This window comes from Thermodesulfobacteriota bacterium, from assembly GCA_036397855.1.
In the GTDB taxonomy this organism is placed as follows: domain Bacteria; phylum Desulfobacterota_D; class UBA1144; order Nemesobacterales; family CSP1-2; genus DASWID01.
This window is the reverse complement of sequence record DASWID010000101.1, coordinates 1-57,671: the sequence shown is the minus strand read 5'-3', so window position 1 is coordinate 57,671 and position 57,671 is coordinate 1. Positions and strand designations below refer to the sequence as shown.

The window sequence follows — 57,671 nt, the reverse complement described above, 5'->3', positions numbered from 1 at the left end:
CCTATCGAAGCTGCCATCGCACTGAGCATCCTGCTGCTGGCCTGCGAGATCGTCAGATTGGAACACGGTCAGGGGAGCTTGACGGCAAGGTGGCCCTGGGCAGTGGCCTTTTCTTTCGGCCTGCTCCACGGTTTCGGCTTTGCAAGTGCACTCACTAACATAGGGCTTCCGGAGAGCGGTGTTCCGCTCGCCCTGTTCGCCTTCAACGTGGGCGTAGAAATCGGGCAGCTCGCATTCATCGGGGTAGTTCTCAGCGTCCTGACATTAGCAAAGCGAATCAGGCTAGCTTCGGTCATTGCACACCACGCGCTGCCAGCCGCAACCTATGTGATTGGCATACTGGCGGCGTTCTGGTTTTTTGAGCGCTTGGCTGGATTCTGGACATGAGCACCGATATGAGGGACTTATACGATTTTAAGAAAGAATTTATGCAACGATAGACGGGACATTCTTGTCCTGTCCTACGAGGTCGAGGCGGTTAAATGAGAGACAAAGAAGACGCCGAGGGGTGAAGCGAGTAAGTAACAAAATTAGGGTTGGACTTGAATGTTATTCGTGATATTTATATGTTGAGCATAAAATGGGTTCATTTGATCCTAACCAAAAACAGAATGGAAATAATCATGGAACCCAAATACATTAAAGAGTAAATCAACATAAGGAGGAGAATACTATGCCCAGATATTATTACGTGCTCGCTCTGATTGCTTTGCTGATTTACGTTGGCATCGCCAGCGCTCAGGAGTCGTACCCGATAATGGAGAAGATCGCCCAGAAAGTGATCCAGAAATACCAAACGTCTTCCTGTCAGCAGTTGGCAATGGAGAAAAGCCAACCACCGTCAGGGGAAAAGGCAGAGATGGAGCAGCGAGTGGTGACATTACTGCAAAATAATCCTCAAATGCGCACTGCGTTCATCAACTTAGTAGCGGCCCCTATCGCCAACAAATTGTTCGAATGCGGTATGATTCCCTGATTGATCCTTTAAGGATCAGAGATTAATTCGGGTCAACGCGACCCGGCAAGTCAGTAACACGCTTTCAAAGAGGTTCTGTGATATAATATGGCGTTTAAGTATCGCCCCAAATAAAGAGGAATGGTAAGGTATTTAGCATAGATTCCCGTATACCGTTATTATCCGAAATATTTTTGGATAATAGAAGGCACGGATGGATGGCTGAGCCGAAAGCATGATATTTTACTTGCACTTTATTTTCATAGAAGTCCGAGCCTCAGTGGCAACGAACATAAATATAAGATGTAGCTCAGAATAAAGAAATTAAACAAAGACAAGGAGGTGCAAAATGATAGAAGTAAGGTTAGAAGTTGTAATGGCTTGGGTTTTTGCTCTGTTGCTGGTGGGGATGCCTGTCAGCGCTCAGCAAACCAGCCCGACCGATCAGAACAAAAGTGAACAGCAGGCAATGGCCGTGCTGAAGCGGATGGCCGATTTTCTTTCGCAAGCACAGCGCTTCAGTGTCACGGTGGACATCGGCTTTGATACTGTCCAGGATTCCGGGCAGAAAATCGAGTTCGGAGAAACTCGCAAGATTCTGCTCAGCCGCCCTGATCATCTCCGAATAGACACTACAAAAAGAAGCGGAGCAGAGGACGAGGTAATTTTCGATGGTAAGAACATTACCGTGTTTAACCCAAAGGAAAATGTGTATGCCATGGAGGCCAGGCCTGGTACAGTTGATGAGGCAATTGCGTATTTTGTAAATGACCTGGACATGCGGTTGCCTCTGGCCGAGTTGGTTAACAGCAATCTCCCCAAGATGTTGCCGGAACGGGTGCGCGAAGCCGCCTATGTCGAAAAATCATCTATTGGCGGTGTCCCCTGTGATCACATCGCCCTGCGCGGGGACCAGGCAGACATGCAACTGTGGATTGCTGAGGGCGATAAACCACTGCCGCAGCGTGTAGTGATTACCTACAAGCGAGAGGACGGACGGCCGCAGTTCTGGGCCAATTTTACTGAGTGGAATCTTGCGCCGAAGGTGCGCGATTCGCTGTTTGCTTTTACCCCGCCAAAAGGTGCGGTGAAGATTGCTTTTTCCCCGCGGCAGATGATGCAGCCCGGGGGACCAGAAATGAAAGGAGGTAAATAGTTATGAGATCGAAAATATGGGTACAGTTTGCATTATGGAATGGCCTGTTCTTGATGTTTCTGTTTGCGGCCACAAACGTTGATGCCAGGGGTTTTGGAGGCGGTGGCGGGGGAGGCGGAGGAGGATTCTCGCGGAGCAGTGGCGCCAGTGGTGGGAGTTTCGGTGGGAGAGGAGGTTCTGGCGGTTGGGGAGGAGGCGGTGGAGGAGGTTCCCGCGAGGCGGGGGGCGGTGGCGGAGGTTCTCGCGACTGGGGCGGTGGGGGTGGCTTTTCTCAAAGCGGTGCCGCCAGTAGCGGGAATTGGCAATCCAATCGCTCGAGCATGCAGTCAAGCCGTCAGTCCTCAGCACAACAAATGCAGTCGACTGGCTCGGCTAATCAAAGCGAGCGCCAGTCCTCACGGCAAAGCTACGGGCAGGACGCGCAGCAAAGCCGACAGAGTTATGGGCAGGACGCGCAGCAAAGCCGACAGAGTTATGGACAGGACGCACAGCAAAGCCGGCAGAATTACGCCGACAACTACGATGACTACCACTACCATGGCGGGGGAGGGTACGGCTATGGCTATGGTGGCGCCTACGCCGCCGGGGCCGTAACTGGCGCAGTCATCGGTTCGACGATGACGGCGGCCGCGTTCAGTGCAATGTCGGCCCCCCAGACCCAGGTGGTCGTGGGCGGGGTGACCTATTATCAGGTCGGCTCGACCTGGTACCAACCAATGTATCAGGGGGGTCAGGTCACCTATGTGGTGGTCCAACCGCCTCAATAGTGGATTTTGTGGTTTGGAGTTGTTGTGACGTAAACCGTCACTACAGTCGTCCGTCGCCTATACACGGGAAAGGATTAAAGGAATTGTGAATCACCCCTGAATTCTCCCTCATCAATCGGGAGGATTACGATAAGTATGGACCGCCGCAAATTACTGGTATAAATCGAGTTAAACTATATCGATTGCAATTGAAGGGACCATATTATTCTTTTGCGAGGATTACTAGTCGACGGGTGCGATTCGTCCTTCGACAGTTCGACATGCCTGTCCCGAGTTTATCGAGGGGCTCACTGCTCAGGACGAACGGATATATCTTGTATTTTATGCCTACTCAAAGTATCAGACGTCTTTACGCACCAGGATCTGAGGTGGCAATTAAAACGATTTTTTGGAATATTCTTGCATTTAGTAGTATTGATTAAATTCAAGGAGAGACAGGAGGAAATAAAGCTATGAGAGAAATTGTCACAGTTAAAAATTGTAGGTCTAATATAGAAAAAAAGACCAGGTGTCGCGATTCACTTCCCCCCTTCGAAATGATTAGGATCCCTATTTTACTTGTGACATTAATAATATCTTTACTGATTTTTACCCTTGGCAGCGAATCCGCTTATAGTCAGTGTGGTGGATTATGTTTATATGAACCGGACATTTCGGAAAATAAAATCCCTCCCGAACGAGTAGATCCAGGATATCGGGAATACACCAAAGATCATTTTGGATCCGAAGGGGCGACAAAGGCTAACCGAGCGCTTTTAATGCCCGATCTTCCTGGAGAATCAAGCAGGCATATCTCCGGTATTTTTCTTGGCGAAAGAATCCCTGTATCCCAAGGATTATCAGATAAATTTGGTATTAACGACAAATACTTAACTGAAAGAGTCAGTCAAACCTCTGTGACCGGTGTTTACGCTGCCAATGACGCCGAGGCTAATTCCAACCCTCAAACCTCTAAATCAAAAGATTGGGAATTTATCTTGATACCCTATGGATGGCTTAGCAGTATTAGCGAAGACATAGTAGTTAATGGAAGGGGTGCTGACGGCCACGCGACTTTCATTGATTTGCTTGAGCACCTAGATATTGCAGCGATGTTTCACGGCGAAGTATGGTGGAAAGGTAAATTCGGAATATTTGCGGATACCATGTTTTCGAAGCTGGCCATAAACCAGGATGTCACACTGCGACGCTCTGGCTCCATAAATGCCAACTTGACGACCACTATGTTTATCGAGGAATTTGGAGGATTATACCGGGTAGGTACCTGGCCTGTCGGGAGTCAATACAATCAATTCGTCCAAAGATCGGAGCCATCTGTCACCTTCGATATAATTGCCGGAGGGCGTTACTGGCATCTGAATAACGAGTTAGACATCCATGGCCCCTTAGGCATCTTACCATCAGAAATAGATCAAAGTCAGAACTGGTTCGATTTTATCGTCGGCGGACGGGCAAGGCTTGATTTTTATAAGAAACTTTTTTTGGAGTTTAGAAGTGATATAGGAGGATTTGATCTAAGTTTTTCATCTAAGTTTTCATGGAATATAATCGCTGTAGTGGGCTATGAATTAAGCTGGTACCGCATAACCCCGTTGATCGGATTCCGAGCTCTATACGACAACTACGCCAATGGAAGTGGGAATACTCGCTTTGAAGCAAAAACCTGGATGTACGGACCGTTGCTCGGAGTTGCTTTTAGGTTTTGAACATAGGAAATAATTAAAAAAGAAAAGTGGGTAAGTATGAAAGCAAAACAAACAGCAAGACAAACATCAGCATACCTATTTAAGCGCATGCCCTACCCGGCGGCATTTGCGCTAATTGCATTGGTTTAGGTTTAGCCGTCGGCATGAAGATGGTTTTCACAAACGTGGAGGAATCAACAAGACTGGTTGGTCTCTACTCCGATATTTATGTGATAGAAGAGTCAAGTTTAGATGCCATTTGAAATGTTCGAATTATCAGGAAACCTGCTCACTGTAAAAATCAAAGGAATATTGACTAAATTGGAACTGGAAAAGATTCAGTCAGAAGCTCTAAGTACAATCAAAAAAAAGATCAAAATAATGGTTATATTAGAGGACTTCATGGGATGGGAGCTGGGTGCCGATTGGGGTGACATAAAGTTTGCGGCACAGCACGATCATATTGAAAAAATCGCTATCGTTGGAGATGAAAAGTTGAAGGATTTGGTTTTTGCCTATGTGGGTAACCCCTTCAGAAAATTAGCGATAGAGTATTTCGACGTCTCCCAAATTGATAAAGCGAGAACCTGGATCAAATAAAAATATTTTTAAAGATAGTTTCATGTGTTATTGTTGCTACCATAAAAAAGGAGGGATCAGATATGAGAAACAAGCAAACAAAGGTATTTGGTTATCCATCTAGGATAATGCCGCTCTTGACACAAGCAGGAAAGGAGGCAACTATGCTTAACATCGTGCGAGCACTTCAGGTAATACTTCTACTAATTCTCACCCTTTTGCCACTGCATTCCGCGCTGGCGGCCAGTGCAAGCGAGATCGACCGCAATGTCACCGCGGCGTTGCAAACGCTCTACCAAACGACACCAGGGGCGAAAACGCTTGCAAACCAGTCAAAGGGGATCCTTGTCTTCCCGGACATGGTGAAAGCTGGCTTCATCATTGGGGGTCAATACGGCGATGGCGCCTTGCGCAAAAAGGGCAAGACGATCGGGTACTATCGGTCTATTGCGGGTTCGTTTGGCTTACAGGCAGGTGTACAGTCATTCGGCTACGCGTTATTTTTCGTGGATGATGCATCCCTGAGATACTTAGAGAAAAGCGAGGGTTGGGAGATTGGTACCGGGCCGAGCGTCGTCATCTTAGACAAGGGCTTCGCCAAGAATTTGTCGTCGACGACGCTACAGAAAGGCGTTTACGCCTTTATCTTCGACCAGAAGGGACTCATGGCAGGTATCGGGTTGCAGGGTTCAAAAATAACCAAGATCACGCCTAATGAGTAGGTGATTGCGTCATTGAAAGCAAAGACATAAATAGAAAGGAGGACATAGCATGAGATTCAAAATAAACATTACACTTGCAGCACTGGCTGCTGCATTTGCAGTCGTGCTTCTGGTGTTTCCCAGCATTATGGGAGCAAAGACAACTCCCTCGGAGAAGATCGACCGCACCGTTTTACCCATCAAAGAACCTACTCCGCCAACTTATACCGAGTTGGATGCACGCAATGCGAAACCACCGGCTCGCTTTGAAGTGAAAGCCCCCAAGGGTGCTCCGAATGTGGTGATTGTTTTGATTGATGATATTGGTTTTGGCGCTTCCAATGCTTTTGGTGGACCCATTAACATGCCGACATTGGATAAACTCGCTTCCGATGGGCTACGTTACAATCGTTTTCACACTACGTCATTGTGTTCTCCCACACGCACTGCATTGCTTACGGGCTACAATCACCATAGCAACAATGCAGGTGCCATTATGGAACTCGCTACTTCTTTTCCGGGAAACACGGCTGTTCGTCCTCAGACCATCACGCCTATGGCCGAAGTGCTTCGCCAGAACGGTTATAGCACTGCTGCTTTCGGGAAATATCACGAAACTCCGCCCTGGGAAATTTCTGTTTCCGGACCTTATGACCGCTGGCCCACTCATTCCGGTTTCGATAAGTTCTACGGTTTCATCGGAGGAGAAACCAATCAATGGGCGCCTCTCATCTATGATGGAACAACCAAAGTTGAGCCACCACACGATGATCCCAATTATCATTTCACCACTGACATGACCAACCAGGCAATTGCATGGATGCGGTTCCAGCAGGCTTTAACTCCCGATAAACCTTTCTTCGTGTACTTTGCCACAGGTGCTACTCATGCTCCGCATCATGTATCAAAGGAATGGGCAGACAAATACAAGGGCAAATTCGACCAGGGCTGGGATAAACTGAGAGAAGAGACTTTAGAACGCCAGAAGAAAATGGCTATCGTTCCGCAAAATACTCAACTGGCCCCCAAGCCCCAGGACATAAAAGACTGGGACAAGCTTTCTCCTGATGAGAAAAAAGTTTTTGCCCGGCAGATGGAGGTGTTTGCCGGCTTTGCCGAACAAACCGATTATGAAATTGGCAGGCTTGTTTCAGCCATTGAAGAAATGGGCGAAATCGATGACACCCTGTTCATTTACATCGTGGGTGATAATGGTTCCAGTGCTGAAGGGAAAATGGAAGGATTGTACAATGAGCTTACAGTCTTCAATGGAGTTGATGAATCAATTCAGGATAAGTTAGCTCACATTGACGAATGGGGAGGTCCAAACACATATCCGCATTTCGCTGCCGGCTGGGCAATAGCCACCGATAGCCCGTTTAGCTGGGCAAAACAGGTAGCATCCGACTTTGGCGGTACGAGGAATGGAATGGTGATTCATTATCCCAGTGGAATAAAAGCCAAAGGGCAAATTCGCTCGCAGTTTTCTCATGTTATTGATATCGCTCCTACGGTCTTTGAAACATGCAAAATTCCCGCACCGAAAATTGTAAACGGTATTGAACAGAAACCAATAGAAGGAACCGGTCTTGTTTACACATTTGATGATGCCAATGCCAAAGACAGGCATACCGTTCAGTATTTTGAAATGTTTGGCAATCGCGCCATTTATTCCGATGGATGGCTTGCAAGAACCGTACATACAGCTCCCTGGGATTTGATGCCCAAAACGAAGCTAGCTGACGATGAATGGGCCTTATACAATGCAAACGAAGATTTCAGTCTATCTAAAAACCTGGCAGAAGAAAACCCGCAAAAGCTTAACGAACTGCAGGACCTGTTTATTAAAGAAGGCGAGAAATATCATGTGCTTCCTATTGATGACAGGAAAATTGAACGGTTTGATCCGAAGCTGGCTGGCAGACCTGACCTGATGAATGGAAGAACAAAGCTTGAACTACATGAAGGAATGACGGGCATGTCAACAGACGCATTCATCAACACCAAGAATACTTCGTTCGCTATAACTGCTGATGTCGAGGTAACAGGTAATGCAAACGGAGTTATCCTTTGCCAGGGCGGCAAATTCAGCGGATATGTGTTGTATCTCAAAAACGGAAAACCAAGCTTCACATACAACTGGGTTGGATTGAAAGAATACACCGTTACTTCATCGCAAGCGTTGAAACCGGGCAAGTACAATATTGTTTTTGATTTCAAATTCGATGGGGTCAAACCCGGAGCAGGCGGAGCAGGAACTCTTACGGTGAATGGCAATAAAGTAGCAGAAGGGCGTATTGATCAAACAAATGCTTACTCTTTCGGTGTGGATGAAACAGCGGATGTAGGAACTGACGATGCTACCTGGGTAACCGATTACGGAGCATCAGCGCATTTTAATGGCAAGATTGAAAAAGTAACAGTTGAAACCCAGCCCAATGAACCTCAGCGATAAGACATTTTTTAGACTAGGGATGTTGAAAATGAATAAAAGATTCGTAGGAGTTATAATTTCAGTAATTGGGCTCATGTGTTCGGCGGTAGCCTCAGTGGTTCCGGCATGGGCCGGTGAAGCTAGCGAGCAGGAGGTTAAAGTGGGCGTTCCCATTTGAAAAGAAATGGATGTCAGAATGAGCTCTCTTAATCGCATTCTCATCAGTGCGGCAAGTATCGTAATCATAGTGGCGGGGATGAAAGCCGCATCTTCGATTCTCGGCTTTGTCCTTTTTGCAGTTCTGCTCTCAACCTGTATTGCCCCTCTGGTCACACTAATTGCTAGAAAGGGTGTCCCCCGAAATCTCGCCCTTGCTATAACTATTCTGATTGTAATCCTTGGTGGTTTCCTTCTGGCAACTCTTATAGGTACATCGATCTCACGTCTTGTTCAGACCTTGCCCGGATATGAGTCTCGTTTAGGGGAGCTCCAAAAGGCTTTTGTGACTTTGTTTGATAGATTAAACATCGATGTTTCTGATTTGTTCTCAAAAGATAAATTTGATCCCCGAAGCATAATCAGAATCTCCACTGCTTTTCTCGGCGTGGTCCTCAATGCGGTCAGTACCTCATTATTCTTGTTTATACTTGTGTCTTTGATGTTGGTAGAGGTTGTCGGTTTTGAGGCAAGAATTCAGCAAGACATCAGTCTTGGAGCTACCTTAAGGGCAAGGCTTTTTGAAGTCAGGAAGGAGATCAGAAAATTTGTTTCTATCACAGCCCTTATGGGTCTGGTCACGGCGATTGCGAATGTGATCTTACTCGTAACACTTGGAGTTGATTTCCCTGTGCTGTGGGGTGTACTGTCATTTCTCCTGAGTTTTATTCCTGCGATTGGCGGTATTATTTCATTCATACCACCCGCTTTGCTGGCGTTTTTGGAATTTGGATGGACAAAATCCATCATAGTCATTGTAGGTTTTGTAGTCATCAACAATCTTGTTGACAACGTCCTTAAACCCAAGTTGATGAAGCAGGGGCTGGATATCTCAATACTATTGATATTTCTTTCGCTAATGATCTGGAGCTGGGTACTTGGCCCAATCGGAGCGATCCTGGCAATACCGCTAACTCTCTTCATCAAAAGGTTTGTCGCTGAAATATCCAGAGAAGATCAATCTGGATCTGCTCAATAAAAACAGAGGAGGGTTATAGAATCGAACTTACTTTTATGCCATTTTAACAAAGTAATTAGCCATAGAAGATTGTTGAGAAATGTAGGGCTCGTTCCCCGAACAAGCCTTTAGGGCTGATGCCTTCATCAGCCCCTACAATTGCTTGCGGGAAAGGGATGAATGTAGGTAATACTATAAGAAGCGGCTTTGCATAATTTATTTCTTAAAACGCCTTGTTCTGGTTTTAGGTGATCATGGGTAAAAAACCATCAAATCGGGATAAAGGGGAAAAAACCGGAGAAAGAAAAGATAGAAATAACAATACACTACTACTTATTATCTTCTCAGCAGTCATTATTATATGTTTTCTGGCAATTATAAAATTATTTTTGTTTAAAATTAAAAATAGCGATGAACCTCAAAACGAAATTACTAGCAAAATAAAAATACCACCAGCAACATTTGTTGGAAGCGATGTTTGCGCTCGCTGTCATGAGGAACGGTATAAACTCTGGAGGGGGTCGGACCATGATCTTGCAATGCAGGAAGCAAACGAGAAAACTGTGCTTGGCGACTTCAATAATAAAGAGTTTACCTACTATGGACTCAAATCCAGGTTTTACAAGCGTCACAGCAAGTTCATGGTTATGACTGATGGGCCCGATGGAAAACTCAGAGACTTTGAGATAAATTACACCTTCGGCGTTTATCCTCTCCAGCAATTCCTGATTGCGTTTCCGGGTGGCAGGCTCCAGGCCCTAGGCATTGCCTGGGATAGTCGCCCTAAAAGCGAAGGTGGGCAGCGCTGGTTTCATCTATACCCGAATGAAAAAATCACACACGACGATACCCTTCACTGGACGGGCCTCGACCAGAACTGGAACTACATGTGTGCTGAGTGTCATTCAACAAATCTTAAGAAAAACTACGACCCTCAAACGCATAGCTTCACCACAGCTTGGTCCGAGATGAATGTTTCCTGTGAGGCCTGCCATGGCCCTGGCTCGACACATGTCGAGTGGGCTGAGAAAATAAACGATCAGAAAAAATATAACCCTATCCCAGATAAAGGCTTAGTTGTGAATCTTGCTAAACATAGCGAAGTAAAGTGGATCATTGATCAAATTACAGGTAACGCCAGCAGGCGTGGCCCCGAAGATACAGGTGCAGAAATTGAAATTTGTGCCAGATGCCATTCCCGCCGAAGCGAAATTTGGGATGAATACATATACGGTAAACCGCTTATGGATAGCCATTTGCCTGCATTGCTTGAAGAAAACTTGTATTATCCTGACGGACAAATTAAAGACGAGGTGTATGAATACGGATCCTTTCTTCAAAGTAAGATGTACCATAAAGGAGTTACATGCACAGATTGTCATGACCCACACAGTCTTAAGCTTCGAGAATCGGGTAATGGAGTTTGTACTCAATGTCACCTTTCATCAAAGTATGACTCTTCTTCACATCATTTCCATAAAATTGGTTCTTCAGGGGCAAGTTGTATTGGATGCCACATGCCGGAAACTACCTACATGGTCATTGACCGGCGATATGATCACAGTATTCGCATACCTAGACCGGACCTTTCGATCACGCTGGGTACCCCGAATGCATGCAATAAGTGTCATTCGGGTCACCCCCCTGAGTGGGCAGCGGAGCAAATGGATAAATGGTATGGGACTGAATATACCGAAATACCTTCATATGCAGAAGCTCTTCTTGCAGGTCGAAATGGAGCACCTTTGGCCGAAGAGTTATTATCCCAAATCGCCGGGGACACTTCAAAACCTAATGTTGCCCGTGCAACTGCGCTCAAGGAATTACGTTACTACATTACCCCGGAATCAATCCTAACAATCAGAAAAGGACTTAATGATGATGATCCCATGGTTCGTTCAGGTGCACTTGATGCGTTAGAGGGGGTGCAACCAATCGATCGGGCCCAGCTTGCGCTCCATTTGTTATTCGACCCGGTACGTTCAGTTCGGATAAAGGCTGCTAGAATGCTTGCAACAGTACCAAGGGAGAAGCTACCATTGGAACAAAATTCCGCGCTTGCTAATTCGCTAAATGAGTACATAACATCACAACGATTTGATGCTGATCGACCTGAAGCACATATGAATATAGGAATTCTTTTCGCAGAACTCGGTAAGTTTAAGGAGTCAGAGTCAGAGTATCGAAAGGCTTTGGAAATACAACCTTCTTTTGTTCAGGCTTATGTAAATCTCGCTGACCTATACCGCCTGGAAGGAAGGGATAGTCAGGGAGAAGAATTATTGCTTGAAGCGCAGAAGATTGCCCCCCAAAACGCCGATGTATACCATGCACTTGGTCTTCTCCTAGTTCGACAAAAGAGATTAAGTGAGGCGTTAGAGGCTTTAAAACAATCAGCAAAACTGAGCCCTGAGAATCCCCATTATAGCTTCGTTTACGCCGTGGCTCTAAATACCGAGGGCAAGAGAAAGGAGGCAATAGAATTTCTCAAAGAGACCCATGATCGCCATCCAAACGATCGAGAGATATTATATGCTCTTGTGACTTTTAATCGGGATAGCGGGAATCTTGAAGCAGCTGAAGATTATGCTGAAAGACTTATCGAGCTTTCGCCAAAAGACCCTTCATTGCGGCAGCTGCTGGATCAAGTCCAAATTGAGAATAGATAAAACACTGTAATAGTGATATGTTGTCTATATGCACATATCACTTAATTGCCCCTATAGGCAGTACTCCTACAACAGTCCATAAGCTCCGTAAGAATATTGCTCTGAAACGTCTTTACCTGTGGCCCGATACCATTAGATAGAATTGAAAACGCCAGAACGTCACCGCTTCTTGTCAACGCATAACCAGATAGCGCCCTTACATTATTTATATAACCTGTTTTGGCAAAGACCCTTCCCTCCAATACTGAGCTTTTAAATCTTTTTTTCAGAGTACCATCCACCCCTGCTATTGGAAGGGATTTAACAAAATCGGGACCTATGAGTTTATTTGTGTAGGCGTATTGCAGAACATCGGTCATCGTTTTTGGAGAGACACGGTTTAGGTTCGAGAGACCCGACCCGTCAACGATTCTGAAATCATTATCGACTCCAATGCCTACGAGAAAATCCGAAATCACCTGGGCGCCCGTCTCCCATGAACCCGGTGACCCTTTAAAATGAGCACCAAGGGTTTTAATTAAATTCTCACCGATGACATTAACACTCTCCTTGTTATATTCATTAACAACTAAAGCAAGCGGAATTGAATTATGAGTATATACTGGGTTGCCCCACTTAGGAACTATGCCTTTACTAACTGCACCGCTTACTTTTATACCCGAATCCTCAAGGGCCCTCTTAAATACACCACCCGTATAGAGAGTGGGGTCAACCACGGCTAGTTCTAAAGCCTGTGAAGTTCTGCGTGGGGAGATTCGTCCATTGAGAACTACGGCATTACTGCCGTCCACCCAGTGCGCCGATAGTCCACCCTTTCTGCTACTAGTAACAGCCTTGTTAAAGACCTGAATATACGAACCAGGTGGATCGAGCCTTATGTATGGTGTACCTCCGGACCTTGAAGGAGAAACGTGAATCTCGAATGTATTGTGATTTAAGGTTAACGCACTGATAGGAGGGCTAAATGCATCACCCCTCCATATCGACTTCCAGCCCTTCCCGAATCGAACCGTCTCAAAGTACGAATCATCGACTATAATTCCTCCCCTGATTTCTTTAATCCCCATCATCTTAATCTGATTCGCTATGAAAACCAGATTATCCCTTTCCAACGTTGGGTCTCCGTAACCCTTAACGTAGAGTCCTCCATGGAGGACCCCGTCAGAGACTTCACCGCCTGAATAAAACTCCGTTGTAAACCTGTAGTCCGGTTTCAGTAAAGATAGCGCCGCGACCGAAATTATTACCTTTTGATTTGAAGCGGGGATGAATAGTTTATCCGCATTAAACTCGAATATGCTTTCATTTGTTGTCAAGGATTTCACAACTACGCCGAGTTTTCCGTTACTCCTCGCCTCCTTTGGAATTAATATGAAAAGCCTATCCGAGTATCCGAGATTCGCTGAAAAGGCGATATGGCTGACAATAAGAACTAGAACAAGATGTAGGGATGTGAAAATGAATCTTCTCATCAAAATTTTATATGGAAGTCTCCACCCTCCAACTTCAGATTAAAAACTATATCAAGACCTCTTCATTTTATACCTGTTATTTTTAAATGTCCAGATATTTTTTTATTTTTTTTTATTTTGTTGACAAAGCTAATGTCTTATATCGCCAATAGCTTCTTCTTGTTATCATCGCAAGGAAACCTGAGCTAGGTCGAAGGGAACCAAGCAATCTCAAACACGGGAAGGGCAGGAGATTGCTTCAAGTTGCTTCACAAATTTCGCAATGACTTGAATGACGTTTATTGTTTTATCGGCCTTCCAAAAATTGCGTTAAGAAAATCAGAAACGAAGACGTTAAAAAAAATTTGCGGGTCGCGGTTGGATTAAATTTTTTAGTCGGAGTGTATGATTTTTAGCAAATTTTTGGACAGCCTTGATCTTTGCTTCTTTGTATCAAGACAAAGAAGGTAAAAAAGAAAAACAAATTAAGTAAGGCTAATCCTTTTTAGGATCTGTCCTCGAAATATCTGGCTTATACATTGATGACTAATGAGCCTCTGCCCAGCTCTTACCCACTCCTATATCTACCCTCAGAGGAACCTCAAGGGTAAAGGCACCCTCCATTTCCTCCTTTACCATCCTCGAAATTACATCCAGTTCGTCTTCATGAACCTCAAATAAAAGTTCATCATGAACCTGTAGAATCATGTTGGACTTATAGCCTGAAGCCAATTTGTCATGTATTTTCACCATAGCAATTTCCAAAATGTCTGCAGCAGAACCCTGAATCGGCGTGTTGATGGCTGTCCTTTCCCCGATACCTCGGACGGTCCTGTCGGTAGATCCCAGCTCTGGTATTGGCCTTCTCCTTCCAAGAATTGTTTCCGCATAGCCCCTATCTTGCGCAACTCTAACCGATTCGTCCATATATTTCTTTACACTGCTATAACGCTTAAAGTATTCATCCATATAGTTTTTTGCTATTGAAACCGAGGTGCCAAGCTGCCTCGCGAGCCCGAAGGCGCTTATTCCATAGATAATCCCGAAGTTGATATTCTTTGAAAGTCTTCTCATATCAGGGGTTACCATATCTTCAGGGACGCCAAAGATCTCAGAAGCAGTTCGATTGTGGATATCGCTTCCAGCTTTAAATGCATTCCGAAGCCCCTCATCACCAGAGAAATGCGCAAGGAGCCTCAGCTCTATTTGCGAATAATCTGCCGATAGAAGTATGAACCCCTCTTCGGGAACAAAGGCTTCCCTGATCCTCTTGCCTTCCTCGGATCTTATAGGAATGTTTTGCAGATTAGGATCGCTAGAACTGACCCTCCCCGTGGAGGTTCCCACCTGGTTGAAAGAGGTATGTATTCTTCCCGTTTCGGGGTTGATGAGCTTCGGCAACGCATCCACGTAGGTTGATTTAAGCTTTGAGAGCCCCCTGAATTCGAGTATTCTCTCGGGAACCGGATGCAGTCTGCTTAGGTCATTAAGCACATCGACATCGGTAGAAGGTTCGCCAGTCCTTGTGAGCTTTTTCTTGGGCAAAACCAGTTTACCAAATAATACCTCCCTTAACTGGATGGGAGAATTCAAGTTAAACTCATATCCAACCTGGGAGTATATGTCACTTGCCAGGCTTTCCAGTCCAGCTTGGAACTCCATAGATAATTCCTTTAAACGAGAGGAGTCTACTTTTACACCATTAATTTCCACCCTTGCGAGAACCTCAATTAACCTAAGATAAACTTCTTTGAAAACCTTTATCAGGTTAAGTTCTTGAAGTAATGGAACGAGTTTTTTGAAGAGTAACATAGCAACATCGGCATCCTCGCAGGCATACACCTTAGCCTTCTCCAACTCCACCTCTTCAAAATCAATCTTACTCCTTCCGGACCCTGTGAGGTCTTTATAGGTAATTGTGTTATGACCAAGGTAGATCTTCGCAAGCTCATCTAAGCTATAGCTCATCCTGGAAGAATCCAGTAGATGCGCCGCAATCATGGTATCACAGATGATTCCCCGAAGTCTTAATCCATATTTTTCGAGGACAATATAATCGTATTTCAGGTTCTGACCTATTTTATTGACTCTCTCATCTTCAACGATTGATTTCAGCCGTTCAAGAACATGATCAAGACTTAATTGTTGTCTGGAATCGACTAGAGACCTGTGAGCGACGGGTACATAGCAAGCCTCATGCGATGCAGTAGAAAGGGAAACCCCGACGATTTTAGCCCTCATAGGCTCCGGAGATGTAGTCTCAAGATCTATGGAGACCTCTCCCCCCTCTTTTATTCGATCAATTACTTTCGCCAGGTCATCGTCAGACAACACCAGACGATAGTTATCGTAATAAACTTCACTTTTGATATTATTATTCTTAGATTTTTCCACAGCAGAATTATCGATCTCGCCTAGTTCACGCAGTAAGGATTTGAACTCCAGCTCGTCAAAAAGCTTTCCAAGCCTGCCCTTATCAATACCTCGAAATCTAAAATCCTCGAGACTGAATTTTATGGGAACATCGGTTTTGATGGTTACAAGCCTTTTACTCAGCATTGCATTCTCTGTATTTTTTTCTATGAGCTCCTTTTGCCTCTTGCTCAGTTTATCAAGGTTATCAAATAAACCTTCTAAAGACCCATATTTACTGATCAGCTCCTTTGCAGTTTTTTCACCGATACCCTTCACACCCGGAATATTGTCAATAGAGTCTCCGGAAAGGGCAAAGACATCCGTTACCTTTTCAGGTGGAACACCAAATCTTTCGAGAACATCTTTATAACCAGTTTCTTTATTTCTCATAGTATCGATGAGTGTAACAGTCTCTGAAACAAGCTGGCTGAAGTCCTTATCTCCGGTAACGAGTACAACCCTTACGCCCTTATTCACCGAATCCCTTGTTATTGTTCCTATAAGATCGTCCGCTTCATAACCCTCTAGTTGAAACTTCGGTATGGCCAACGCATCGACCACCTCAAAAATCTTTGGAAACTGTTGCTTGAGATCATCAGGTGGCTCTTCCCTGTTGGCTTTGTAAAGCGGGTAGATTTCGTCCCTGAACGTCTTCCCCTTTGAATCAAAAACAATTCCGAGATACTCGGGCTCATAATCCTTTAGAAACCTGAAAATCATGTTTGTAAACCCGTATATAGCGTTTGTAGGAAATCCCTTTGAATTACTCAGTTTTCTGATGGCATGATATGCTCTAAATATGTAGGAGCTGCCATCGATAAGATATAGAACATTTTTATTCATGTCTTTACATTGTAGGGATTAACAAAAGTTGTGTCAAAATCCATACCAAGCTAATTCTTGATTCTTATCAGGTCGTTTGTAATGCAGCAGGGACTTTCCGGTCGCCACTTAACCAAAATACAAACTATGGCAGCTAGATTCCGCACCTCCACGAGAACCATGACTAATTAAGAATGAGTCCCCAAAAATGTTTGACATGAAAAACTATTTGTCATAGAATGGTATGTAGGGGTATGGCCTCTTTATGTAAACCAAGAACCCTCTTATGCATAAGACCGGATCAGATTTAAAAATTTACAAGTTTGGTTATCAAAAGTACTCCTCCAAGCTCAATTCACTTAAATTAATCAACTTACGGATACCAAAAGGAGTCGCAATTCACGGCTTTCACCTAAAATGATCGATGAGCTGAGCGCTCTTGAAAGGATCAGAGCGCGATTTCAAAAGGTATCTAATAGTGTTTTTCTTGGGATTGGTGACGATACAGCGGCGGTAAAAGTTCACCCTGAAAGACTACTTCTTGCAACTACTGACTCACAAGTCGAGGATGTGCATTTCATAAAAAAGCTTATCTCGGCTACTGATCTTGCCAGGAGATCTGTTGCCGTTTCGGTGAGTGATATTGGTGCGATGGGGGGAATAGCGAAATATTTCCTAGCATCTATGGGATTGTCAAGTCAAGAAGACGAAGCCTTTCTCGAAGAGTTAATGGATGGATTTGAGTCCGGAGCCAAGGAATTTGGGTTAGAGTTGGTAGGAGGTAACCTAAGTTCGTCAAATAAAATTTTCATAGATATAACTGTGCTCGGTGAAGTAGAGCCACAATTAATAGTGAAAAGAAACGGAGCGAAGCCGGGAGACTTCCTATACGTCAGCGGTACGCTGGGAGATTCCGCTTTGGGTCATAAGTTACTAGCGAGTAGCAAAATTGCAGAGTCCGATGAGTATTTAATAATGAGACATAAAAGACCTCAACCAAGGCTTAACCTCGGCCGAGAACTCGCAAAAAAAAGACTCGTCAGTTCTATGATCGACATAAGCGACGGTCTTATGCTTGACCTCGAACGAATATCTATCAGACAAGGTTTAGGTGCCACGATATACGTTGATCGCATACCACTGTCATCCAACTATAAGGAGCGAATCTCCGATTTTTCAAGGGACATTTATTCTATTGCACTCTCCGGAGGAGAAGACTATGAGCTCCTTTTTTCTTCCGCAGAAAATAAGAGAGAAGAAATAAAAAAGGTCTCTAAGAGACTTAATATAAAAATCACAGAAATCGGAAAAGTGACAGATAAGCCCCCAGTTAGAGTTTTAGATAGGTATGAAACAGAGTTAAAAGTTAGGAGAAAAGGTTTTATTCACTTTTTATAATTATTAGCCACAGAGAACACAGAGGACGATATAGATAATAATAAATTTCTTCTCATTTTGTTCTCAGTCTACTCTGTGGCAAATAAACTTTAAGTAATTAAAATGAGTGATTTACCCTTAAGCTATAGCCTTTTTCTAATGGTTATCTTTCTTATGCTATCAGGCTTTTTTTCTATGTCTGAGGGCTCGCTTTTTTCACTCGGAAGACATCAACGTGAGAAGCTTAAAAAGGAGGGTCGAAAGAGCGCAGTCCTTATAGAAAGGTTGCTTAGGGACCCCTACAATCTGATAATTACGATTCTTCTTGCAGATGAGGTAATAAACATTGCCTATGCGAGTATAGTAGCTTCAACCATAAGAAAAACGATACATAGTAGCTCCGAATCTGGTCTATCCGAGGAGTTAATTACATTAATATGTATTGGGATTTCGGCTCCAAGTCTTCTTCTTCTTGGAGAGATAGGTCCCAAGACCATTGGTGTAAAGTATCCCAGACTACTTTCAGGAATTGTTTCTTATCCACTAAACCTTTTTCATACGCTTATAACTCCAATTAGATGGATTATAATGTTTCTCTCAATAGGATTTACGTGGCTTCTTGCAGGGAAGATAGAATACAAACACGAAACCGGGTTTAGCTCGGATGAGGTAAAAGCATTGGTAGGGCTTGGAAGCGAAGAAGGGGTTGTAACAGATATAGAAAAAAAACTAGTAGCAAGTCTATTTAAACTGGAAGAGATCCCAGCTTACAAGATCATGACCCCAAGTATTGACAGTTTTTTTATCCCCGTAACCATGACTCCTGCCGATGCGATACATGAGGTCAAAAAAAGAGGGTTCTCAAGGATTCCTGTCTATAAAGGTGACAGAGATAATATAGTTGGAATACTGTATGCCAAAGATCTTCTACAAACATATCCTTCGGATGGAATCACAATTGAGAGCTTTATAAAAGTTCCTTATTTCATTCCCAGGACAAAAAGGGCATTTGATTTACTGCGAGAGTTTCAGCAAAAGAGAATGCACATAGCAGTAGTTGTAGATGAATATGGAAGAGTGGACGGCATTGTCACCATGGAGGATATCCTTGAAGAGCTGTTTGGTGAGATCGAGGATGAGAGAAGAGCTATCAGACAACCAATAACTATAAAGGAAGGTGAAGCGATTCTTATTCCTGGAAGTATGAGGAAAGATGAATTTAACGATACAGTTCTTTTTACAGTGCTGCGGTTTGGAGGACTTCATACTCTGGGCGCTGAACTTGAAAAATCAATCCTTCCTGCTGAAGAAGACCACGAAACAGTAGGAGGCTTTGTGTTTGATCTTTTTGGAAGGTTTCCCCATGAGGGAGAGCATGTTAATTATGGAAGTATATCCTTCACTATAAATAAGGTGTCTGGAAAAAGAATCTCTGAATTAAAAGTCCAAAGACTGAAAAAGGAGGAAATCAATGTCGCTTGAAGTAGTCGTTATAATAATAGCAACCTCCCTCATTCTTCAGGCTTTCTTTGCAGGTTCTGAGATTGCACTTGTTTCATGCGATAAAATAAAGATGAAAGCCCTTGCTGAGGAGGGCTCAAAGAGGGCAAAACTCGTACTTAAATCCTTCCAAGAGATCGAGCGTTTTATAAGCACAGCCCTGGTTGGGATAAACCTTGCCCTTGTCACAAGCACAGTAGTCCTGACCTTTTACATCCAAGATAAGTACCCAAATAAGGAATACTATGTGATACTAATTCTATCTCCTCTGATCGTTATCTTTGGCCAAGTTGTGCCTAAAGCTGTTTTTCAGAAAAGAGGTAGCACTATGGTCCTCTGGTCAACCTATCCTCTCTGGCTTGCATCGAGGATATTTTCACCAATTTTATATATGATTAACATTTTTGTGAGAGGCCTATTAAATCTTATCGGAAGTACAGAAAACCCATTCATAACAAGAGAGGAGCTCCTTCACGCAATTGAGGTAGATCAAATAACTCGCCAGGGTGGGTACAGGGAAAAGATCATAAAAAGAATATTCAGATTTTCCGAGACGAGGGTGGATGAGATTATGATTCCATTAATTCAGGTCTGTGCCCTAGATGAAGATGCACCGGTAAAAGAGGCTGTTAATATGATGAAAGAGACAGGGCACTCGAGAATTCCGACCTACCATGAAAGAATAGATAATATCACAGGCATGCTCCATGCATTCGATCTACTCGGTGCAAAACCAGATGATCATATAAAGAATTACTCGCGCACGCCCTTTTATATTCCAGAAGCAAAATCAGTAGACGCGCTTCTAGATGAAATGAAAAGGGGACATTCTGGAATTGCTGTGGTTGTTGACGAATATGGTGGAGCTGACGGAGTAATAACTCTCGAAGATATTCTTGAAGAAGTTGTTGGTGAGATTGAGGATGAATACGACAAAGGTATTAGGCTCTGGAGGAAAATCTCGGAAAGTGAATACCTAATAAACCCAAGGATTGAGATAGAGAAGGTAAATGAGGATTTGGGGCTTGGAATTCCAGAGGGAGAATACGATACACTGAGTGGTTTTCTTCTTACAGACGTTGGCTCTATCCCTAAAGTTGGCGACAAGGTTTCGCACAGAAACTACACTTTCATTGTCACGAAAGCCTCTTCTCGCCTAATTGAGGAAGTGAAATTAATAACTAAGAATAAAGGGTAATGATTGGATACAGCCTGATTTCCTGATATGATTCTAAGCATCCGTTATGTCAAGAAAAGCAAAAGTAGAAAGAAAAACATCTGAAGTTACTGTATCAGTAGACATCAACCTCGATGGAAAAGGCAAGTATGACATTGAAACTGGCATACCGTTTTTCAATCATATGCTATCACAGTTTGCAAAGCACGGTTATTTCGATCTAAAAATTAAAGCTAAGGGAGACATAGATATAGATTACCACCATACGGTTGAGGATGTCGGACTTGCTTTGGGCGAAGCACTCTTGAAAGCACTTGGAGACAAAAGAGGAATAGCCAGATTCGGAGAAGCTTTCGTTCCCTTCGATGAAACCCTTATTTTTGCCTCAGTTGACCTTAGCGGTAGACCTTTTTTCGTCCATAAGGTCCTGAGACAAAAGGGTAAAGTTGGTGATTTTGACGTTGAACTAGAAAAAGAGTTTTTTAAATCATTATCGAATAGTCTCATGTGCAATCTGCACATTGAATTAAAACACGGGGATAACATCCATCATATAATCGAAGCAGCCTTTAAGGCTGTAGGCCGGGCACTCGATCGAGCATCTATGATCGATGCACGCTCAAAAGGAATTCCTTCAACCAAGGGAAAACTTTGAGTGTTGGATATGAGCCACGAAGGTACGAAGACACGTAGTATAAAGCGAAATTCGATGACCAAGTTCCAAATTGCAGACAAATTACAAGCACCAAAAATCAATTTTCAAAGTTTGGAAATTGAAACTCGTTTGGAATTTGTCATTTGAGATTTGTAATTTGTTAAATTGGTGTCTTTGCGGCTAAAAAGCCGACGAAAAGTTAAATGATTGCGATAATCGATTATGGAATGGGAAATCTCAGAAGTGTCAGCAAGGGTTTCGAAAGCCTTGGATATTCAACGTCTGTAACTAGAAACCCCGAAGAGATTCTAAATTCAAGTGGTATTGTGCTTCCTGGGGTTGGCGCATTCGGTGATTGCGTTAGAAATCTTGGTGAATTTAGTCTAATAGAGCCAATTAAAAAATCCATAATAGAAGAAAAGCCTTTCCTGGGAATTTGTCTCGGACTGCAAGTCCTGTTTGAGGAAAGTGAGGAGTCACCAGGAATCACAGGACTGGGAATCTTCAATGGCAAGATTGTTAAATTCCCAAAATTCAACGACAAAAGGCTAAAAATACCTCACATGGGTTGGAATCAAGTCGAACTTGCTAAAGAAACACCTTTACTTAAAGGAATACCAAATAGGAGCTGGTTCTATTTTGTACACTCATACTATCCAGAGCCTGAAGATCAGGAAATTATCGTAGGGAGGACCACCTACGGTATAGATTTCACATGCGCCGTGAGTAAGGGAAACATCTTTGCTTGCCAATTCCACCCCGAAAAGAGTAGTAATCTGGGACTCAGGATTCTAAGTAACTTTGCACTCTTGTGTAAAGAGAAAAAAAGATTGTAAGGTTGTAAAAAATACCTTGCCACAAAGGCACGAAGGCACAAACAATAAAGCAAATTTCAAGCACCAAATATCTATCGTTTATGATCTTGAAATTGAAAATTGTTTGTAATTCGTGAATTAAGATTTGGAATTTATCTTTCATCTCTGTGGCTAATGAGTTGGCAAGAGTTTTTAATCATAAATTGCCTTATATGCCCCATAGCTCCTTAAAATCCTTCTTATATAGTTTCTAGTCTCCCTGAAGGGAATTTCCTCGACAAACTCATCTTTTGGAAGATTTGGAAACGTGATTAGCCAATCTTCAGCCCTATTAGGCCCTGCATTATAACTAGCAAGGGCCAGATGAATATCGCCATTAAACATGCTCAACACCTTCTTAAAATAATAAATACCCAATTCAATATTTACCCTGGGGATATTCAGCATCTCTGTATTAAAACCATTCAAACCAACTTCCCTCGCAGTTAAGCTCGCCGTTGCTGGAAGCAGCTGCATCAATCCGATCGCGTTGGCAGGAGATCGAACATCCTTTTGAAATCTGCTCTCCTCCCTCATTATTGAATAGACTATGTATTCATCCACATTATATTTTTTTGCATAGGCCTTTACAATCTCGCTATACGCCCGCGGATAGGAAAGGCTAATCGCAAAGGGTGAATTTAAGCCCTCAGCTACTTTAACAGAGTTATAAAAATCGTTAACTCTGGCATAAAGAAGACTCACCTGGATAAGGTCTTTATCGGTATTCGATTGCTTGAGTATTCCGTCTATTTCTAACGAAGCGTCGTCAAACATTTCCAGCTCAGCTAATAAATCGACCTTAAGTCTCTTCGAATCACTATTGTCCGATTGAGCATAAGCCTCTGGGGCGAAACTTCGTAAGCTGGGTTTTTGTCCCGTCTTAATTTGTGCAAGGTAAGAATGATAAGAAGGGGCTTGAGACGTTGCTAGCTCATCATAAATGGCAAAGGCTTCTGCTTTTTTCCCTTGTTTTTCTAGAACTTTAGCCTTCCAATATTTATTATTTGTAGAATTGAAAGATACCGAAGAATTTGTGAAGGCGGAAAAGGTAGACAGCGCTTGATTTAACTTTCCCTGGCTGTAATATATCCATCCAAGATTCCAGGCACCATCCTCGGCAAACTCACTATTAGGATATTTTCTTATAAGCTCATCAAATATATTTATAGCTTTATCTATGTTGTCGTTTATCTGATAGAGCCTAGCAGCATTATATAGACCCTCCGGAGCTAATGGACTACTCGGATAAGTTAGATGAATTGTCCTATAGAGTTCAGATGCCTCTCCATCACGACCTTGCTTAGCCCTAATTTTTGCTCTCCAATACAGGGATTCCGGCGAATCGATCTGCCCCAATAGATTCAAAGCTTCATTTAGCCTACCAATATGAAACATAGCAATTCCCATTTTAGTCTTAACATCGCTTGTTTTTGTAACCTTATTAAAATCCTCAAGCGAAGAGCTCCACATTGAGCTATCAAACAATATCTCAGCCCTTTTTAGATAATCTGATTCACTAACTGTAAATGGAATCCCCCGGGTACTACCTATGTAAATTGCATTGTTGTATGCGACATCCTCAAAAATACTATCCGGATACTCTACCCACAGCGATTTATATACACTGGTAGCTTCCATATACTTACCCTGACTCTGCAAAGAGCTCCCCAATTTACTTAAAAATAAGGCCTTATCCTCTCGATCCGTCTCCTCATCGTATAAGGTACTAAATACATTCGCAGCTTTATCATAATTACCGGTCTCAAGGTAGATATCTCCAAGACCTGTCAAAGCCCTTTCCCTGACCCCCGTCGAGGGAAAGGAACTTATGATTTGATTAAGAAGTTTCTCGGCGCCCTGCGAATTCCTTAAACCCTTTTGTCCAATGGCTTGATAATATAGAATGTAATCGGATATGAGTGACAATTCATTTTCGAGACCATCAAGCACTGATATTCCCTCTTGAAATCTTCCTAAATTTATCAAGCAGTATCCTCTTTTGTATCTCTCCTTGGGACTATTACTCATCTGTTGATTAGCCAAATAAGTGCAATTTATTTCTGCTTGAGATGTTTGGGTAAAAAATACTAAGGTTATTAAAATCAAAACAATGGAGAAGAGAGTTTTCGAGGCGATATGTATTTCAAAATTAATAAGTTCTTCGATCTTTAAGAACAATTTCTCCATAGTTTATGTCCTGCCAATTTTAGGATCTAGCATATCTCTTATCCCTTCACCGAAAAGATTAAATGAAAATGCTGTTATGAAAATAGCAACACTAGGGAAGACAATGAGATGAGGAAACGTCCTGATTCCCTGCCAACCAGTGCTGGCGAGCGTGCCCCAGCTCGACTCCGGTGGAGAAATCCCTAGCCCAAGGAAGCTTAATGTAGATTCAGCCAATATGGCATACGGAACAGAAAAAGTAACCGTAATAATTAGTGGACTCAATATATTCGGGAAGATATGAACCGTTAGTATTCTCGAGGGAGATGCACCGAGACTTCGAGCCGACTCTATAAAATCCACTGTCTTAAGTTGCATGACCGTGCCCCTAACAATTCTTGCAACTCTCATCCAAGCGGTAAGTCCAAGAGCTATTACAATACCCAATACCCCCCTTCCTATCACCAAAGTAATAAGTACAATAAGCAGGAGATCCGGAAGCGAATAGAATACATCTACTATCCTCATCATTACCTCGTCAAGCTTTCCCCCCACGTAACCGGAAATAGCCCCATAGATCGTACCGATAAAAAACGCAACGAATGCAGTCCCAAGAGCAACAAAGATAGAAACCCTCGCCCCGTAAATGACCCTGCTCAAAAGATCCCTCCCCTCTTCATCGGTTCCCATGAGATGCTTTTCACTGGGAGATTTTAAAAGGTTATTAAAATCTGCATCATAATACGCGTAAGGTGTTATATAAGGAGCAGCTACAGCTACGCCTATAATGGTGATTATAATTATAGCGGTCGTAATTACCTGTACCTTTAATAACATAACGATCAAGAGACTATATTACTCAATTCCACTACACAAATTAAAACAGTTGCCGTAAAATGGCCAGTCCAGATAGACTATAACTCGATTTCTAGCATTAGTTATCGATAATTTGACTCGTGGTAAAAAAATTTCCTAACCATTGAATTGAATGCGATTGACATTAATTTAGATCTTTTTTTTGCCTTTGTTTCTCTTAGAGTACGTTGCTCTTACTACCGTTTTTATTCCACCCCTCACATTAAAGTCACCAATTACTTCGGCTCTCAAAGGTTTGCAGGCACCCACGAGATCATCGAGTATCTTATTTGTCACATGCTCGTGAAACTCTCCCACGTTTCTGTAAGAGTGTATATAGAGCTTAAGAGACTTAAGCTCTACACAAAGTTTGTCAGGTACATACTTGATTCTTATAACAGCAAAGTCAGGCTGTCCCGTCCTTGGGCATATCGAAGTGAATTCGGGACATGTTATATCAATCTCATACTCCCTTCCCGAATATTGGTTTTTGAATGTTTCAAGTATTTCGCTGCCCATAATTTAATCTGACGAATCAGATGCTATGAATGAACCGTAAGATCAATCTGATAAGCCCCCTTGATCTTTTTTACCCTGTTGTCACTATAGCCCTGTGAAATATAGGTAAGTCCTTTCTTAGCCGCCTCCTTTATTTCCTTCGAGACTTGCTTTTTGAGCTCCTCTTTAGTTTTAGCCCTAACAGTGATAATTTTTGCAGGCATATGATATTAAATCCTCCTATTTGGGAATTTTACGCCTAGACAAAATTATTTTATGTATTATATACAAATATGCAATAGAATAGATCACTAGACTAGATCTTGACTGAAATGATGATTTTATAAATACTAAGGACCTTCAACTGGGGGATCGTCTAACGGCAGGACGATGGGCTCTGGACCCATAAGTCTAGGTTCGAATCCTAGTCCCCCAGCCATTTTTACTAATAAATATTTTTTCAATTTTTCGCAAAAATTTCGTTAGTATCAGTATTTTTAAATAATGACAAAGTTAGCAAATATCGTCGAGTTCTTAAATAACTATCTGAAAATAGATGACATAAAAGACACATGCTGGAATGGGCTTCAACTCGAGGGCAAATCAGAAGTAAAGAAAATTGCCTTTGCGGTTGATGCAAGCATAGAAACATTTAAAATAGCCATAGAGAAACAAGCCGATTTAATTGTTGTACATCATGGACATTTTTGGCACACACAAAACCCTTCAATAACCGGTTGGGCAAGAGAAAGGATAGATATTCTGTATAAACACCAGATGTCGCTATATGCCTGCCACCTACCTTTGGACAGACATAGGATAGTCGGAAACAATGCTCGGCTGTTGAAATTGCTTGGAGTAACGATCAACAGTGAATTCTTGTTACATGGGGGTAAAAATATCGGTTGGATTGGTATGACTAAAAGAGCAGTCTCATTGAAACAAATCGGGCGGAAACTAAACACCGAATTGAATACAAATTGTATTGTGCTTCCGTTTGGAAAGGAGAAAGTCAAAACTATTGCCGTTTGTAGTGGCGGTGGAGGATATGGAGGTTTTTACGAAGCATTGAATTCAGGTGTCGATCTATATATTACTGGCGATGCAATCGAAGTCTATTATACGGCACAGGATTCTAAAATGAACGTAATCTTTGCAGGCCACCACGCCACAGAGACCTTAGGATTAAAGGCCCTGGCAGAAGTTGTTAAGCGGAAATTTAGAATCCACTGCATGTTTATAGATTTGCCGACAGGGCTCTAGAGCTTTTTGTAATTTATTTCCTCAATCTTATACCTTCTTTAACCACCCGATAAAGACATCATTACCTTCAATCTTAACATTGTAGGCCGAAACAGAATGGCCTCCTGGGTGGTCGGGTAAGCCAGTCCTGACATCGAATGTCCAACCGTGCCAGGGGCATGATACAACATAACCGTTCAATTTTCCTTCTCCGAGAGGTCCCCCCATGTGGGGACATATATAGTTAATGGCAAAAAAATCTCCGTTAACATTGAACAGTGCAATCGGCTTTTCCAATGGGCCCATGACGAGTTTCCCGCATCCAGAGGGGAGTTCGTCAACCGTTGCTACCTTTACATAACCGGGCCTTCCCATTTTCGGATCCACCTAAATTAATAATTCAATATTAGGTATCTACAATTAGCCAGACACTCAAATGACGTGTGTTTAAAAAGAATAATAAAGATAAGGTCATAAGCGAATTCATATTCTATTGAACAGGTAATGTCAGATGTATATTCCCCTCACGACTCAGAAACCTCATGATAGCACCCTTGCCATCTTCTAAGACAGATTCCCCGTCTCCCACAAGAACGGTATCATAGTCATAATCAAGCAATATGCGTATCGACTCCTTTGCCATCTGTGAATCTTTATACTTTTCCTTTGGAAGCATCGAAAATTCCCCTTTTGGCCAGCCAATGATCGCATCCCCAATAAAAAGAACCCCTTTCCCTCTAGAAAGAAGAAGTGCTGATTCTCCCGGGGATTTATTATTAGGAATGTTTATTACCATAAGATCCCCAGGCAAAGTATCTCTATCGCGAAATGTCTGATCAGGAGAGGATTTAAGAAATGTAGAATCCATTTCGTTGATACAAATCTTTGCCGCATTTCTATCTCTGAATTCATAGGCCATCCTCTCATGATCCTTGTTTGTTAAGATAATGTATTTCGGTGTTCCAAGCTCGAGAATATCGTCGAGTTCCTCCTCGCTCAAAAACGCAGGATCAATGACTACCAAACCATTCTCTCCCTTTAACGCATAACCATTGAAGTTATATCCATGCTTTGGAGATAACCAAGACCATGTATAAATGCCTGGATAGATTTCTTTCATATAAGCGATTTATTTTTTGATAACATGATTCAACCAAATAGTATAGCTATTCTTCCAAAAGAAGTATAAACTAATAACCGACACTTTTTCAAAAATCCTATTTTTCCGTTACTTACATCCAAACCACCGTTCTATAACTGTGAATCCAATCACAAACAACTTCTCGAAGCAATTGACAAAATATGCTTCAGGTCTTACAATAATTTGGGTTGTTTTATTGAACTGGGGTGAATTAAATGAGTAGTGATATAGTTAAAATATTTGATACTACACTTAGAGACGGAGAGCAAGCCCCTGGATGTGGAATGACCGTAGAGGAAAAACTCAGGGTTGCTTACCAATTAGAAAAACTTGGGGTAGACATTATCGAAGCGGGATTCCCCATCTCGTCGGAGGGTGATTTTCAATCAGTAAAGCTTATTGCCGATAAAATCAGGGGCTGTGAAATTGCGGGCCTCTGTAGGGCCAATTTTAATGATATTGATAGAGGTTGGGAAGCAATAAAAGGAGCCGAATATCCGCGGATTCATACCTTTATCGCGACCTCCGATATTCATCTCAAGCACAAACTCAGAAAAGACAAGGAAGAGGTTCTGGAAATAATCAGTGCCGCCGTTAAGCACGCTAAGCGATATACGGACAACGTTGAATTCTCAACCGAAGATGCCACTAGAACGGAGCTCGATTACCTTTGCCGGTCCGTGGATATAGCCATAAGAGCCGGTGCTACGACTATTAATATCCCAGATACGGTCGGATATACAGTTCCAGAGGAGTTCTCACATATAATAAGAACATTGAAAGAGAAGGTTCCTGGCCTCGACAAGGTAACATTGAGCGTCCATTGCCACGACGATCTGGGACTGGCTGTCGCAAACTCAATTGCGGCAATTAAGGAAGGTGCGAGGCAGGTCGAATGCACGATTAATGGGCTTGGCGAACGGGCAGGAAATGCATCGCTTGAAGAAATCGTTATGGCGCTTAAGGTACGAAGTGACAGGCATCCCTATAAGACCAGAATTGTCACGGAACAGATCTACCCAACAAGCAGAATAGTATCACAGGTCACAGGGGTAAGTGTTCCGCCAAATAAAGCGATAGTGGGAGCCAATGCTTTTGCACATGAAGCAGGGATACATCAAGACGGGGTCCTAAAGGAAAGAATTACTTATGAAATCATGAAGGCCGAGGAAATTGGTATTCCCTCAAATAAAATAATCCTTGGAAAGCACTCGGGCAGACATGCATTCAGAAAAAGGCTCGAAGAGTATGGCTATTTTCTAAGCGAAAAGGATTTTCTCACTGCATTTAAAAAGTTTAAAGACCTCGCAGACAAGAAGAAGTTTGTTTTTGACGAGGATATTGAGGCACTTATCAGTGAGGAATTTGTCCGTTCTTCGGATTACTATAAGCTCATCACTGCTAATTTTTCAGGTGGGACCGATATGAATCCAGTCGCAACCGTTAAGCTCGATGTAGAAGGAGAGGAGGTAACAGTATCCGAGAGTGGTGGAGGTCCAGTAGATGCGGCTTATAAGGCCATTTCCAAGGCAACTGGTATGAATCCCAATCTTGAACACTACATGGTAGCTTCAATTACTGGCGGTACAGACGCGCAAGGCGAAGTTACCGTAAGAATCGAGGAGGATGGAATTTTCTCTCAGGGTCAAGGTTCGAGTACTGACATTGTGGTTGCTAGCGCAAAGGCTTATATAAATGCTCTCAATAAGCTCAGATGGAGAAAGGATCACCCTAAAAAAGCAACAACAACTGGACTTTAGCCTCTTGAAATTGTACCATAACTTGTTTGGACAAGAGGCATAGCATAACTTTCTTATATATAGGATTTTTTCGATTGACAGTTGAGCTATTGAAACAAGTAAAACAGGTAAATTGAATTCGGATTAAACAAAGCTATGGCATTTCCATCTGAAAAAATAGCAAGTTTTATAAGGGCTGAATATCCACTTATCTACCTTGTTAGTTGGGAAGAAGAACGTGTCGAGGAGTCGCTGAGACTGCTTTCGAAGGAGTCGTTCCGTGATGATTACAATGTATACTCCTGGTCCTGTACCAACGGGTTTAGTGGCGAGAATGGAGAATCAGAAGGAATCAACGACGCCTTGAGTGCTTTGAAAAAAGTTCAAGAGACCAATGAAAAGGGATTCTTTCTTTTTAAAGACCTTCACTTTTTTCTTAAGGACCCAAAGATAATAAGAGAATTGAAAGACCTGCACCAAACCTTGAAAAGTAGCTCTAAAACCCTATTCATCGTCTCACCCTCTGTAGTCCTTCCCGCTGAACTAGAAAGGGAAATGACCATATTCGAAATTGGACTTCCAGATTCAGATGATGCCAGGATAATATTTGACGAAGTGACAAGTCCACTTAAAGATAAAAGCCATCAAAATCACTATACCCCCGAGTTCAGGGAAAAATGCGTTCACGCTTTGCAGGGTCTTGCATCTTCCGAAATGAAATTTGCTCTAAAGAGGATTCTGCTGGATGGAGAAGAAAGAAGTGAAGAAGAGATTGTTACATCCCTCATGGATGAGAAGGCTCTCTTAATAAATAGAATCGGAACACTGGAATACATCAGAGGTAGAGTAGGCTTGGATGACATTGGCGGACTTGAAAATCTTAAGGAATGGCTAAAAACCAGGGCATTAGCATTTGCCCCCGATGCCAGGCAATACGGCCTTGACATGCCAAAGGGATTACTGATAATGGGAATTAGCGGTTGTGGTAAGAGCTTATGTGCTAAGGCTGTCGCTTCTGTTTGGAATTTACCGCTATTGAGGCTCGATCTAAATCAACTTTATAGCGGCATATTTGGAACACCCGAAGAAGCCTTTCGAAACACAATAAAGACCGTTGAGACAATTTCTCCCTGTGTGCTATGGATAGACGAGATTGAGGCCGGGATCACAAGAAGCGGAGAAAAGACAAGCGATAGTCCCGCATCGAGGATATTCGGCTCTTTCCTTACCTGGATGCAGGAAAAGAAATACCCCGTATTTATAGCTGCCACTGCAAATCAAATCGACTTGCTACCGCCAGAGATCTTGAGAAAGGGCAGGTTTGATGAGATCTTCTTCGTATCCCTACCATCAAAAAAAGCACGAAAAGAGATATTCCGAATTCATCTTGTCAACCGCCATAAGGATCCCGACTCTTTCGATATAGATTCCCTTGCCAAGAACACTGAAGGACTTTCCGGTTCAGAGATTGAACAGGTTGTGGTCTCTGCCCTTTTTGAAGCCTATTCAAAACAAAAGGAATTGGATGAGAGAGAACTCATAATCGCAGCATCTTCTATAGTTCCACTCTCTACAACCATGCGTGAAGAGATTTCCAGATTAGAGAGATGGGCATCAGATCGAGCAGTAGCAGCATCAAAGTGAGCTTTTACAAAGAAGGGCGAAATCATTTCACTGGGAACATGGTGATATGAATCAATCTCAGATGTTTTCTCGTCGATAATTACGATATAAATACTTTATCAAAGATAATCAGTGGTATTAAAAAGAAAAGTGGGAATGACCTAAAGGGTTTAGAAACATTCCCACTATCTTAAAGGAGGATGGAGGATGATTTAAGTTTTCAAATTAAGTCTGAATATTAATATAAAGCAATTTACTTAAGTTGTCAAGTAGTTTTTTAATTTCTTTAATTAATTTACTTTCGGTTAGTATTTTTTAGCAATTTTGGATAAAATTTCAAGTTAGTTATATCTAATTTATACAAAAACCGAATGATTTTGGTATAAAAAGTGGGGATGTAGCTCAGTTTGGGAGAGCGCCGCCTTCGCAAGGCGGAGGTCGGGGGTTCGAATCCCCTCATCTCCACCAATAAAATCAGGGGGTTACGTCCTATCGCCTCCTCATCAATTTCAATGGGCTACAGATTTGGCTACAAACTTTCTTGAGTTATTATAGTTTTCAAGATAAATATCTGAGCCTCACAAAGCAAGAAGCTAAGAAAAATGCAATACAAAAACTAGATACCAACTTATTTCGAAATAAATAAAAAACTCACAATGATCGAAATTAATTAAAAGTTCTTTGCTGCGTTTCGAGCTTAATAAATCAAAGCCCCTTTGGGAAATATAATCTCCAAGTATCGTCGTAGGCCTTATTTCTGATCTGATAGTCAAGATAAAAGTCAAAGTTGATACCTTCATTCCTAAGTAGATCTAACTGTTGTTTCTCGAAACCTGCACGTTCCATCACGAATCCTATAGACTGATGATATGGGTATGCATAGTCTAGTCGCTTTAAAATTTGAACAATTTTCTTTGTGGAAAGGACTTTTCGAGCACGTCGATAAGCTTCTACTATCTCAATTACCCCTCCGGAGTAGCTAGGTCTTACGACAATGTCTACCAATGTTCTCTCGAGGTTTGTAGCTCGAAGATGCTCTCCAGTGTCAATTTTTATATTGATGACTCCAAAATCCCCAGTTTGTTTTCCATTCAAAAGTATAAAACGCGAATCTTTCCACGCCCAGATATAATTAGATTGACGAGCGGCTTTTTTGAATGCTCGGTCTATACCCGCTTGGGTTAATTCGTTTGAACTGTTCTTTGCAGACTGTTCCTTGTTTACAATTATTGTCTCGGGGGGCTGCTCAGTCAGACCATGCAAAAACAATGCACTGATATGAGATAGATAACTCCTCGAACGTAGTGATAATGCAATAGAGAATGATGAGGGTGACTTATAGGTGTAGCGGATAAACTCTTTTCTTCTCGAATTTGCTTTGCCCACATATCTTATGTTGGTTTTATTAATCATATTTCTACTTATTACTTCAGCTAGAAATTTATTATAGCTAAGTCGAGAGGGAAGGATCTTTCGTCTCCTAAGATTATCAAAAAGGGGTTCGAGCTCTACGCAGCTAAATACCTTTGGCGGAATTTCCCGTAGGTAAATTCGAAACTCGGAAGCCCAATCTTTTTGAGTTCGCTTCATTTTCTTTACAATAGTGTGTTGTATGATGGTAAGGTATATATACAAACCATCATACAACACACTATTGTAACATAATTCATCACTCCGCGAGATTAGAGACAGAGTTAGGTATATATACACAACTCTGTCTCTAATTCAACTCACAACCTCAATCCCATCAGTTAAAACACTCAGTGCATGATCAGGAAATACTTGTTTCCTGTCAGAAAAATGGTATCTTTTTTCTGACAGAATAATAAGCTTAAAATTATGCAATCCATTGAAAATAAAGTAATAAGCAGGATTTATGGCAATGGTAGGGGTTGGGCGTTTTTCAAAAATGATTTTGCCGATTTGGGGAATGCAAATACCATTGATAAGGTTTTGAGTCGCTTATTAGATAAAGGTCACATTCGCAGGGTTATACGTGGTATATACGATTACCCAAAATACAGCAAATTATTAGAGCAAGATTTAAGCCCAGACGTTGATCAAGTGGCACAGGTTTTCGCCCGGAAATTTGGATGGAAAATTCAGATTTCAGGTAATGCGGCGTTGAACGTGTTAGGTCTATCAACACAGGTTCCTACTAAATATCTTTACTACACTGATGGTAAGAGTAAGGTGTATCAGATTGGCAATATTGAACTGGAATTTAAGAAAACAACCTTAAAAGATATAGGTCTGAAATACCCAGAGAGTGAATTAGTGGTTCAAGCGATTAAAGCATTAGGTAATAAAACACTGACCAAACAACAAAGGCAAACCATATTCAATTATTTTCGTTCCGAAAAACACGGGCGTATTTTGAAAGATACAAAATACACAACAAGCTGGGTCTATGAAATTATTAAAGCTATATTTAAAAATAAGGAATGAAGAAAGTAGCTACTTTTAACAAAAACGAGCGTGAAGAACTTTTTCTTGAAACAGCTGCACGTAAAGGGATGCAAGGAGCAGCGATAGAAAAAGACTTTTGGATCTGCTGGGCATTAATGAAGCTCTTCGAGGATGACGACCTAAAAGAGTTGTTTAGGTTTAAAGGTGGAACAACTCTCTCAAAGTGCTTCCAAGTAATTGATCGTTTTTCAGAAGATATAGATTTGGTATTAGATTGGTCGGTGTTGACCGATGAGGATCCATACGAAGGCCGAAGCAACACACAACAAGATATTTTCAACAAGAAATTAAACAAATTAGCGGAGGACTATATCGGCAGAGACTTGTTGCCCATTTTGAATGGTTTAATGCAACCGCCGTGCGACGCAAGAGTGGATTCATACGATGGGCAAACAGTTATTATCCAATATCCCAAACTTTTTTCTGGTACATACTTGCGGCCAGAAATACGATTAGAAATTGGGCCCATCAGTTCAATGGTTCCGTGCTCTAAATACTCGATACGGCCTTATGCAGCAGAGGTATTTCCAGAAAAATTTGAAAATTCGTTTGCTAACGTCGTTTCTATCGTTCCTGAAAGAACATTTTGGGAGAAAGTAACAATACTGCATGTTGAGGCACACAGGCCAGCTGGAAAGTCACATCCAGCTCGTTATTCGAGGCATTATTATGATGTTTATAAAATGTTGGATACAGATATTGAGATGAAGGGATTAAAGAATTTGAAGTTGTTGGATGATGTTGTGAATTTTAAAAAACGTTTTTATTACAGTAATTGGGCAAAATATGATCTGGCAACCCCTAGAACAATAAAGCTAATACCCGACGAATCAAGGCTTAAGTCATTGATGGAAGATTACGAAGCGATGGAGGAAATGATTTTCGGTGCATATCCCACGTTCGATCATATTATCGATAAATTAAGAGCGTTCCAAAAAAAACTGAATGAATTGAAATAAAAATTAATTGGATGTCTATATAGTATTCGTTGGAGCACGTCTCTTAGACACGTATACGGACGCCTTAATTATTTTTCCGTTAATAAAACCTCCCCTAATAATCTATAACTTTCCTAAATCATAAGAATAAATAAAGCGGGCGAGGCAGGATTCGTACCCGCAACCTCTGGCTTTGGAGCGAAACACGGGTAAGTCCGCATCTTAAGTTGACTAATAATGCTTAACAAACATGTCTACGGATTCTTGCCATTTGTCTTATTCCGCACTTTTTTTGTTAAAGCAATTGATTCAACGGCCCTTCTCTTATACGCCGGTATTGAGCGTGAATAATGCTTTTTTATAACTATAGATTTTTGTCCTAAGAGTTCCTGAACTGCTATCAGATCAACTCCATTCATCGCAAGCGTTTATGCAAATATATAGGTCTGATTTTGAAAGCAGTACTTCTATCGATTATTTCAAATAATTCTTTTCGATTGGCTAAAGCGAGTTTCTAGTTTTTCCAGAATTTCGACTGCTCCCTTCAAACTTTCTTCGGGTTGGCTATATCTTTCGGTCATCCTAATTGTAGAATGACCTAGTAGTTTCGAAACAGTATGAAGTGGAACCCCAGCTTCTACTAATCTTGTTGCACAAGTATGCCTTAGGTCATGGAATCTCAAGCCTTTGATATTAGACCTCTCACAAGCTCCGTGAAAAGCTCTGCTTAACGAATCATGTCTCACGTAAGGGTTACCATTGGAATTTAAAAAGACATATTCGCTACCACCACTTTCTAATCTTAGCTAAAGGTACCGCTAGATTGTACTGCTCCCCATTAAGAACCTAGTACAAACAAGATACTACACAACACAAAAATCTCATAGAGTTAAAAAATGAAGTCGCAAGGATTAAAGATGGAGTCTAGGCTAGTGTATAATAGTAGGAATTAATACCTACAGACCTGAGAACCCAAAGTTGAACCATATAGCCACAAAACTCTTCATCTTATTGATTCTATTTTCTACGCTTGCCAAAGCTCAAGAATCGGACCCCACCATTTCAATGATTCAGCATCCAGAGTGGTACATCAAAGTTACTGACTGGTCTTACTTTGCAGCGTTGAGGGTAGCGATGATTAGTAACGTTACGATTGAGAACACAGCTGATATACCTTATAAAGATATTGAAATAAAACTCAACTATTACTCCACTTCATATGGCAATGCTGGCGAACAAGTAAGCAGTACAACTGGTGTCCTTCCCATCACAATCCCTCCTCGCAGTAAGGAAACCTATCTCAAAAGTGGAATGCCTCTTGGCATGGGAGCAATGAGTTACCAAACAAAATACGTCCAAGTTCTAGGGGCGGTTCCCGTAGTGAAGAATTCCGTACGTAGTTTCACTAACACAAAAAAGCCCAAATTGACTCCCTAGAGGTTAGCCTAACTTGGAGGCTTGACAAAAGGGTAGCAGTACAAAATCCCCAACCCACCTTTATAAAACCGACGGATACTTTCATACATTTTCGCCCTAAAAGGATTACATTATTTTTCCTATTGAATCCTTATCCCTTTTGTGTCACGATAATCAAATAAGTCCCGATCCCGAAAGGAATGTAATGAATTTAACATTTATAATGCTAAGTACGTTTAAAAACCTCAGTGAGTTCAATTCAAACAATAATATCACCAACTTTAAAACAGCATCAAGCCATCTTAGGAGAACCCGATGATTAAAAACTTATTTACCCTAATTATTTTAGTCAATCTTCTGATATTTACAGGTTGTGACGAGACCGACGATGTTGTGAATGATATTGTGGATTCTGGGCCAAGAAAATACGTTGCAGTCGGTGATAGTCTTACCACGGGAGTCCAATCAAATGGATTAGTAATAGATTTTCAGCAGCACAGCTTCCCTTTTTTCATTGCACAGCAGCTTGGAGTTGGTGATTTCGAACAGCCTTTGATTGGTAGACCGGGCATAGGTGCAAATCCCGGAAAGACACCCCTGATGTTTAGAAATGGTGAAATCGTAGAAGACGATTTACAGCTCGAAGATATTTTCGATTTGGCAATAAATCCGCTGTTGCCAAGACCATACGACAACTTGGGAATTCCGGGTGATGCCCTTTTTGACATCGATGATGATGCAAGAATTGATGATCTGCGTTTCTTAATTTTACGAGGAATGGGTTCACAGCTAGATCAGGCTATCGATTTAGATCCTGAGATCATTTCGTTTTGGATTGGAGGTAATGATGTTATAAGTGCTGCATTACACGGGGGTGACCTGAATAGGATTACACCCGAACAAGAGTTCGATGCTGAGTATAGAGACTCACTGTCAAAATTACGAAACAACACATCCGCGTCGATAGTGGTTGCTAATATTCCCGATGTTGTAGATATTCCTTTCATTAACTTTTTCGATAGGATTTTCACAACCATTCCGGCCTTGGGAATTAACACCCCTGTCCCGGTATTGTATGATCAGAATTTTCAGCCTATCGATTTCGGGGATGGTCTATTTATTCCTATTCTGACCGATGAGAGCGATGTGGTTCATCTATTACTTTCATCCCGCAGGCCGTATGAAAATAATGGGGTTGGAATTCCAGATGCGAATGCACTTATTGACCTAGGATTTACAATGGATGATGCCGAGCAGTTAGTTATTGAAATTCAAGATAATGGCTTAGTTCCCTCCGGCATGCCCTTTAATGGTGAGTTTACATTGACAGTTTCGGAGGACGAAACTATTCAAAATACTGTCGCTGAGTTTAATGAATCAATCTCTAATATTGCATTCGAATTGAATGTGCCGGTAGTTGATGCTAATGATTTACTATTCAAGATTAACAACCAAGGTGTTGATGGTTTTACAGGAGAATTCGTACTGATCGACAATGTGAATACTGCGTTCAGTCTTGATGGAGTCCATCCAAATAATGCCGGATATGCATTAATAGCTAACGAATTCATAAAGGTCATGAATACCTCTTTTGGCATGAATATCATGCTTATAGACACCGGTCAGTTTAGAGGTCAGTATGCCAACTGATTTAATTATCGTTACATATCTAACTACTCGTTGACCTTATAAACTTAATTGAAGCATGTAGCAACGTAAGATGAGCACAATCTATTTCCTCTCGAACTATAAGCGTCAGTCAAAAGTATCCCATATACTGCTCCCCATTAAGGATAGGTTAGAAGAAATTTAGTAAAAATTAAGGAAGAAAACAATGGGGGGGGAGCACTGAGTTACCAAACAAAATATGTCCAAGTTCTAGGGGCTGTTCCCATCGTAAACGATTCCGTCGAAAATCTCACAAAGACGAACAAGCCCAAATTGACTCTCTAGACGTAAACCTAAATTGTACTTACCAATACTCCACCTGACAGATAATGTCAGATAGCTTTTTGATTACCAACCACTTATCTCACAACTATGAGAATATTTCGGCAAAATTCTCAATTAATCACTAACCTTGTCAAGACGCCACCAGCCATTGCAGACAGGATCCGAATAATATGAGGGTATGCTTTTATTCCAAACTTAACAGATAGGTTATTAATTATTGCTCGAATTTATTATAGAAGGCTCAGATTGTATCTTCCGGAGTTGTATCCAACTCACACGCAACATCAAAAAAATCTCGATCTATAGTCTGAGCAAAACTGATAATGCCTGAATCAATTGAACCTTGCAGGTCAAATATTTCTCCCACACCAAAACCTGAAAAGAAGACTAGACTCCTACAACCGCTCCTCTCCCATGTAAATGGCCCCAAATCACTGTCAAACCCTGTTTCGTCCTCAAAGAAAGCTACAGAAAATACCTCCCCATCTCCCACGCAATCCCACTCGGATGTCTGTGATGGTCTCGTAGAGCCGTTTAAAATATCGTCAAAGTCAAAATTGCATTCCCCATCGTCATCGTCACAACTTACTACAAAAGCAAATATCAGGATTAAAGTTAGAGCAGAAACAATTGCTTTAGTTAAATTATCTCTCATTACGCCTTTACTTTATTTCTTTCTTCTCATCACTTCCTTGTAAGTAAATTTTGAACTAAGAGGGGTCAAAAATCAACGGGCTGTTCCCCAAATCCTCTTACAAAAATCCCTAGAAATTGCCCGCTAACTGAGGCCTTCTATGGCTTAATAGCCATACTTAGTGCGGAAAGTGGTACTATGTCTTTACGGAATAGATAGATTGCCACTTCAACTTACACCGTCTGATAGGTGAAATCGTGGTTATAGCAATTAATTCTGGATGCCTTTCGCAATTCTGTCGATACCGTCTATTATCGTCTGTTCTGCTTTGTTAGTTGGTAAACATGTCATCTGTGGAACTGCCCCAATTCTTTTTGTGTCACTGCCTCCGCTATCGAATGAATTTTCTATCTTATCTAACCTCTCTTCCAAGTTACAAAGATAGTTTTTGTTTCATTTGATAAATTGATCTGATGGTTTAAAGGTGTTGAAATTTTCACACCTGAAGCCGTGTATCCTTGCACATTGTGTTATAAATTCGTTTTCTTGCAGTCATAACTATCTTTAATTATTGCGCAATCAAATTTATAACTACTGGCATGAAAATTGCCCGCTTTAGTAATGGTAGGTGGAGGGTGACTAAATTATCGTAGGTGCACCATTTATATGGATCACGTCTTAACGCCTTTGATACGGGAAAACTAATTAATTAGAAGGGGAAAACAATGAGAAATATGTCATTTAGTTTACCGATTTCACTAAATAAAACCTATCAGATAATCACAAGAGAATGGGAGGACTTGAGATGCTCCTTTGAGATGTGCGGTGATATAGGGGAGTTTAACTACGAGGATCTGAAGGATTTTAAGTGGCTTATTGGAGAAGAATATGAATGGCTTATGTCAAAAATTATTAAGATGGATGAGAAGCTTTCCCAATATGGATATGCTACATCCGAAGCCTTGTATGTATTTACCGTGCTTGCTATGATGGCAGCAAAAAGGCTTGGGCTTAACAGTGAAAATTTAGCCTTTAATTTCGGAATGGGTTATGGCTTTGTTCGGACAGGGTTGATTTCATATGATAGATTAGAACCAAAGCAGGTCCTTTTCTACAAAATCTTTTTTCCCTTGGGTGGAACATGGGATATGTTTTGGGGATTTGATCCTTACTTGGTAAAGGAAAAGCTTAGTATTGTATTCCATAGATTCATGAGTTGGCAGATTAATCCTCAACACTACAAAGAGGACTTTGCTAGAAGTCAAAATATAGAAGAACTGTGGAAAGCATGGGAAGAAGCGAATGAATAACAAATATTACTTTTTGCGTAGTGAACATGTTGAAGGATTCTACAGATTATGATTATATGGATATTAATCCGAAGCTCCCCGTCTCTACCCTCACTAACTGTGGTAGTCTGTCCTTTAGGAATAGTAGCTTCCCTTGAATTCCCAAACCGGTCTTTAACTATTATTTGATAAGTACCCACCTGCCCTTGCGGGAGAACTTGCGTCCGTGGTAACCGGGAGATTTTTTATCAGATCTTACAATGACTTAAAGTAGTCTCTACTCAATGGATTGGTTAAATAGCAAATTGAGATTCTAATTATATTAGAATCTAGGTCCCATCAGCTAGTCACCAGTTAATCCCTTAACCTTCACACTAATCTCTTTCATTCCCTCTCTTTCAAACATTAACTCTAGCTTTAGCGTATCATCCCTTTTAATTGGTTCAGTTATGTCAGTGAGCATTATATGCGTTCCACCCGGTTCTAATACTACCTTTTTACCTGATGGTATTACCAGTTCTCGTAATATCTTCATCTGTGCAATTCCATTATTGTCGATCTGGGTTGTATGAATCCCTGCGTGCCCCGCGAAGCTAGCATTAATCCCTGTGAGCTTGTCATCATCGTTGCCAAGATTTTCAATAATCATGTATGCCGCTGTAACCGACGAGCTAGGGGGTAATTCTCTTATCCAGGCATCGCTTACCACTATTTTCGCCCCCGCATTTGAGGCTGCGACAAAATTTATCGCTAATGAGAAAGTAATAAGGAATTTCAGTACCATATCAACTTTCAAACCCACATCGACTGTTAAAGAATTTTTAAGATGACTTTCACAATCGCTCTTGAGTCAATTCTATACTGACACTATATAAATAACACCATCGCAAGATCATAAACGAGATACGCCAAAGTAGTTTGAATAGTAATATGGGTCTTCTTTTGAATCTGTTTCTTTTTTGAAGTATTATGCATGGTCTGCACCCTCCTACATAGGAGCAAAATTTCAATTGTTTAAATCTGGTATTGTAAACCTCTTTTAAAATATGTTATATTGGTTCCCGAAATTTTAGAATCACAAACATAGTCCGGGGATCAATCGCTTTATAGGTCAATAATTTAACCTTATTGTAAAGGAGGATGGGTGATGACGCGGGAAAATCTTAAAATTCATTTATTTAAATTTGAATGCACGGTACCAAAATTCCTTAACATAAAACTGTACCACATTAAAATAATGCTGATCACGTTTTTTGGACTCACGTTGGTATCACTTCTATCTTTCATTATTGCATATAAATTTTACAAAAAAGCTGAAATAAGTACCCATCAGAAAAGAGAACTGGCCGACCAACTAAAAAGTCAGTCCAATGTATTAAATGAAATGAGCAAGGATGAACTTGTATTGAAATCCAGGTTAATAGAAATCGAAAAGAAACTCTTGGAAATGCAAGAGTTACTTGACAGAAAGGGTATAAAGAGAGAATTGGCCGTGGGAGGTGAGTACATCCCGGCCGACGGATTGGATTTATCCTATCTTGATAACATGGAAAAGGATATATATGAAATGTTTAATACGATTAAGAGTTTTCCCTTGGGTAAGCCCATCATAAAATCCGATGTCAGATCAGGTTTTGGATATCGAATGGATCCTTTTAGAGCTGCCCCGGCTTTTCACTCCGGAATAGACTTCGAAGCGAAACCTCGACAACCAGTTTTTGCGACTGCTGATGGATTAGTTACTAACGCAGGTTGGTATTACAGTTATGGAAATACCGTCATAATCAATCACGAAAATGGATATCAAACACTTTATGGACACCTAACGAAGGTAGATGTAGACGAAGGACAAAGGGTTAAGAGTGGAGATCTAATTGGTAACGCAGGTTCCACAGGAAGATCCACTGGAACACACCTGCACTACGAAATAATAAAAAACGGCAAAAAACTAAATCCATCTAAATACTTAAGTTTAAAGTAACCATTAAATCTTAAACGAAGCTATTTTTATGAATTAAGAGGGAATGCTCCCAGATTTAGAAACATTCCCACTTTAAAGGAGGATAAAGGATGAAGTGCATTAAGTTGAAAATTTAAATTTAAAAGTGATTATAAAGTACGTTACTTAATCTGTCAAGAGGAAAATTTATTTCGCTTCTAATACCCCCAATTTGTTACAAAAAAGCTAGTTTCGTCTTGAAAGTTAGACCCGCCATGATATACTGACCAGATCAACATATAAAAATAAACCCCGCGTAGAAAAACTGTTAAATATCCTTATGTTGGCTTGAAACATACTCCAAATACTAACCTTGGCGGCGTAGCTCAGAGGTAGAGCAGGGCTCTCATAAGGCCTTTGTCGGAGGTTCGATTCCTCCCGCCGCCAGTAAAAATAACCCATTATAAACAAAAGATTCTTATTTGATTTCAAGAAGTTAAGAGAAATAAGCCTCTATATTCCCAGTTTCAATACTTTTCAATATCTTTCTCCTATATGGTAGGTTTTTCCATAGAATAAACACACTACAAACACATATTGAACACAGATATGTACCCCTCCTTCATGTAATAAGTAATCAAGAAACTTAGAGGACGACAAGTTAAGTTACCTAAAGGCGAAGCTACACAAAGTAGAGTGCTTTTGCCAAGAAAGATAACTCCGGATTCAACGGCATTCTAAACTTACTAATTTATTTTTATCACTATTTACTATTAGCCACCGGGATAGAGGCTCGTCTCGGTCAGCGTAGCGTGCTTTAAAGGGGTATATCCCTGCCCCGGAGAGGTCGCTATTTTTAATAGACAATAATATTAATATATAACAAAAAGATAAGTGCCTCGTGAAAAAAGCTCGAATGCCTCGAGCTGGGGGCAATAATAGGGTATTATGGCTAATGCTAGCAATAACAAACAGTATCTATTTAGATATACACATATTTATAGATTTAACTCATTAGCATAATTTTAAATAGTCAAGATGTGTCACGTATTCCCACTTTTTCTTGTTGTTTTCGAGAATGGACTTTCGAGCACTTTGCACGCTTCCATCGTTCTCACAACTAACGCCTTAGTCTTGGACTTTGGCTTTGTAATACGTGCATATTCCTTTTCAAGGTGGTCACGATCTGACTGTTCTTCCAACGTTAAGACGTATGCCTGATGCGCCAACTTATTCCGCTCCTTTTGAAGAAGACCAAGACCTTTAACGAGCTGATGATCGGAACTGATCTTTGAGAATTGATTCAGGAGCCTGTCAAGTGGTTCGTTTTCTACATCTTCCCAGCCATATTTGAAGGTTACGATCCCCTCTAGTCGAGAGGAGATAGTGGCATACGTTTCAGCGATATAGAGTTTCAGTGCGAGTTCAATGTATTCAAAGTCAATTAGTACCTTTCCGACCAAATTTAAGTATTCTTCCAGATACTTTTGCTCAGCCGCCGCGAATTTTCACAACTCAAGCGTATAAAATGAACATAACTGTGCCGAAACCAGCAAACCCGAAAATCGCGCCGCCGCTTAGGGGCCGGCTGAAGCAAATGTTAGCGAACTATTGTTTATTCTTCCAATCTTCGTAGAGCCCATTGACGCGCCTCATCTCTTCCCATTCTTAACCCATTGTAGCTTATAGCATATTCAAATGCATTACTAAAGCGCGTAATGTCAAAGTGAACCTCCTTCTGTGCCGATCGCACTCCAGCACTCTGTGTATTAAATTTTGGCCGATTTCCAATCGGTGGAGGTGGGTGTTCTGGAGCATCAAAAATATTTCTTATTAATTTATCAATTGAATCATTAAAATTCTGATCATTTCTAAAATCGATATAAAATTTACCCCTGAGATACGAAGGAATGGCTTCAGATTCGCTACCACTACGAAGAACAGGGATAAATTTTGTCTTGGATGATACACCAGAAAATATTTCGCCAGTTACAATTGTTTTTTCATAGCCTACACCCCCAGAACCCTTATTCGCTTTTTCAGCAAACAAGGGTGTGCATATAAGTAAGACGTATTCAGATTCACGAACTGAGGTTTCCATATACTCTGGAAGGTTTATTCCCAGCTTAGTATCCCACTGATCAAGTCTTGCATCGATCCCTCTAGCTCTTAACTCAGAAGCTAAAAATCTAACCCAATCTTTATGATTATCATTATCCCATGAATAACTAATGAAACACTTTGGTGCATTCATTATCATCATCCAATGTTTACGATTTTATGGCTAACTAATAATTAGACGAACTAAAGTTCGTATAAACGCCCCCAGTATGTGGTGTTATGCAAACACCTATCACCCTTTTACTTGTATAGGAGTATACTTAAAAATATCCCTTTACGTCAAAAGCACGTAACTATGAGAAAATACGGAACAACACCCCAAAAAGCCCATCGTGTTCCTGAAACCATAAAACGTAAGCATTATTGAAGTCGCAACGAAAAGAGTTACGTCGCCTGTATAAGGCATATAACAAAAAGATAAGTGCCTCGTGAAAAAAGCTCCACTACATGGCTACTGGGGAGCAGCATATTACACCTAGAAATCAAATAAATAAAATCTTAGAATGTTAATATGAAAATTATAACTTTGATTAGAGAGAAGATAGTTACAAACATCTCCAATATAATAGCATTTGCATTAGGATTTACAGTTGCTTGGCTCATATTAGTATTGTTAAAATTAGATAATGTTGCTATCGTTGGATTATTAGGGGTAATAATTGGAGCAATGGTCACTTCATTTTCAAACTACCTTATCTCAGAAAGACAAAGAAAAGAAAAGTTAGAGTTAATAGCATATGACAAGATAGTAGATGCACACCAAAAAGCATACGCTCACTGGTACAAAGTTACGAGCAAAATATATGATAACCGAGATGAACTAAATAAAGCTTACTTTGAGATGCAAGATTGGCTTTCTGAAAATTGCTTATATCTAGACCCAGAAATTGAAGATGCATTAAGAGTCTCAATAGATTGTGCGTCACATCATGAAGGTTATGTAAATACTAAATCTGACTCTAAGTTTATTATGGAGAATTGGAATGACATACATAAACCACGAACTCTAATTAGAACCAAAATAAAGTTACATCCTATACCCATACCCGAAGACCCTAAAGGCAGGCATTCATAAATGGATAAATAAAATCGGAGTCAACTACTCTATAAGTAAGGTCAATATCATCATATCAGGTTAAGGTGTGTCTCCTACATTTTATAATAATTACGCATTAGGGGGCTTTTAATTCTCTAAGTAGTCACCTAATCGGGCACGGATATCAAGTATAGCTTCCGCAATCCTCTCAAGTGTTTTATACCTTCTTCCGTGGAGAGACCGTTTTAATTGGTCTATTAAATTACCTCGGTATACATATTTTTTTAGACGGCCCTCATTTATTAATTGCGATTTAACCCACTTAAATTGCTTTCTAAGTTCACAAGGGAAATCATCAACTTCCAATTTAAACAAGTGAAACACATATGCGTTTATAAGACGTATTCTTATATCTCCCCTATGAATAACTAGAGCACCGATTGCCTGATTTAGTATGTGACAAGTTTCTTTATAGGACTCGTAATTTTTACTCATATAACATGGAAATAATAGCACGATTTTTGATTTTTTATCATACTAGAAAAGAGTTCTGGATTAAGGTTATATAAATTTCCCTTTTATCCCAATGATATTTACAATCAAATCAAATGTATTTATAATAACATTACATGAGGGAAAAAAGAATAAGAACAAAGTTATTTCAAGTCTGGTTGCATCCAAAGGAATTTAAGTTCTTAACTAACTATGCAGAAGAAAATTTAATGACTTCCTCAGACCTTGTCCGTTATTGGATAAGACAGGCAATGGAAAAGGATAATTTAATTAAAAGTGTATCAATCGAAACAGATCCTAAAAAAGGGAGGTAAATGATAAATGGCTAAGCGAAGAGCGTGGGGTACGGGCAGCATCTACAAGAGAGGCAAAAGCTGGTATATCGCCTATTATGCGGATGGTAAACAAATCAGAGAGAAGATAGGCTCTACAGCTTTGATAACCAAAGGTCAAGCCGAGCAAGCATTGAAGGCAAGGATGGGTGAGGTGGTACAGGACAGGTTTAATCTTAAGAGCAAGAGACCGGCAATCGGCTTTGAAAAGCTAGTGGAGAAGTACTTGGACTATTCAAAAGCAAATCATCGCTCTTATAAGAGAAGCGTAACTATATGCAAGGCACTGTTACGATTCTTCAAAGGGCATAGTATAGATGATATTACCTCATGGTCTGTCGAGCAGTTCAAGGCTAAAAGGAAAGATGAGGGCAAGACGCTGGGAAATATCAATCGAGAGTTAACCGTGCTTAAGAGAATGTTTAACCTAGCGATAGAGTGGGGTCTAGCTAGTGCTAATCCCGTGAAGGGTGTAAAGTTCTTTAAGGTCTCTAACCAACGCATGCAAATTCTACGTGAAGAGGATTTCTTAAGACTATATGAAGTAGCCGCTCCGCACCTTAAACCAATCCTAATTTGTGCCGTTAGCACAGGCATGAGGAGAAGCGAAATTCTAGGCCTTAAATGGGAGGACGTTAACTTAAAACAGAGAACCATCACCGTGAGAGATACCAAAAACTTTGAGTTTAGATTTATACCAATCAACGAAACATTACTGCAAACATTGACTGAGTTACAGGAAAATGCTTCCAGTGAATATGTCTTTAATTACAAAGGCAGCCCTGTCAAAGAAATCAAGAGTGCTTTTGAAACTGCTTTAAATAAAGCCAAGATATCCCGTTGTAGGTTCCATGACTTAAGACACACAATTGCTACAAGGCTTGTTATGAATGGAGTTGACCTGGTTACCGTTCAGGAGCTATTAGGGCATAGGTCAATTGTTATGACCAAGCGTTACTCCCACCCTACACCTGAGCATAAAAAGAGAGCCATTGAAAGCGTCAATTTCGCTCCGAATAAACCCTACATGAACACAAGTCACCTAGTTAGGGCTAAATTACTTAATGATTAAAGAAAGTTACAATAACCCATAAGGGCTCTCATAAGGCCTTTGTCGGAGGTTCGATTCCTCCCGCCGCCAGTAAAAAATTCATGAATATATTGGATGAAAAAAATACCTTTAGAAGAAATTCAGGTTACTCTGAAAACTTGACTCACGTTCAGGGATTCAATCTACACAATTAATTTATAAAACTTCGAAGTATATCCTTCATATCGGAGTCGGATAGTTTTTCCAGTGCCGCTTTTTCGATCTGCCTAATTCGTTCACGTGTAAGATTAAATATCTTTCCAATTTCATCCAACGTGTAAGTTGTATTTTGGTCTATTCCGAATCTCAGCCTGAGTATCTCTTCTTCTCTAGGAGTAAGTAATGTTAAAGCTTGCCTTATCCTTTCAAAAAGCATCACCCTTGTCCTAATTAATTCAGGGGCGGGAGATTCCTCATCGATAATAAAATCGAGGAGAGTTGTTTTCTCACCTCGAAGAATTGGCGAATCTAAGCTAACAGCATCATTTGTTGATTTTAAAATACGCTTTATGACATCTACAGAAACCCCGGAGATGTTAGATATCTCTTCAGGAGTTGGACTCCTCCCATGTTTCTTACGCAGATTTGAACTTATCCTCAATATCTTATTAGATTGCTCCAACAAATATACCGGCACCTTTATTGTTCTGGTCTGCTCCTGAAGAGACCTGAACATAGCTTGACGGATCCACCATGAAGCGTATGTCGAAAACTTAAACCCTTTGGTATGATCAAATCTCTCCACGGCCCTCATCAGCCCGACATTACCCTCTTGTATTAAGTCCGAAATCGGAAGACCCACGCTGATATATCTCTTAGCCATTGCCACAACTAATCTCAAGTTCGACTTAATGAATCTACATTTAAGAAGTTTAGCCTTTTCAGAATATACCTTATCAAGGGCATTTAATATTATGATCTTCCTGGAAAGGTCCTTTGGCTTCAATCTCCGATGCCTGATCCTTTCATTGTTTCTTGATTCGATTTTATTTTGAAGCCTATTAACAACCAGTTTTATTTCTTTGGACTTCTGTTCACATCTTTTTATCTTAGCTGAAACTTCAATCTCTTCCCTTGGTTTTAGCAAGGGTTCATTTGCCATATCCCTGAAATAATAATACATAAGCCTATACTGCTCATCCGGAATCCTACTGCTCTTCTCAAATTCTACGCAATCTGAGCCATTGGGTTCAATATCAGACTCAGAATCATCCACATCAATTAGTTTCCCTTTGAAATTTGGAGACCTATAGGTTTCTAAATCATTTGTAAAACCCATATTATCATTGACAGATGAAACTGTGTCGTCGGAGTCGAAGCTCTTAATTCCCAATATAATTCACCCGTTCCAGTTTTCTCTGATTACGAAATACTTAAAACAAATCTTCTCTAGTACTTTAGCTTGCTTACCCACTCTCGATTGGAATCTTATGCAGAACCAGTATAAAAACACGAGCACTTTTCTTAAATAACCTCAACCTGATACGTTAGTGCCCTTGCTTAAAATAGAGAGTGTAATAGAATCAAAGGGTTCATTTAATCCATTAATCCAAACTCTAAATGAGTTTTCTACACCTCACCAATCATAAAGCAACAACGTACAAAAACCTTCCGGTTACCGCTAATTATCGGACTGCAAACCTAAAATACCTATTTTACGGCCGAGTAATTCTTTGCGACCTGTTTCCAATTGACAATGTTCCACCACGCCGAAATATATTCAGGTCTCCTGTTTTGATATTTAAGATAATAGGCATGTTCCCAAACATCGAGACCGAGAACCGGCCTTAATCCGTCAGACACCGGATTGTCTTGATTTGGAGTAGAGGTGATTGTCAGTTTCCCGCCTCGATCCACGCAAAGCCATGCCCATCCACTTCCAAACCTGCCCGCTGCTGCCTTTGAAAATTGCTCTTTAAAATCTGAGAATCTACCAAAGGATGAATTTATAGCGCCAGCCAATTCCCCTCCAGGCTCACCACCGCCATCTGGACTCATAATCGGCCAAAACATTGAGTGATTGGCATGTCCACCACCATTGTTTCTAACCGCAGTTCGTATATCTTCAGGAATAGAACTTAAATCCTTCAACAAATCTTCTACACTTTTTTTCTCAAGTTCAGGATGCTTTTCAAGAGCACTGTTTAAATTATTCACATATCCCTGATGATGCTTTGTATGATGAATCTCCATTGTACGAGCGTCTATGTGAGGCTCCAGGGCGTCATATCCATATGGTAATGGCGGTAACTCATGTGGCATTGAATACCCCTCCTTTTAACGATTGAATATTATAAAATTACTTATTAATCTTTAACCTGTAATCGTTGATAGCAAGTTTTTTTGAGAATTCAATTTATCCTTCAACGTATGTTATTTTAACGCTTAAATCTGTGAGTGTCAAAATAATTCATTGTTTTCATTATATTTTTACAAGCATATAGAATTTATTTATTATATACGTACCAAAAAGCCCGGTAGAACTATTTAATATTATACGAATATATCTAGGTCCAATATCTAAGTTCTAGCAATGAATGAAAATTACATAATAGAGCTCAAAAACGTTCATAAGTCATTCGATTCAAGACAAGTACACACTGGTGTCAATCTTTCTATAAGAAAGGGCGAAAACATTACGGTGCTGGGCGGAAGCGGATCGGGCAAAAGTGTTTTGCTCAAAGAGATTACCGGTCTTATGAAGCCAGATGAAGGAGAAATTGTTATAGAAAATGAAAACATAGTCCCAATGGATGAGAGTGAATTAGTTCATGTCAGAAAAAAAATCGGTATGCTCTTCCAAGGCGCTGCACTTTTCGATTCCCTTACGGTTGCCGAAAACATTGCATATCCCCTGAGGGAGGGCAATAAACATTCAGAAGAAGAAATCAACGAAATTGTCTCAACAAACTTAGAGCTTGTGGGGCTTCCGGGAATTGAAGATAAACTACCTTCAGATCTAAGCGGTGGTATGAAAAAGAGGGTGGGGCTTGCAAGGGCAATGGCCATGAACCCCAAGATTTTGCTCTATGATGAGCCAACAACGGGCCTGGATCCTCCCAACATCAGCAGAATAAACCACCTCATAAGAAACATGCAGCGGCAATTCGGCATCACAGGAGTTATCATTACCCACGATGTGAAGAGCGCTCTTGAAATTTCGGATAGAATTGCTTTTCTTTACAACGGAAGAATAATCTTTGAGGGTACCGTAAACGAAGCACAAAACACCGATATAGAAGTCCTGAATGATTTTATACTGGGAAGATTAGAATATATAGACTAATAAAAGACGGATCCCGGATCATCTTAGAGCCAAAACGCCCTATTCATCAATGCTCAGCCCTTCAACATTTTTGATTTTCCAATCACCAAAGGTATTTTTCTCAAGGGTAACAGTCACGTTCTCAGGTAATACCGCATTTCCAAATATTGGAATTGACTTGCCGGTTTTGATCCCATTAACATAAAAATCAAGGTTTGCCACTGCCATTTTTTCCTTATCTGAATCGTTAATCGACACCTTTAATTCGCTATAATTACCATCAAAACCGTCATATTTGGCAAAGAAACCCTCTATGACGTTTTTTACAACAGGATAGGTCGCCCCGTATTCATCTCTATAATTAATGGAAAAGTGATCCATCACTCCTTCTAAGTCTTTTTCCTTACCTGCTTTAAGAACTCCATCAAATATAGATTCTATCTCGGTCGTGTCGTCCTCGGCGGGCAAGAAAAAAAAGAGAATCAGGACTACCAAAACTATTAAAATAAGAATGATCTTTTTCATGATCCATGGCCCATTCCATTAGCTAAAACGGATCCTCAACGTTCCGGGGTTAGCACGAAAGCTAAGATCCCAAATTGCAAATCCTTTACGTTGTATAGTATTTTACATCTTAATAAATTGATTGTAACCAGCTTCTTACCCTTTACCGATTGCAGTACATTTAGAAACATAAAAGAATATTTGGTTTATAAGCTATCTACAACAAATCGCCATTATTGAAAGTCCTCTTCCTAATCTCCCTGCCGTCTGTACTTATTGCAACCATCCCCTCTTTTGTAGTTTCAACGAATTTCGACTTCCTATGAGTGTCGAAATTTGGCACATTTTTATCAAGATATTTTCTAAGACTATCTTTTCCACGATTAACTATCAAGATCTCTGGTGAGACGATATTCAAAAAATCATTAAATGACCTTAAATTACCCTTTAATTGAGGAATATATAGCACGTTCGATTGAATCCTATTATGGTAAATATCGATCAATTCCCGTTGCACAGATAAGTCTCCTAAAGACTCTCCCAATAGATAATTTATGTTTCCAAATGTTAACTTAAATATAAGTGGATAGGGTCGAGAGGAATCTGCAATTTTATAATAACCCCTGGGTTTATAAAATTCGATCCGAACACCCTCTATTTCAAAATTTTCAACTTCATCCATGAGATTCTTCCAGCTTATATTCTTACCTTTGACCAATTTCCAGAGCTCTCCATCCAACTTTACTCCATTTGTCCAGAGTCTTTTAACCTCAAATCTCCGTAACAAGTATTTGACACCCTCTAAATGATCCTTGTCCAATGTAGTTAAAATTAGATAATCGATGGTCGTAACGTCAGAATTCAGAAGAAAAGGGGAAATTACGCTTCTTTCCATATAACCACCCATATTGAAGAAGGAATAACCGCCATCGACGAGAATTGTCTTTTCTTGAGGAAGCTTAACGAAGACTATATTCCTATTTGAAATGTCTATGAAATCTAATTCTAGATACCCACTTTTAGAGTTACTCACTTTACTAATAGTCATCGCCATAATCAACCCTACAATAAAAAATGGCAAAACATATTTGAGATTTGGGAAAACCTTCTTAAAACAAACAACCAGAATTATCAATATATACATAAGCCAACCCGTAATTCCTAAAGATGTAACCGTTAAAGAAGCAAAAGGTATCTCAACGAGCTTTTCTATTCCAAAGATAAGAATTCTAATCAGATAAACATTGAGAGTGAGAAATGGCATTGCTAAGTACTCATTTACAGAGAACACCAAAAATGAAATCAACCCTAGGGGAACTATTAAGAATTCAACCAGGGGTACAAATATTAAATTAGCGGGCAGTGATATCAATGATAAAATACTGAAGGAATTCACGATTAAGGGTATAGTTGTAAACGAGGCACCCAATGTTATCTTAGAGCTTGAGATTATCTTTTCGGAGAAGCTACCGACTTTTAATGGATAAAACCTATTGACAAATATAATTCCCAAAACAGCGGCAAAAGAGAGTTGAAATGAGAGTTGAAAAAGCGCCCATGGTTGCCACAGCAAAATTATAAACGCAGAAGCGCCTAGCGTATTCAATTTATTTTCCTCTTTACCAAGTACCACTGACATAAGATAAACCGCAATCATTAAAAATGCTCTTACTACGGGAGTAGCACATCCCGCTACTGCCATGTAGATGAATAAAGGTATTATGGTTAGTCCAGCAGTAAGCCTTGGGACCTGCCACCTAATCAAGAGATACTCCGACCTTTTCAGAATCCATTTTATCGTTAAATAGAAAGCAAGCGCTACACCCCCTACATGCAGTCCGGATATAGAGAGCAGATGAGCAATACCAGTTGCTGAAAAAAGATCTCTCAGCCCGTTTGGCATTCCTCCCTGATCTCCAATTGTGATTGCGTTCAGTATCTCTCCCTCAGATTGAGGAAACCTGTGTCTTACAAAATCCCCAAACCTGGTTCTAGCCTTATCTATTGTCCTTAGAGAGTAAAAAGGCGTTAGTTTTGGCTCAAATAAAATTATCGAATCCATTCCGGAAACGAATCCATAGGCATATATCTTCTGCCTTCCATAATAACGCTTGATATCAAAATTCCCGGGATTCTTAAATGTTCTATATGGCTTTAAAACAGTATCTACAACCCTTACATAATCCCCTCGAGATAAACCACGAATTCTCTGTTTAGTATTAATGATCACCTTTCCTGTTGCCGACTCTTTCTTACCCTTTACTACAATCTCCCGAACGTCAACAAACAACCTTGAACCCTCTATTCTACTCTCTGGGGATCTATATAAAGTTCCCAAAAGGTCAATTTCATTTCCAACAAAGTTTGCAATGTGATCTTCGGGTGGGGTGAGACTTATTGAAAACAGAACTCCGAGGGGTATAAACAAGAGAAATCTAAGATCCGCAAAAAATAAAGACAGCAGCCCGAGTATTGGTGAGATAAAAAGGATAAAAATCCATTCGTAGCCCAAATTTTCACTTATAAATATCCCAGCTATATACCCGATTAGTGGAGGTAGTATAGGATATTTTAAGAAAATCGAGTTCATTTAACCATCAAATTTCTTAATCAGAACAACCGTATGAGCAGCAATGCCTTCAACCCTCCCTGTAAAACCGATGCCATCTGTAGTTGTTGCCTTGACTCCGATGCAATCTTCTGATATTTCGAGAATCGTCGATAGTTTTCCTCTGATTTGTGAAACGTAATTTCCAATCTTAGGCTTCTCACAAACAACTACACTATCCACATTTTCAATATTGAAACCCTTGGATTTGGATAATACGACTGTTTCCCTTAACAGAATTAAACTAGAAATATTCCTGTATCTTGGGTCAGTATCAGGAAATTTACTACCTATATCGGGCTCTCCAAGTGCACCAAGTATAGCATCACAGATCGAATGAGTAAGAACATCAGCGTCTGAGTATCCTTGAAGTCCCAGTTCAAAGGGTATCTCGACTCCTCCGAGAATAAGTCTGCTCCCTTCGGAAAACTTATGCACGTCGTACCCAATACCTACACGAAACATTGAATACCTCACAAGTTAACATAACTAAAGTATACTGCTAAAGTCGGTAACTTTTTCAATTTATGTCATATGATCAGTCATCGTCTATCGAACTGACTTCTTCTCTATCGTAATCCACCGTACAATCGAACGGTTTTAATTTCTTGATTAAATATGACTGATTTTTGCGGCGGCCAAATCGCTCGGTCCTAACTGATCGGCAATTTGTCTAGATAATGGTGATCAGTCTGGGAAAATTAAGAAAACAAAATGGTTGTAATTTGTTCAGGCTTTTAATCCAGAGACCATACCTCGTTCAATAACCTTGGAGAATATCATACGTCCGGTAGGGGTTTGAAGGACACTGGTAACAGAAACATCTATATCTTTACCTAGGTACCTTTTACCATCATCAACGACAACCATAGTTCCGTCTTCAAGATAACCTATACCTTGATTTTCCTCCTTCCCTTCCTTGACAACACTTATGGTCAGAGCCTCTCCAGGCAACACCACAGGCTTGAGGGCACTGGATAATTGATTGAGATTAAGTACCTTTACCCCATGAAGTCCAGCTACCTTATTTAGATTATAATCGTTAGTCACTATTACCCCTTTTAACCTCTTTGCGAGTTCAACAAGTTTTAAATCAGCTTCATTAATCTTCGGAAAATCGTGACTCGTTATCTTTATAACAACGTTTGGAATCTCTTGCTGCATCCTTTTGAGAACATCGAGCCCTCGCCTGCCTCTCACGCGTTTGATGGGGTCAGTGGAATCAGCTATGTACTGAAGTTCTTTTATTATGAATTTAGGCACTAACAGGACCCCATCGATAAACCCAGCTTCAGCCACATCTGCGATCCTTCCATCTATGATAGCGCTAGTGTCTAGAATCTTTGTGCTGGATGGTCCGCTTTTAGCAGTAACCCTTCTTCCCTGTCGATCAGCTTCATAGCCTTTTTTTATCCCCTGAGATATGCCTAGATAAAAAAGCAATATAAAAATGAACACAGAAATGTACTTAGATATATCCGGTGAAATATTCAAAGCGTGTATAATCTCTATGATCGCAAAGAAAGTAAGCGACGCTGTTACGATGCCGATTGATAATCCTAAAGTCGAATTTGTTGGGAAATTTTTAATAACTAGCTCTATTCCGATTATTACGCCAAGGGTAATGGCACCTATACCCAGAGTGATTATTAAAGAAGTTGTAAGGCTATAGGCCGGATAAGTAACCCAAAATCCTGTTACAATGGACAATAAAAAGAAGAGAATTTTTAGTTTCATATCTTCCTCGCCCCGTTCCCTGATCCCTTACCGTTTATGGAATTAGAAAAGGTAATTATAAATCCGAAAAGGTGTTTTAACAAGAAGCAAACTCAATTTTTATCTACGTAGTTGATACTAAACCAAATCCCAACGTGTAAATACTATGCCTAATGCTACCCCGTTTATAAGACGGGGTAGCATGTAGTTTAGAGTTAAATTATATATTATTTGACTTCCACTTTAATTTGCTTGGTTGCTGCTTCTTCTCTCTTCGGAATCGTGATCTCCAGGACACCATCTTTATAATTGGCCCTGATCTTCTCCGTGTCAACATTATCCGATATGCTAAAGCTTCTGACAAACTTTCCATATTTGCGCTCTGCCCTCACATAATTATCTTTATCAGACTTCTCCTCAAATTTCTTTTCCCCCCTTATTGTGAGTATGTTATCTTTGAGATCGATTCCAATGTTCTCTTTCTTTATACCTGGAAGATCGGCACTTACGATATAATTATCTTCAGTTTCATATATATCTACCCTTGGTGCCCAGGTCCCGGCGCCGAGATCTTCAATTCCAAATCTAGAAAGAGTCTTGGCTGTATCATCAAACATTTTTTGAAAAGTCTCACCAAATAAATTTAGACCCTTATAAGGTTCCCAAACGGATAATCCTAATCTCATGCTAACTACCTCCTAAATTAGTTTTTTTACTGTAGATAGAAATTAATCACGGTTTAGTGCGAGTCAAGGACAATTTTTAAGGAATCCGAATAAATCACTTGTGGCACTTCTGTAATAACTTAAGGAGGGGTTACATCACATTTTCACTTGAATAAAAAAATATTCTTACACGATTCTAAAAAAATTTAGTATCCTCCCACCACCCGATAGCCGGGGTTTTCCAACCCCGGATTTAGGGAAGTTTATTCGATTAGAATGCGGGACAGGAATGTCCCGTCTATCCTTTGTTCGGTTTAGGCACGGACTTCATAAGGAGAATGAAATGGTCTATTGAGTCATATAAGACATAATATCCGTTTTGCAGAAAAATCTGTAGTTGGGATATAGTGTTATCACTTCCCTTACCGCACCTACTCTAAGAAAACTTAGTATCTATCTTCAATAAGCAGGAAATACGATGTAAGATAAAATCCATCGATAATTAGTTAAAAGGGGGTTTTAAATGTATAAGCTTATGTTAATTGTTGTTATGACGATCGGTTTCTTCTATGCTGGGTGTAAGGGTCAGGAAGGTCCAACAAAGAGCGGTGAAGACACCGAAATGAAGGAAGAGAAATCAGAGGATGTGGTTTCTGAAATTGAAGAAAAGGTCGAGAAGATGCATGAAGAGCATGCAAAGGAAGAAGCTATAAAGGTACCCCCAGAGATAGCTGCTGAGCTCTGGAGCCTTATACAGACAGAGGATTATAGAGAGCACTGGAAAATGTGGCCTGGAAAAGAGGCTTTATACAAAGGGCCAACCCCACACGGTGCCCTACTTACCACATATATAAATTCCATCGGTTATGAAGCGGTTCTCAAAAAGGAAAATGAGCTACCACCTGGAACAATTATTGTAATGGAAAATTACATGCAGGATAAAACGCTTGAAGCCATTACTGTTATGTATAACTTGGTGCCTTTTGACCCTCAACACGGAAACTGGTTCTGGGTAAAGTTTGCACCGGATGGTAAGCCGATGAAAATGGAAAGGGATGGAGAGACTATAACTCTGGCCGGTAAGGTTACTGAATGCATTGAATGTCACTCTGTGTCATCGTCTGGGACTCAATATATTATGACTAACCCTAAATGAGTAACGTTGTGATAAATTGTGAATTTAACGCCTAGTGCTATACCTCCAAACATCGCCAATTCTAAGAGCCCTCTAATCAATCCGTACACAGCGAAGAAGAGAAGCATTTCTTTTATTATTAGATACTCGCGTCTTATTAGAACCACCGGGAGAAGAACTAAACTCATAGAGGACGTGCCATCCAGAGGTCATCTTGAATTAACTTCACACATACTCGCGGCGTATAGGGTACTGTCGCCGGAGGTCGGCATTGATAAGGCAGTAATACAGTTAATTGAGCACGCTATGATGGAAGGAGTTGACCCTATGTCCATGCGTTTTGCCCTAAGTTCAATGTTGGACAGCGGTAGAAATCCCCATGACCGCCCTTATAATATCTTCAGATGGCT

The 57,671-nt window shown here is 40.7% G+C and carries 51 protein-coding genes, 4 tRNA genes and 1 pseudogene (1 of these 56 running past the window's edge); 35 read left to right on the top strand and 21 right to left on the bottom strand.

The window, feature by feature from the left end; translation table 11 throughout:
* From VGA95_07785 to VGA95_07735, 11 genes are all read left to right on the top strand, one after another.
* Positions 1-387, top strand: partial view of a HupE/UreJ family protein gene (locus tag VGA95_07785; protein ID HEX9666444.1) — the final stretch only. It extends 645 nt beyond the left edge of the window; the window shows 387 of its 1,032 coding nt (coding positions 646-1,032); its start codon lies off the left edge, out of view; its stop codon occupies positions 385-387.
* Positions 388-673: 286 nt separating this feature from the next.
* A complete protein-coding gene (locus VGA95_07780; protein HEX9666443.1) occupies positions 674-976 on the top strand; it encodes a hypothetical protein in 303 nt (100 codons plus the stop codon).
* 328 nt (positions 977-1,304) lie between these two features.
* Entirely contained in the window at positions 1,305-2,111 is an 807-nt protein-coding gene (locus tag VGA95_07775) for a DUF2092 domain-containing protein (protein HEX9666442.1), read from the top strand.
* 353 nt (positions 2,112-2,464) lie between these two features.
* Positions 2,465-2,878: a hypothetical protein gene (locus VGA95_07770; GenBank protein ID HEX9666441.1), complete on the top strand. Its 414-nt coding sequence runs from the start codon at positions 2,465-2,467 to the stop codon at positions 2,876-2,878.
* A 452-nt stretch (positions 2,879-3,330) separates the two neighbouring features.
* Positions 3,331-4,584 (top strand): hypothetical protein, encoded by a 1,254-nt coding sequence (locus VGA95_07765; protein HEX9666440.1) that lies wholly within the window; start codon positions 3,331-3,333, stop codon positions 4,582-4,584.
* A gap of 231 nt (positions 4,585-4,815) precedes the next feature.
* The gene (locus VGA95_07760) at positions 4,816-5,163 is read left to right on the top strand and encodes an STAS/SEC14 domain-containing protein (GenBank protein ID HEX9666439.1); all 348 of its coding nucleotides are present in this window, start codon (positions 4,816-4,818) and stop codon (positions 5,161-5,163) included.
* Positions 5,164-5,225: 62 nt separating this feature from the next.
* Entirely contained in the window at positions 5,226-5,864 is a 639-nt protein-coding gene (locus tag VGA95_07755; GenBank protein ID HEX9666438.1) for a YSC84-related protein, read from the top strand.
* Between the two features lie 49 nt (positions 5,865-5,913).
* On the top strand, positions 5,914-8,298 hold the full coding sequence (locus VGA95_07750; protein HEX9666437.1) for an arylsulfatase: 2,385 nt from the start codon (positions 5,914-5,916) through the stop codon (positions 8,296-8,298).
* 28 nt (positions 8,299-8,326) lie between these two features.
* Positions 8,327-8,455: a hypothetical protein gene (locus tag VGA95_07745; protein ID HEX9666436.1), complete on the top strand. Its 129-nt coding sequence runs from the start codon at positions 8,327-8,329 to the stop codon at positions 8,453-8,455.
* Positions 8,456-8,473: 18 nt separating this feature from the next.
* Positions 8,474-9,472: an AI-2E family transporter gene (locus tag VGA95_07740; GenBank protein HEX9666435.1), complete on the top strand. Its 999-nt coding sequence runs from the start codon at positions 8,474-8,476 to the stop codon at positions 9,470-9,472.
* A gap of 233 nt (positions 9,473-9,705) precedes the next feature.
* Complete coding sequence (locus tag VGA95_07735) at positions 9,706-12,120, top strand: tetratricopeptide repeat protein (protein HEX9666434.1); 2,415 nt, start codon at positions 9,706-9,708, stop codon at positions 12,118-12,120.
* Between the two features lie 41 nt (positions 12,121-12,161).
* Here VGA95_07735 and dacB read toward each other — a convergent pair whose 3' ends face one another.
* Both dacB and polA read right to left on the bottom strand, forming a co-directional pair.
* Positions 12,162-13,592: a D-alanyl-D-alanine carboxypeptidase/D-alanyl-D-alanine-endopeptidase gene (gene dacB / locus VGA95_07730; GenBank protein HEX9666433.1), complete on the bottom strand. Its 1,431-nt coding sequence runs from the start codon at positions 13,590-13,592 to the stop codon at positions 12,162-12,164.
* A 525-nt stretch (positions 13,593-14,117) separates the two neighbouring features.
* The gene (polA, locus tag VGA95_07725) at positions 14,118-16,829 is read right to left on the bottom strand and encodes a DNA polymerase I (protein HEX9666432.1); all 2,712 of its coding nucleotides are present in this window, start codon (positions 16,827-16,829) and stop codon (positions 14,118-14,120) included.
* A gap of 396 nt (positions 16,830-17,225) precedes the next feature.
* Between polA and thiL the strand changes: the two genes are divergently transcribed.
* From thiL to hisH, 5 genes are all read left to right on the top strand, one after another.
* The gene (gene thiL, locus VGA95_07720) at positions 17,226-18,206 is read left to right on the top strand and encodes a thiamine-phosphate kinase (GenBank protein ID HEX9666431.1); all 981 of its coding nucleotides are present in this window, start codon (positions 17,226-17,228) and stop codon (positions 18,204-18,206) included.
* A gap of 102 nt (positions 18,207-18,308) precedes the next feature.
* On the top strand, positions 18,309-19,667 hold the full coding sequence (locus VGA95_07715) for a hemolysin family protein (GenBank protein ID HEX9666430.1): 1,359 nt from the start codon (positions 18,309-18,311) through the stop codon (positions 19,665-19,667).
* Positions 19,657-20,883: a hemolysin family protein gene (locus tag VGA95_07710; GenBank protein HEX9666429.1), complete on the top strand. Its 1,227-nt coding sequence runs from the start codon at positions 19,657-19,659 to the stop codon at positions 20,881-20,883. Before VGA95_07715 ends, VGA95_07710 begins: the two co-directional genes overlap by 11 nt.
* Before the next feature lie 46 nt (positions 20,884-20,929).
* Positions 20,930-21,517, top strand: coding sequence for an imidazoleglycerol-phosphate dehydratase HisB (hisB, locus tag VGA95_07705; GenBank protein ID HEX9666428.1), 588 nt, complete (start codon positions 20,930-20,932; stop codon positions 21,515-21,517).
* A 203-nt stretch (positions 21,518-21,720) separates the two neighbouring features.
* Positions 21,721-22,353: an imidazole glycerol phosphate synthase subunit HisH gene (gene hisH, locus VGA95_07700; protein HEX9666427.1), complete on the top strand. Its 633-nt coding sequence runs from the start codon at positions 21,721-21,723 to the stop codon at positions 22,351-22,353.
* A 171-nt stretch (positions 22,354-22,524) separates the two neighbouring features.
* Here hisH and VGA95_07695 read toward each other — a convergent pair whose 3' ends face one another.
* From VGA95_07695 to VGA95_07680, 4 genes are all read right to left on the bottom strand, one after another.
* Positions 22,525-24,561, bottom strand: coding sequence for a tetratricopeptide repeat protein (locus VGA95_07695; GenBank protein ID HEX9666426.1), 2,037 nt, complete (start codon positions 24,559-24,561; stop codon positions 22,525-22,527).
* Between the two features lie 3 nt (positions 24,562-24,564).
* Positions 24,565-25,377, bottom strand: a complete 813-nt coding sequence (locus VGA95_07690; protein HEX9666425.1) for an ABC transporter permease — start codon at positions 25,375-25,377, stop codon at positions 24,565-24,567.
* Between the two features lie 168 nt (positions 25,378-25,545).
* Positions 25,546-25,914, bottom strand: a complete 369-nt coding sequence (queF, locus tag VGA95_07685; GenBank protein HEX9666424.1) for a preQ(1) synthase — start codon at positions 25,912-25,914, stop codon at positions 25,546-25,548.
* A 23-nt stretch (positions 25,915-25,937) separates the two neighbouring features.
* Positions 25,938-26,117, bottom strand: a complete 180-nt coding sequence (locus VGA95_07680; protein ID HEX9666423.1) for a hypothetical protein — start codon at positions 26,115-26,117, stop codon at positions 25,938-25,940.
* Between the two features lie 141 nt (positions 26,118-26,258).
* Here VGA95_07680 and VGA95_07675 point away from each other — a divergent pair.
* Both VGA95_07675 and VGA95_07670 read left to right on the top strand, forming a co-directional pair.
* Positions 26,259-26,332 (top strand) — tRNA-Gln (locus VGA95_07675).
* A 65-nt stretch (positions 26,333-26,397) separates the two neighbouring features.
* Entirely contained in the window at positions 26,398-27,156 is a 759-nt protein-coding gene (locus VGA95_07670) for a Nif3-like dinuclear metal center hexameric protein (protein HEX9666422.1), read from the top strand.
* Between the two features lie 27 nt (positions 27,157-27,183).
* On the opposite strand, the gene VGA95_07665 is transcribed toward VGA95_07670, so the two are convergent.
* Together VGA95_07665 and VGA95_07660 are read right to left on the bottom strand one after the other, a co-directional pair.
* Complete coding sequence (locus VGA95_07665) at positions 27,184-27,510, bottom strand: Rieske 2Fe-2S domain-containing protein (GenBank protein ID HEX9666421.1); 327 nt, start codon at positions 27,508-27,510, stop codon at positions 27,184-27,186.
* Positions 27,511-27,625: 115 nt separating this feature from the next.
* The gene (locus tag VGA95_07660; GenBank protein HEX9666420.1) at positions 27,626-28,255 is read right to left on the bottom strand and encodes a hypothetical protein; all 630 of its coding nucleotides are present in this window, start codon (positions 28,253-28,255) and stop codon (positions 27,626-27,628) included.
* A 236-nt stretch (positions 28,256-28,491) separates the two neighbouring features.
* On the opposite strand from VGA95_07660, the gene VGA95_07655 reads away from it, so the two are divergent.
* The 3 genes from VGA95_07655 to VGA95_07645 all read left to right on the top strand — a co-directional run bounded on the left by VGA95_07655 (position 28,492) and on the right by VGA95_07645 (position 32,106).
* Positions 28,492-30,036 carry a 2-isopropylmalate synthase gene (locus VGA95_07655; GenBank protein ID HEX9666419.1) on the top strand — a complete coding sequence of 515 codons (1,545 nt, stop codon included), beginning with the start codon at positions 28,492-28,494 and terminating at the stop codon, positions 30,034-30,036.
* Positions 30,037-30,171: 135 nt separating this feature from the next.
* Positions 30,172-31,659 carry an AAA family ATPase gene (locus VGA95_07650; GenBank protein HEX9666418.1) on the top strand — a complete coding sequence of 496 codons (1,488 nt, stop codon included), beginning with the start codon at positions 30,172-30,174 and terminating at the stop codon, positions 31,657-31,659.
* Positions 31,660-32,029: 370 nt separating this feature from the next.
* Positions 32,030-32,106 (top strand) — tRNA-Ala (locus VGA95_07645).
* 237 nt (positions 32,107-32,343) lie between these two features.
* Here VGA95_07645 and VGA95_07640 read toward each other — a convergent pair.
* The gene (locus tag VGA95_07640; protein HEX9666417.1) at positions 32,344-33,228 is read right to left on the bottom strand and encodes a hypothetical protein; all 885 of its coding nucleotides are present in this window, start codon (positions 33,226-33,228) and stop codon (positions 32,344-32,346) included.
* A gap of 249 nt (positions 33,229-33,477) precedes the next feature.
* On the opposite strand from VGA95_07640, the gene VGA95_07635 reads away from it, so the two are divergent.
* Both VGA95_07635 and VGA95_07630 read left to right on the top strand, forming a co-directional pair.
* Positions 33,478-34,086, top strand: coding sequence for a DUF6088 family protein (locus tag VGA95_07635; GenBank protein ID HEX9666416.1), 609 nt, complete (start codon positions 33,478-33,480; stop codon positions 34,084-34,086).
* Entirely contained in the window at positions 34,083-35,066 is a 984-nt protein-coding gene (locus tag VGA95_07630; protein HEX9666415.1) for a nucleotidyl transferase AbiEii/AbiGii toxin family protein, read from the top strand. Before VGA95_07635 ends, VGA95_07630 begins: the two co-directional genes overlap by 4 nt.
* Before the next feature lie 458 nt (positions 35,067-35,524).
* Here VGA95_07630 and VGA95_07625 read toward each other — a convergent pair.
* A pseudogene (locus VGA95_07625) lies at positions 35,525-35,827 on the bottom strand (tyrosine-type recombinase/integrase).
* A 196-nt stretch (positions 35,828-36,023) separates the two neighbouring features.
* On the opposite strand from VGA95_07625, the gene VGA95_07620 reads away from it, so the two are divergent.
* Both VGA95_07620 and VGA95_07615 read left to right on the top strand, forming a co-directional pair.
* Entirely contained in the window at positions 36,024-36,482 is a 459-nt protein-coding gene (locus VGA95_07620) for a hypothetical protein (protein ID HEX9666414.1), read from the top strand.
* A 294-nt stretch (positions 36,483-36,776) separates the two neighbouring features.
* Positions 36,777-38,111, top strand: coding sequence for an SGNH/GDSL hydrolase family protein (locus tag VGA95_07615; GenBank protein HEX9666413.1), 1,335 nt, complete (start codon positions 36,777-36,779; stop codon positions 38,109-38,111).
* Positions 38,112-38,655: 544 nt separating this feature from the next.
* Here VGA95_07615 and VGA95_07610 read toward each other — a convergent pair.
* Entirely contained in the window at positions 38,656-39,069 is a 414-nt protein-coding gene (locus tag VGA95_07610; GenBank protein ID HEX9666412.1) for a hypothetical protein, read from the bottom strand.
* 704 nt (positions 39,070-39,773) lie between these two features.
* Between VGA95_07610 and VGA95_07605 the strand changes: the two genes are divergently transcribed.
* The gene (locus tag VGA95_07605) at positions 39,774-40,358 is read left to right on the top strand and encodes a hypothetical protein (protein ID HEX9666411.1); all 585 of its coding nucleotides are present in this window, start codon (positions 39,774-39,776) and stop codon (positions 40,356-40,358) included.
* Between the two features lie 322 nt (positions 40,359-40,680).
* On the opposite strand, the gene VGA95_07600 is transcribed toward VGA95_07605, so the two are convergent.
* Positions 40,681-41,133 carry a copper chaperone PCu(A)C gene (locus tag VGA95_07600; GenBank protein HEX9666410.1) on the bottom strand — a complete coding sequence of 151 codons (453 nt, stop codon included), beginning with the start codon at positions 41,131-41,133 and terminating at the stop codon, positions 40,681-40,683.
* A gap of 351 nt (positions 41,134-41,484) precedes the next feature.
* On the opposite strand from VGA95_07600, the gene VGA95_07595 reads away from it, so the two are divergent.
* Together VGA95_07595 and VGA95_07590 are read left to right on the top strand one after the other, a co-directional pair.
* The gene (locus tag VGA95_07595) at positions 41,485-42,318 is read left to right on the top strand and encodes a M23 family metallopeptidase (GenBank protein HEX9666409.1); all 834 of its coding nucleotides are present in this window, start codon (positions 41,485-41,487) and stop codon (positions 42,316-42,318) included.
* Between the two features lie 333 nt (positions 42,319-42,651).
* A tRNA-Met gene (locus tag VGA95_07590) sits at positions 42,652-42,723 on the top strand.
* 596 nt (positions 42,724-43,319) lie between these two features.
* Here the strand turns inward: VGA95_07590 and VGA95_07585 are convergent.
* Together VGA95_07585 and VGA95_07580 are read right to left on the bottom strand one after the other, a co-directional pair.
* On the bottom strand, positions 43,320-43,739 hold the full coding sequence (locus tag VGA95_07585) for a hypothetical protein (protein HEX9666408.1): 420 nt from the start codon (positions 43,737-43,739) through the stop codon (positions 43,320-43,322).
* A 152-nt stretch (positions 43,740-43,891) separates the two neighbouring features.
* On the bottom strand, positions 43,892-44,530 hold the full coding sequence (locus tag VGA95_07580) for a toll/interleukin-1 receptor domain-containing protein (GenBank protein ID HEX9666407.1): 639 nt from the start codon (positions 44,528-44,530) through the stop codon (positions 43,892-43,894).
* 378 nt (positions 44,531-44,908) lie between these two features.
* Here VGA95_07580 and VGA95_07575 point away from each other — a divergent pair, with 378 nt between their 5' ends.
* The 4 genes from VGA95_07575 (at position 44,909) to VGA95_07560 (ending at position 47,419) form a co-directional block, all read left to right on the top strand.
* Complete coding sequence (locus VGA95_07575; protein ID HEX9666406.1) at positions 44,909-45,472, top strand: hypothetical protein; 564 nt, start codon at positions 44,909-44,911, stop codon at positions 45,470-45,472.
* Positions 45,473-46,062: 590 nt separating this feature from the next.
* Positions 46,063-46,260: a hypothetical protein gene (locus tag VGA95_07570; GenBank protein HEX9666405.1), complete on the top strand. Its 198-nt coding sequence runs from the start codon at positions 46,063-46,065 to the stop codon at positions 46,258-46,260.
* Between the two features lie 7 nt (positions 46,261-46,267).
* Complete coding sequence (locus tag VGA95_07565) at positions 46,268-47,350, top strand: site-specific integrase (GenBank protein ID HEX9666404.1); 1,083 nt, start codon at positions 46,268-46,270, stop codon at positions 47,348-47,350.
* A tRNA-Ser gene (locus VGA95_07560) sits at positions 47,329-47,419 on the top strand. The genes VGA95_07565 and VGA95_07560 overlap by 22 nt, the downstream gene beginning before the upstream one ends.
* 100 nt (positions 47,420-47,519) lie before the next feature.
* Here VGA95_07560 and VGA95_07555 read toward each other — a convergent pair.
* Positions 47,520-48,701, bottom strand: coding sequence for an RNA polymerase sigma factor RpoD/SigA (locus VGA95_07555; protein ID HEX9666403.1), 1,182 nt, complete (start codon positions 48,699-48,701; stop codon positions 47,520-47,522).
* Positions 48,702-49,018: 317 nt separating this feature from the next.
* Positions 49,019-49,630, bottom strand: coding sequence for a superoxide dismutase (locus VGA95_07550; GenBank protein ID HEX9666402.1), 612 nt, complete (start codon positions 49,628-49,630; stop codon positions 49,019-49,021).
* A 271-nt stretch (positions 49,631-49,901) separates the two neighbouring features.
* Here VGA95_07550 and VGA95_07545 point away from each other — a divergent pair, with 271 nt between their 5' ends.
* Positions 49,902-50,654: an ABC transporter ATP-binding protein gene (locus VGA95_07545; protein ID HEX9666401.1), complete on the top strand. Its 753-nt coding sequence runs from the start codon at positions 49,902-49,904 to the stop codon at positions 50,652-50,654.
* Positions 50,655-50,693: 39 nt separating this feature from the next.
* On the opposite strand, the gene VGA95_07540 is transcribed toward VGA95_07545, so the two are convergent.
* The 5 genes from VGA95_07540 to VGA95_07520 all read right to left on the bottom strand — a co-directional run bounded on the left by VGA95_07540 (position 50,694) and on the right by VGA95_07520 (position 56,147).
* Positions 50,694-51,158: a hypothetical protein gene (locus VGA95_07540; GenBank protein HEX9666400.1), complete on the bottom strand. Its 465-nt coding sequence runs from the start codon at positions 51,156-51,158 to the stop codon at positions 50,694-50,696.
* 196 nt (positions 51,159-51,354) lie between these two features.
* The gene (locus VGA95_07535) at positions 51,355-53,727 is read right to left on the bottom strand and encodes a DNA internalization-related competence protein ComEC/Rec2 (protein ID HEX9666399.1); all 2,373 of its coding nucleotides are present in this window, start codon (positions 53,725-53,727) and stop codon (positions 51,355-51,357) included.
* Entirely contained in the window at positions 53,728-54,210 is a 483-nt protein-coding gene (gene ispF, locus VGA95_07530) for a 2-C-methyl-D-erythritol 2,4-cyclodiphosphate synthase (GenBank protein HEX9666398.1), read from the bottom strand. It lies immediately after the preceding gene.
* A 264-nt stretch (positions 54,211-54,474) separates the two neighbouring features.
* On the bottom strand, positions 54,475-55,482 hold the full coding sequence (locus VGA95_07525; protein HEX9666397.1) for a PIN domain-containing protein: 1,008 nt from the start codon (positions 55,480-55,482) through the stop codon (positions 54,475-54,477).
* Positions 55,483-55,688: 206 nt separating this feature from the next.
* A complete protein-coding gene (locus tag VGA95_07520; GenBank protein ID HEX9666396.1) occupies positions 55,689-56,147 on the bottom strand; it encodes an Hsp20/alpha crystallin family protein in 459 nt (152 codons plus the stop codon).
* A 502-nt stretch (positions 56,148-56,649) separates the two neighbouring features.
* Between VGA95_07520 and VGA95_07515 the strand changes: the two genes are divergently transcribed.
* Positions 56,650-57,282, top strand: a complete 633-nt coding sequence (locus VGA95_07515) for a cytochrome P460 family protein (protein ID HEX9666395.1) — start codon at positions 56,650-56,652, stop codon at positions 57,280-57,282.
* 18 nt (positions 57,283-57,300) lie between these two features.
* Positions 57,301-57,671 (top strand): hypothetical protein (locus VGA95_07510; protein HEX9666394.1); only part of this gene is annotated, 371 nt, incomplete at its 3' end.

What these genes read in the sequence shown, in the direction of transcription:
- VGA95_07780 (HEX9666443.1), top strand. Translation starts at nt 674, where the DNA reads ATGCCCAGATATTATTACGTGCTCGCTCTGATTGCTTTGCTGATTTAC.
- VGA95_07775 (HEX9666442.1), top strand. Translation starts at nt 1,305, where the DNA reads ATGATAGAAGTAAGGTTAGAAGTTGTAATGGCTTGGGTTTTTGCTCTG.
- VGA95_07770 (HEX9666441.1), top strand. Translation starts at nt 2,465, where the DNA reads ATGCAGTCGACTGGCTCGGCTAATCAAAGCGAGCGCCAGTCCTCACGG.
- VGA95_07765 (HEX9666440.1), top strand. Translation starts at nt 3,331, where the DNA reads ATGAGAGAAATTGTCACAGTTAAAAATTGTAGGTCTAATATAGAAAAA.
- VGA95_07760 (HEX9666439.1), top strand. Translation starts at nt 4,816, where the DNA reads ATGCCATTTGAAATGTTCGAATTATCAGGAAACCTGCTCACTGTAAAA.
- VGA95_07755 (HEX9666438.1), top strand. Translation starts at nt 5,226, where the DNA reads ATGAGAAACAAGCAAACAAAGGTATTTGGTTATCCATCTAGGATAATG.
- VGA95_07750 (HEX9666437.1), top strand. Translation starts at nt 5,914, where the DNA reads ATGAGATTCAAAATAAACATTACACTTGCAGCACTGGCTGCTGCATTT.
- VGA95_07745 (HEX9666436.1), top strand. Translation starts at nt 8,327, where the DNA reads ATGAATAAAAGATTCGTAGGAGTTATAATTTCAGTAATTGGGCTCATG.
- VGA95_07740 (HEX9666435.1), top strand. Translation starts at nt 8,474, where the DNA reads ATGAGCTCTCTTAATCGCATTCTCATCAGTGCGGCAAGTATCGTAATC.
- VGA95_07735 (HEX9666434.1), top strand. Translation starts at nt 9,706, where the DNA reads ATGGGTAAAAAACCATCAAATCGGGATAAAGGGGAAAAAACCGGAGAA.
- dacB (HEX9666433.1), bottom strand. Translation starts at nt 13,592, where the DNA reads ATGAGAAGATTCATTTTCACATCCCTACATCTTGTTCTAGTTCTTATT.
- polA (HEX9666432.1), bottom strand. Translation starts at nt 16,829, where the DNA reads ATGAATAAAAATGTTCTATATCTTATCGATGGCAGCTCCTACATATTT.
- thiL (HEX9666431.1), top strand. Translation starts at nt 17,226, where the DNA reads ATGATCGATGAGCTGAGCGCTCTTGAAAGGATCAGAGCGCGATTTCAA.
- VGA95_07715 (HEX9666430.1), top strand. Translation starts at nt 18,309, where the DNA reads ATGAGTGATTTACCCTTAAGCTATAGCCTTTTTCTAATGGTTATCTTT.
- VGA95_07710 (HEX9666429.1), top strand. Translation starts at nt 19,657, where the DNA reads ATGTCGCTTGAAGTAGTCGTTATAATAATAGCAACCTCCCTCATTCTT.
- hisB (HEX9666428.1), top strand. Translation starts at nt 20,930, where the DNA reads ATGTCAAGAAAAGCAAAAGTAGAAAGAAAAACATCTGAAGTTACTGTA.
- hisH (HEX9666427.1), top strand. Translation starts at nt 21,721, where the DNA reads ATGATTGCGATAATCGATTATGGAATGGGAAATCTCAGAAGTGTCAGC.
- VGA95_07695 (HEX9666426.1), bottom strand. Translation starts at nt 24,561, where the DNA reads ATGGAGAAATTGTTCTTAAAGATCGAAGAACTTATTAATTTTGAAATA.
- VGA95_07690 (HEX9666425.1), bottom strand. Translation starts at nt 25,377, where the DNA reads ATGTTATTAAAGGTACAGGTAATTACGACCGCTATAATTATAATCACC.
- queF (HEX9666424.1), bottom strand. Translation starts at nt 25,914, where the DNA reads ATGGGCAGCGAAATACTTGAAACATTCAAAAACCAATATTCGGGAAGG.
- VGA95_07680 (HEX9666423.1), bottom strand. Translation starts at nt 26,117, where the DNA reads ATGCCTGCAAAAATTATCACTGTTAGGGCTAAAACTAAAGAGGAGCTC.
- VGA95_07670 (HEX9666422.1), top strand. Translation starts at nt 26,398, where the DNA reads ATGACAAAGTTAGCAAATATCGTCGAGTTCTTAAATAACTATCTGAAA.
- VGA95_07665 (HEX9666421.1), bottom strand. Translation starts at nt 27,510, where the DNA reads ATGGGAAGGCCCGGTTATGTAAAGGTAGCAACGGTTGACGAACTCCCC.
- VGA95_07660 (HEX9666420.1), bottom strand. Translation starts at nt 28,255, where the DNA reads ATGAAAGAAATCTATCCAGGCATTTATACATGGTCTTGGTTATCTCCA.
- VGA95_07655 (HEX9666419.1), top strand. Translation starts at nt 28,492, where the DNA reads ATGAGTAGTGATATAGTTAAAATATTTGATACTACACTTAGAGACGGA.
- VGA95_07650 (HEX9666418.1), top strand. Translation starts at nt 30,172, where the DNA reads ATGGCATTTCCATCTGAAAAAATAGCAAGTTTTATAAGGGCTGAATAT.
- VGA95_07640 (HEX9666417.1), bottom strand. Translation starts at nt 33,228, where the DNA reads ATGAAGCGAACTCAAAAAGATTGGGCTTCCGAGTTTCGAATTTACCTA.
- VGA95_07635 (HEX9666416.1), top strand. Translation starts at nt 33,478, where the DNA reads ATGCAATCCATTGAAAATAAAGTAATAAGCAGGATTTATGGCAATGGT.
- VGA95_07630 (HEX9666415.1), top strand. Translation starts at nt 34,083, where the DNA reads ATGAAGAAAGTAGCTACTTTTAACAAAAACGAGCGTGAAGAACTTTTT.
- VGA95_07615 (HEX9666413.1), top strand. Translation starts at nt 36,777, where the DNA reads ATGATTAAAAACTTATTTACCCTAATTATTTTAGTCAATCTTCTGATA.
- VGA95_07610 (HEX9666412.1), bottom strand. Translation starts at nt 39,069, where the DNA reads ATGAGAGATAATTTAACTAAAGCAATTGTTTCTGCTCTAACTTTAATC.
- VGA95_07605 (HEX9666411.1), top strand. Translation starts at nt 39,774, where the DNA reads ATGAGAAATATGTCATTTAGTTTACCGATTTCACTAAATAAAACCTAT.
- VGA95_07595 (HEX9666409.1), top strand. Translation starts at nt 41,485, where the DNA reads ATGACGCGGGAAAATCTTAAAATTCATTTATTTAAATTTGAATGCACG.
- VGA95_07580 (HEX9666407.1), bottom strand. Translation starts at nt 44,530, where the DNA reads ATGAATGCACCAAAGTGTTTCATTAGTTATTCATGGGATAATGATAAT.
- VGA95_07575 (HEX9666406.1), top strand. Translation starts at nt 44,909, where the DNA reads ATGAAAATTATAACTTTGATTAGAGAGAAGATAGTTACAAACATCTCC.
- VGA95_07570 (HEX9666405.1), top strand. Translation starts at nt 46,063, where the DNA reads ATGAGGGAAAAAAGAATAAGAACAAAGTTATTTCAAGTCTGGTTGCAT.
- VGA95_07565 (HEX9666404.1), top strand. Translation starts at nt 46,268, where the DNA reads ATGGCTAAGCGAAGAGCGTGGGGTACGGGCAGCATCTACAAGAGAGGC.
- VGA95_07550 (HEX9666402.1), bottom strand. Translation starts at nt 49,630, where the DNA reads ATGCCACATGAGTTACCGCCATTACCATATGGATATGACGCCCTGGAG.
- VGA95_07545 (HEX9666401.1), top strand. Translation starts at nt 49,902, where the DNA reads ATGAATGAAAATTACATAATAGAGCTCAAAAACGTTCATAAGTCATTC.
- VGA95_07540 (HEX9666400.1), bottom strand. Translation starts at nt 51,158, where the DNA reads ATGAAAAAGATCATTCTTATTTTAATAGTTTTGGTAGTCCTGATTCTC.
- VGA95_07535 (HEX9666399.1), bottom strand. Translation starts at nt 53,727, where the DNA reads ATGAACTCGATTTTCTTAAAATATCCTATACTACCTCCACTAATCGGG.
- ispF (HEX9666398.1), bottom strand. Translation starts at nt 54,210, where the DNA reads ATGTTTCGTGTAGGTATTGGGTACGACGTGCATAAGTTTTCCGAAGGG.
- VGA95_07525 (HEX9666397.1), bottom strand. Translation starts at nt 55,482, where the DNA reads ATGAAACTAAAAATTCTCTTCTTTTTATTGTCCATTGTAACAGGATTT.
- VGA95_07520 (HEX9666396.1), bottom strand. Translation starts at nt 56,147, where the DNA reads ATGAGATTAGGATTATCCGTTTGGGAACCTTATAAGGGTCTAAATTTA.
- VGA95_07515 (HEX9666395.1), top strand. Translation starts at nt 56,650, where the DNA reads ATGTATAAGCTTATGTTAATTGTTGTTATGACGATCGGTTTCTTCTAT.